Origin of the sequence: Lysinibacillus sp. NPDC056232 (assembly GCF_042267565.1) — a bacterium.
Classification (GTDB): Bacteria; Bacillota; Bacilli; order Bacillales_A; family Planococcaceae; genus Lysinibacillus.
Genome location: NZ_JBHJTF010000007.1, coordinates 57672 through 114569, shown reverse-complemented (window position 1 = coordinate 114569; position 56898 = coordinate 57672). Strand labels below are relative to the sequence as shown.

The window sequence follows — 56898 nt, the reverse complement described above, 5'->3', positions numbered from 1 at the left end:
AAATTTTGTTTTTATTACAAAATGCTTCTACATTATCAAGATAATTATTCATCAATGTTTTTGCAGACTCTTCATACGAATACACGAAAGCTTTTTGCACTTCATTCTTGGCAATATCATCATACTCTCTTCGAGCAACTGCAATATAGTTCATATATTTTTCTCGATCTTCCTGAGAAATTGAAGCATGCTGGTCAAGCCCATCCTTTAGTGCACGCAGAACATCTAACGCATTAATAGATGGTACCTCTTTTCGGATAATAGCAGAAGAAATACGATTAATAATATACCGTGGATCAATACCGTTCATGCCTTCATTAGGAAACTCTTTTTTCAGCTCCTCTAAGTCAACGGAATTAAATCCCTCCACATTTTCTCCGTCGTACAGTCGCATTTTTTTAATAAGATCCACACCTTGTTTTTTCGGTACTTCCAGTCTTGTTAGAACCGAAAAGATTGCTGCGGCCTTTAATGCATGTGGCGCAATATGAACATGTGACATATCGCTTTCTTTAATCATTTTTTCGTAAATCAATTCTTCCTGACTAACTCTTAAGTTATACGGAATCGGCATCACAATAATACGTGAATGTAATGCTTCATTCTTTTTATTTGAAATAAATGAGCGATACTCCGTTTCGTTTGTATGCGCAACAATTAACTCATCTGCACTAATTAATGCAAATCGACCTGCTTTAAAATTACCTTCCTGCGTTAAAGACAATAAATTCCACAAGAATTTTTCATCAAGCTTTAACATTTCCTGGAATTCCATCATACCTCTGTTTGCCTTATTTAGCTCACCGTCAAAACGATATGCACGAGGGTCAGATTCTGAACCAAATTCTCCAATTGTTGAAAAATCGATACTACCTGTTAAATCAGCAATATCTTGCGATTTTGGATCTGATGGCGTAAATGTACCTATGCCCACACGTTTGTCTTCAGAAAAAGTAATACGTTCAATCATCACATTTTCAATGCGTCCATCGTACTCTTTTTCAAGACGCATCGTATTTAAAGGCGATAAACTTCCTTCAATTCGTATACCATACTCCTCGTAAAATTCATTACGCAAATGATGTGGAATTAAATGTAGAGGATCTTCATGCATTGGACATCCTTTAATTGCGAAAACTGCGCCTTCATCTGTTCGCGAAAATTGCTCAAGTCCGCGCTTCAACAAGGTCACTATTGTTGATTTACCACCACTTACCGGTCCCATTAATAACAAAATACGTTTTCTAACATCCAATCTTCGTGCTGCTGGATGGAAATATTCCTCCACCAGTCTTTCAATTGCTGTTTCAAGCCCAAAAATTTCTTGCCCAAAAAATTCATACATTTTTTGCCCATCGCGTTCCTCTACACCAGCATTTTTTACCATATTGTAGACGCGTGAATGGGCTGTTTGAGCAACTTCAGGTCTTTCCTTGATGATGTTTAAGTAATCTGCAAATGTACCTTCCCACTTTAGCCGATTTTCTTCTTCGCGATAGCTTTTCACTTTATCTAAAATGTTGATAGCCTTCCCTCCATTCAGGGCTTGATTTATAACATAGTATGAAGGAAATGGCATTATGATACCCAATACTTTTTCTTTGTCGAAGTTTCTTCTTATTGACAATAATTTTCTTCCTACAGAATAAAGGAATTCAAAGTCAAACAAAAAGAATGTTTTAAACTTACTCGTTTCACCTGACATTTTATTGTTTCATCACTAAAGTTAGGATGACATTTGTTAAAAGATACTCCTTAAGAATAAGTTGATTGAAGTGGAGACTGGGCGACTCCTCGGGGATCAGCGATAGAGGAACGAAGGCTAAAAGCATCACATCCTGTGATAACGCCTTCGTGACCAACATCGGTGCTGCTGCCGCTTCGCTTTCGCGCAAAAAACATCTGTTGGCCCGAGACCCTGCAGCGAAGCGAAGCGGCTCATAGGACGCCCCCAGGAAGCTTTGCTCTGTGCGAAAGCGAAGCGACAGCAATTGTTTTATCTGTGCGAAAGCGTAGCGACAGCAACAACAAATGTTTTATCTGCGCGAAAGCGAAGCGTCAGCGACAAATGTTTTATCTGCGCGAAAGCGAAGCGTCAGCGACAAAGCGCCCAGTCGGAACGGAAATCCCCCTCATTTTGCCGGAGGGTCATCTGAATTGACACCTCTGACAGTATATTTTTATAGAAAAATTAAAAATACCCCATTAGAAAAGCGCGAGAAAATCAACTTTTCTAAAATTGATTTCTCGCGCTTTTTAAGACTTTGACAAGTTTTGTCCCAGCCTCTCTTTTTAGTTTATTTATCAAATTGTGCTTAGGCCTGCACGAGGGCCGACACGAGGTCGGTCATTTCGGTAATGCCACAGGACGTGGCGTTCTTACCGATGCAGGTCAGTTAGCCGTTATCGCATGGATGCGATGATTTTAGGCTAACATCCTCTGTGAACTCCTTTCCGATTCCGTGACATCCGCCGGGGGCTTTGGGCCAACGTGATGTTGGTCACTCAGTCGTTGTCACAGGACGTGGCGTTCTTAGACTGCGTTCCTCTATTTCATCGGATGTTTGGACACCCGATGAAAGAAGTTAAAAACCATACTTTTCTTTCAAAGCTTCTACAACACAAGCAGGAACAAGCTCGCTGACATCACTACCGTATTTCGCAACCTCTTTGACAATGCTTGAGCTTAAGAATGAATATTGATTTTTTGTCATGATGAAAAACGTTTCAATGTTTTTATCAAGAAAACGGTTCATTGAAGTAATTTGCATTTCGTATTCAAAATCCGAAACAGCTCGTAAACCACGGACAATCGCTTTTGCTTTTTTTTCCTTAGCATAGTCTATTAATAGCCCCGATGAACTTTCAATACGTACATTAGGCAATGTTTTAGTCACTTCAGCCATTAATGCCATACGCTCTTCTACTGAAAATAACGGCTGCTTGGATGAATTATTTAAAACAGCAACATAAACTGTGTCAAATACATCTGCCGCCCGTTTAATAATATCTAAGTGACCATATGTCACCGGATCAAAACTTCCAGGAACTACAGCAATTTTCTCTGACAACCTATTCTCCCTCTTTCTTTTGCATAACGATCCATTTCACCTTGGTAGCAAGATGTTGGCCACTCTGGCATTTTCACTGGTTGTGAAGTTCTTAGCCTGAGTTTCTCTATTCAGTGGGTATTGGGACACCCAAAGAATGAAGATAAACGGATATAATCGTTCCGCCATATGTTTCTTGTCTTTTTAATACAAAGTCCCCAAACCTCTGTGGTAATTCTACTTCTTTTGCATGCTCACATAAAATAGCACCATCATGTTGAATTTTATCATTGTCGACAAGAATCTGCACTAAGTCATAATATTCTTTGTGATGATACGGCGGGTCTAAAAATGCTAATTTAAACGTAATATCACGTTTTAATAGCGCTTTCACCGCACGCTTCGCATCTATACGAAATAGCTCAGAACAATCCTCGTAACGACATTTCTTTATGTTTTCCTGTAGTACTTGGAACGCCTTTGCATCCTTTTCAATAAAAACGGCGTGCTCAGCTCCTCTACTTAAAGATTCGATACCTAAGCCACCGCTCCCCGCAAATAAATCGAGCGCTATACCTCCATCAAAGAATGGACCAATAATATTAAATATGGATTCCTTAACTTTATCAGTTGTAGGTCTCGTCGTATTCCCCACAATCGCCTTCAGTGGCATCCCTTTACGTTCTCCTGCTACAACTCTCATAGGCAAATCACCGTACTTTCTTATTGCATATAACAATTTCGCCTTGGCGTAATTGTTATTGTTTATTGTTGTTGTTGTTGCTGTCGCTTCGCTTTCGCACAGATAAAACATTGTTGCTGTCGCTTCGCTTTCGCACAGATAAAACATTGTTGCTGTCGCTTCGCTTTCGCACAGATAAATTGCCACAGGACGTGGCGTTCTTAGACTGAGTTCCTTTATGTCAGCGGGTGTTTAGCACCCGCTGAAAGAAGTTAAAAGTATTTTTGCAGCGAAAGACGAACCTCCGCTGCAAAAAATTTATTCTTGTTCTTGTGTTAACATCTTGATATTGATACGACCATCACTTTTTTGTAATTCTACTAAAAATAATCGTTGTAGCCAAGCTTCTTCAACATAATAATGATTGGCAATTTTAATGATTGGTTCTGAAATAGTAGAATATCTACGTTGATTAAATACATAAAATCCAGGCTCTTTCGGGAATCGGAAGGTGCGATTATCATTATTGATATAATATCCATTTTTACCTTCGCCAACAGTATATCCTAGATATGGCAACAATGTATCAGCAGTATACAAAACTTGTCCTTCATTAAGAATCACTTGAACATCATCTCTCAAAGCGTCATTAACGTAAACATTTCGATCATCCTCAAATAAAAGTGGATATGTGCCATTTTCTTGGGCAGCATTCAACTTAAAATAAGACGTTTTTGCATCTAATACCTTTGATAAAAGATCGTCCATTGATGCAGGGGAAATCTGCTCTTCACCTAGCTTATCCAAAGCTTCCTGCCATGCCGACTCTTGATTTGCTGTCATATATTCTTTTAACGTCTTCACGATTTTCTTTGCTTTATCTGAACCAATCGTATCCTTCACTAAATAGGATGCCACAACTTCCGGCAACCATGTTGGTGAATCTTCAAACTTATATTGTGACTTTATTTGTGACATGATAACTTCCTGTTCAACTGCTTGTTCAGTTAGCTCAGGCAAAAATAAGAGTCGATCATCATGTTCTTTTACTGGATTCTTTTCTTGAATAATAGCAACGTGTTGATCATTCAAAAACTTGGCGTTTTCCAATGATTTCAAGAAATCCTTCGAAATAGCTCCCTGGGCATAAATAGATAACACAGGGGTTTGCTCTTGTACTTTTAAATTACCCTTTTGCCAATAAATATCACGAACTGTACCATATCCACTAAACATTGTATAGTTAACAAGTGATAATTTTTGCTGACCTACTAAAGGCAATCCCGTGATCCACTGACCAACAATTTTACTATCAGTTGAAATATGTACTACTGAATAAGATGCTTCACCATTCGTTAATGTAGCGAAAACATTTTGGATGAGCATTTTATCTTTTAAGCCACCCTCAATCGGAATTATGTATGAAACAGATTGTGATTTAGTCTCTCCTTTTTTAAAATAGGAGACTTCTTTTGATAAGCGCTCACAGCTTTTTTCGTTATCGATAAAGCAACTAGGATTTACTGCATCTTCCGGCCACTTTATTTTCACTTTTTGGTTGGGTAAATTTTTAAAATGTTGACGAATATCTAAGCTATTTTCTCGATAGACAATTTCTATCTCTTGTGAAAAAAGGAATTCGCCATTGCCTGTTTCTAAATCAGACGAATAAGCATGGTACTGAAAAAATAATGTTCCGGTAATGATTAGTGCTAAAATGGAAAAAAAACTCATTGCAAATTTCATGTGCTTGACCTCCCGCAGCATGATACTATGTGTATTGGAAAGGATGTGCAATTTTTATGCCACAACAATTTATAGAATTAGGTGAGGGCTATGGTGATGTTTATGAGCTACTTGAAATAGTGAGAACCAATCAAGATCGCTTCCACCAAGCCTTTATACTAACATCCACTAAAGAAGAAAAAAAGGTTGCCTCTTTAGCAGTCGCTTTAAAACCAGTCGGTGAAAGTAAATTCATGCCGATTTATATTTGTCGAGAAGGCATCCCTTATAATGAAGAGCAGCCTTCACAGCGACAAAAAATATTTGAAGAAAGTATTAAACGACTAGATAGAAAAGCGGTTGTTGTAGAAATAAAGCACTCTTCTATATTTTCGGAACCAAAACTATTTTATCAATACTTAATTGGAATAATGAGACTTCATCACTATATTCCAGCGTTGACATAATATTATAGACCTGCTTTATAGTCATATTCTTTCGCTTTATCTGGTTTTGCATTTTCAAACTCAGTTTTAACAAATGGACGATAAGACTTTACAACGTTTTTCACGAATGGAAGGCGTTGTAGTTTTGTTGTCAGTGATTCAATTTCTTCTCGCTCGCAATAAAGCACTACATATTTTTGCCTCCGAGAAATATAAAGAACATGACCATATTTTCGAAGAGACTTCGCATGTTTTAATTGATGGACGTATACGATTAGTCCTTGTCGTTCGTTCATAGTATTCCCCTCATTTCTTATATAAAAGAATACCATAGACCGGAAAATGATAGCAACAGAGTTTAGCTGACAGAACGCTCAATTTTCCGTTATAATGGAAAAGCATACAACGTTGACTAAGAGTTTTACCATTCACTTATGCAAGTTATTAGAATACTAATTTAAGTTAGAACTTCTCGCTCACTATTTATATTATTTTAATTGTTAAGGAGGACGAATATGGGTAAGAAAACAAAGATTGCGCTTGCAATCGCAGCGGCAAGTGCAGCTGCTTGGGCAGGTAGTAAAGCTATTTCAAAACCTCAACAACGAGAAGGTAAACAAGCATTACAATTTGATCACCCAATTATTCTCGCACATCGTGGCGGTGCTCATTTAGCACCTGAGCATACAATGCCTGCTTTTGAAAATGCCGTGCAGTTAGGTGTTAACGGCTTTGAAATAGATATTCGCTTAACCAAAGATGAGGAAATTATCGTTTTCCATGATGATACTGTTGATCGCACAACAGATGGCTATGGACTTGTTGCAGACATGACTTTAGCAGAAATAAATGCATTAAACCACGGTTATCAATTTGAAGATTTGGATGGGGAATTTCCTTATCGAGATGAAAAAATAGACGTTGTAACTTTACGTGAACTACTAGAATCTTATCCAAATATGTTAGTAAATATTGATATTAAAGATGCACCAGATACGTATGAAGGAAGTTTAATGCCTTCTAAACTATGGCGTTTAATTGAAGAGCTTGGTGCTGAGAATCGAGTAGTTGTCACAAGCTTTTACGGTGAACAGATCGATCGCTTTAATTTATATGCGCAAAATCAAGTAGCACTCGGTGCGGGTGAATCAGATGTTCGTAAAGCATTCGCTTCTTTCTCAAGTCAATTCGGACATTTATATCATCCAAAGGTAGATGTATTCCAAATACCACCTAAATCAGGAGTAATTACTCTAGATTCTCCGAAGTTTATCCAGTTTTTAAGCAATTTAAATATCCCTGTTCATTATTGGACTATCAATGACATAGCAACAATGAATAAATTAATTCACAACGGTGCAAAAGGTATTGTTACAGATCGACCTGATATTGCTGTAGAATTACTACAAAAATAAGAAAATGGAATGAAGCTTAACTTCCATTTTAAATTAGGTTAACACATTGATTGGTAAGGGCTACTTTCTAACAGCCCTTACCTTTTGTTTTTATATTTTATTAAATTTTCTACCTATAAAATTAGCAGGTACTGGGGATAAATTTAATTCTCTCGCCCACACAGAAAGCTGCCCAATATGATGAATTTCATGTGCAATAATATGGTGTAAAATTTCGTTTTTTGTATAAGTATTTGTATCCCAAGAAACCTTTACAATCTCACCGCTAACATTCGCATTATGCTTCAAAAATTCAATAATTTCCTCACGTAATTCAATTGAGAGATTTTTTATCTTTTCAAGCTTTTCACATTCACGAAAATCAAATATTCTGTCTCTTTCACCTTTTATGCCACGAATCCAGCTATATTCAACATCAATAATATGAAACAGAGTATACAGAATACTACCTACTCCACCACTTCGCTTCTGCAACAATTCCTCTATACTTAGCTGATTACACCACTCAAACCATTCGTCTCTTACTTGCCAGTTATACTCAAAGAATTTGATCATTTAGCCCTTCACCCCTCAGATTTTTTCAGCGAATTTCATCCCGCATTAACGCCCAGCGAAAACTAATAAACAGCAGGGCTAAGAAAACCCCCACTGTTTAAAATTCCACTTTATTGTAAATGATGCAATACCGCATCCGTTACATCACGTAATGTCGCTGTTCCTCCCAAATCACCTGTTTTAATACCTTGTGCCAATGTTGCTTCCATTGCATTCAGCACTTTTGTACCAAGCTCATGATAGCCTAAAAAATCAAGCATCATTTTACCTGTCCAAATTTGTCCAAGCGGATTTGCTATCCCTTGTCCTGCAATGTCAGGAGCAGAGCCATGGACTGGTTCAAACATAGATGGATATTGTCGCTCTATATTTAAATTTGCAGCTGGAGCAATTCCGATACTTCCCATAATTGCACCACCTAAGTCAGTTAAAATATCCCCAAATAAATTTGATGCAACAATTACATCAAAGTTTTCTGGCTTCATCACTAAAAAGGCAGCTAAAGCATCAATATGATTAGATACTTGTCCTATGTCCTCATAATCTTTACCTACTTGCGCAAATACTTCATCCCAAAAAGGCATACTGTATGTAATTCCATTAGATTTTGTGGCACTTGTAACATGCTGGTGTCGAGTTTTCGCCATTTCAAATGCATATCGCATTGCACGCTCTGTTCCCTTCCTCGTAAAAATAGCATTTTGGATAGCAACTTCATCCTGTCCACTATGTATTCTGCCACCACTCTCAGCATACTCTCCTTCTGAGTTTTCACGTACAACTACAAAATCAAAGCCATTTGGGTTACGTAAAGGTGAAGGCAAACCTTGAAGTAGCTTTGCCGGACGCACATTAATAGATTGCTTCATCTCGCGGCGGATTTTAATAAGTAGCCCCCATAATGAAATGTGATCTGGTACTAAATCAGGCATGCCTACAGCGCCTAAAAAGATTTGATCATAACCTTTTAAAATTTCAATACCATTATCAGGCATCATTTTACCTGTCTCTAAATAATAATCACAGCCCCATGGGAATGTTGTCCATTCAAATTGAAAGCTGCCATCTAATTGGGCGGCTTTATTCAGCACTTCTATCGCCGCTGGTACAACCTCTTTACCAATCCCATCTCCTGGTACAACGGCAATTCGATAAGTCTTCATCTGTTAATCCTCCTATAATTTCTATATTGCCTATTCAATTACTATACAATTTTTCTGCCATGATTACATCCTGATGTTTTATGGCTGTCACTACAGTAGCATAGTAACCAATTATGCCTCGGCATAATTGCGTCCGGAGGCTTTGTGCCAACGTGATGTTGGTCACTCAGTCGTGTGTTGTTGTTGTTGCTGTCGCTTCGCTTTCGCACAGATAAAACCATGTTGCTGTCGCTTCGCTTTCGCACAGTTAAAACCGTGTTGCTGTCGCTTCGCTTTCGCACAGATAAATTGCCACAGGACGTGGCGTTCTTAGACTGAGTTTCTATAATTCAGCGGATGATGTTTGGACACCCGCTTAAAAGTGGCTTAAAACCGCATTCAGGTGGGAGACTTCTGTAGCTGACGCTTTGCTTTCGCTACTAAAATAATTGCTGAAAGAAATTAAAAAAGACTATATACAAACTCACTCGAGTTTTGTATACAGTCTAAGAAAAAGTATTACCTTGTTTATGCAGAGCAAGAGCAAGAACCGCCTGAGCCACATCCTCCACCACATGAAGAACCTGAGGAAAAGAACGGATTACTTACAGGAACTTTTACCGCTTCAGAAACAGTTTTTCCTATAAGTAAGCTTATTTGGTCAAGCAAATCTTGAAAATCGTTCTCGGCAATTTTTAAAGCCGAAACCTTTTCATTTAAATCGAGTGCGCGCTTTTGCTGACGAATCGATTTCATAATTGTATGATAGTCCGGATGGTATTTTCCGAAACGTTGTACATCTTCGTACTGCTCTTTCATGCGATTAAATGCGTAAATATCTTCCACCAATTGGACGTCACTATACACATCATCATACGCTTGTTGCAGCGCTTTCGCAGGCTCAGAGGAAAGAATCATCTCGCAAAGCGCATCGGCCTCATCCAAAATGATTGCCCAGTCAGAGGTTATCATCATTTTTAATTCCCCCAATCTCTTTCCCATCATAACAGATTTTATGGTAATTTTACATTAATGATATTTTTAAATGAAGGAGTTTTTAAATTGGTACCATCATCTAAAGAACAAATAGAACAATTACTTGCAGAGATTTTACAACATAATACAGCTGAAGATGAGGAAGTATTACTACATTTATTGTCTGGACTTCGCGATAAACAACAAGGTATTCACCGACGTTATATTAATGCTGCCTTACATATGGTTGGCAAATTTGAACCCGAAGTTAGTGAAGTTCGTATTCCCATTACACCCGTTATCCATAATACCATTAAGGTACCACACGGTGGGATTATTGCAACCATTGCAGATGCCGCAATGGGCGGACTTGCTTCGCGTTCGGTGCCAGAAGGCTTTAATGTTGTCACAACAAATATGAATATCTCTTATATTGCTACAACAACCAACAAGGAACTAATCGCTCGTGGACGTTTCGTACATAAAGGGCGCCAGACACTTGTGATGGAATGTGATATCGAGGATGAGACTGGACGAAGACTTGCTATTGCGACTGGTTCTTTCTTTGTTATTCAACGCCGTCCTTAGACATAAGATTTAAAAAGTAATCTCGAATACATTGTTGATCGGAAAAAGGGAATTTTTGATTTTTTATTTGTTGGGTCTGTTCATGCCCTTTTCCGGCAACAAGTACAATATCGCCTTTTTCTGCCTTTGTTAGTGCTTGATGAATAGCAACTTTTCGGTCTAGATAGATTTCATAATATTGCTGCTCAGTAAATCCAGCAATAATACTTTCATTAATTAAAATAGGGTCTTCATCACGTGGATTATCAGTTGTTAAAAAAATGACATCCGCATACTTACTAGCTACTGCTCCCATCGCAAAACGTTTCGCTTTATCTCGATTTCCCCCACAGCTAAATACAAGGTAAAGGGTTTTGGATCGATCCAAAGTTTGCAAAACAGCCTGTAATGCCTCTGCAGTATGTGCGTAATCTACGTACACCTCAACCCCAAATGGATTGTCTATTTTCTCAAGCCTTCCTTCAGGTAGCCTTAGCAACCACATATGCTCCGCTAAATCTTCAATTGAAAAACCTAGGCGCCATAAAGTCATTAACGCAGCTACAGCATTTTGCACATGATATTTACCGATAAAAGGGATTTCCACAATATGCTCGCTCGATGACGTTTGTAAACAAAGTACCGTTTTTCCAATTGATTCACTGACAATTTGGATATGTAAATCATTATGATTATCAAAACCGAATGAGCAGGATTTTTTCTTATCATAAATACCGACGGAACGGCAAAAATTATCATCCCCATTTAGCACTAGCTTTTTCGACAAATCTGCCAACCTTTTTTTCGCACGCTTATATGCCTCAAGTCCTCCGTGATCTTCTAAATGGTCCTCTGTTAAATTTAAAAAAACACCACAATCGATATCACAATGATCAAGTCTATGTTGCTGTAAGCCCATTGACGAAGCTTCTAAAACAACATGTGTAACACCATTTCGTACACATTGCTTTAAAATTGGATGTAACTCTTTTGCCTGTAATGTCGTTAATTGCTCATGCACTGATTGTTGTTTCTGTTCATTGATGAAAAATCCTACAGTTCCAATAACTGCAACGTTTTTATGTAGGGCTCTTAGCAATTGGCTCACAAAATGACTTACTGTTGTTTTACCATTTGTACCTGTAATCGCAATGACGGTTAATGCTTCCGCCGGAAACGCTGAAAGCTTTGCACTCGCATACGATAAAAATAGGGATGTATTTGGAACCCAAACAAAAGGAATATTTTGATCAGTAATAGGTAGTGAAATACTTTCCTCTGATACTATAGCGGCTGCACCCCGAGCTAATGCTTCTTTTACAAAACGACTTCCCGATGTTTTCTTACCCTTACGTACAATGAAAATATCCCCGGGTTTTACTGCCTGAGCATAATCCTCAACACCTGTAATATTTGTGCGAATAGATCCTCCAGTTACACTACACGGCCAGTCTTTTAATAGCTCAGCTAATTGCAAGCTTCATTCCCCCTTTCGGTTCTCTATCATATGATGGCGTATATAACGGTGTGACGAAAATTGTAGGTGGTCATTGTGCTTTTCTTTTTCGCATCAAATAAAAAGACTGAAGATAAACTTGATTTTGCCAAGTTTATCTTCAGTCTTTGATTTCTATATTTTCCCGCATTTATCGTGATGATTCATCAATATTTTCTACTTGTTCCTCAGAGTCTTTATTCTCACTATCCAGCTCCTGAGAAGAAGATTCTAACAATATTTGCGTATAATAGTTTAAAAATACGCCAGATCCCACTGTAGTATATAGATCATTTAAAATGACTTTTCGATGCTCAGATGAATTAAGCCAGCCATGCATTGCTTCGATCGCATCAAAATAATCAGTCGCAAGATTTTCATTCGCCTCACTATATTCGATTCCCTGTGTTTCTAATCTCTTTTTTAAATCTCCATTTGTTGGTGATTCATGACCAAGGAAATTTTGAACCTTCATATCTTCACTATGCACTTTTGCAACTTCTTCTATTGATTCATCAATAGTTAATGGATATAAATCATGTTGAACTCTTGTTACATTTATTAAATCGTCAAGCTGTGCAGCACTTGCTTCATTAATTTCCTTCTGTAAAAAAGAAGAAGGTGGTGTTGGTATAACTAGCTCGCCTTGATAAGTCATTTCATAAGGTTGATGAAGAACAAGTGTTTTACTATTAGTAAAGCGTACTCCTTGTAGCTCACCCGTTTCTCTATCGAGATAGAGTTGTGCAAAAAGCCCATCGAATTTCACAAGTAATCGTGTCTGCATATCTTCTTCACTCATCGAGAAAACGAAAATATTTTTATCAACATTCGCCGTGACTTCATAATCAATGATAGTCATTCGGTATATATCATCGCGCTTCTGACCAACCTTAAAAGGAGAAGCATCTAAATCTTCACCAGCTATATAAACTTGTGTAACAATATTATTTTCAACGCCTACCATAAAAAATTTGGAAGCATTTGCATTATAGATCCACCAATCATACCCAAAGGATGATGGTTCCTTTCGAACTGGTTCACCATATTTATCCGAAACTTCCTTTATTCCTTTACCGATTAATGTCGACATCCCACTTTTCGGACGTGGCATTGCCCCCATTTCAGGTTGCTTTAACTCGGTTTTGGGAATGATATTTGAATTGGCATTCGGACCTTTTAGTGGCTCGTTTTCACGTGGTGTATTAAAAAACATAAAGCCAATCAACGCAATTGCAGCACATGCCATAAAAATGCGAAATAAAGCTTTCATACATGACTCCTTCTTATCACGATTATTCTAAAATTATTATATCAATTGTAGTTGGGTTGACACAATGTTGTCATTGCAACAATGTCGAATATGCTCTATTATAAAAATGAGCGTATACTTTGTACGAGAACCTAAAGGAGGATTAGAGATGTATTTTGAAAATACTAACCTTGAAAATTTAACAGCTGATCAAGAACTTATTGTAAGCGTCATGAAAAAAAATGGTTTAGAATGTGATGGCGGCTGGGACTACGAACGTATGACATTTGATAAGCGTTTCGATACTCGTGAGGGACGTTATTACCTACGTGTATTCTCATATGCTAAATCAGGTGATGTTGGTGCACACGATGCAATCCTAACATTAATGAAACCAGCACTTGGTAAGTACTACTATCCACACGGCGTTGAGTATGGTGATGATGAAGTTTATCCAGCTCATCTTGTAAAAAAATGTGAAGAAATCTTAAAAAAAGTTAAATTAGACTTACAAGCTTTTGAAATTCATGCATAATTTTAGATAGTTATTTCACGGTGCATACATGTCGGTTAAACATCGAAATCATTTTATTATTTTATCAGGTAACAGTAACGGCAATAGCATGCAGTGCAATAGCTAAACTAAAAAGACTGGTGGTCCAGTCTTTTTTATTTTGAGTAAAAATTTTATTTCTTCTCATACTAACTATATCTTTTACATGATGTAGGTGAGATAAATGTTACAATTTTTCAAACACCCCTTTTTTCGCCATCCGATAATCGTTATTGCGATCGGAGTTGCAATTCTCTGGTTTATATCCCTGTCATTCCCCATACTGCTTGCCTACGTAACTGCATTATTATTGGAACCTGTCATCATACGAATTAGTAAACGGTTCCGAAAAAAACGTAAAATAGTCGCATCCATTTTTTTTATGTTCTTTTCAAGTGTGACATTATTATTATGTATTCTCATCATATTTATAAGCTGGAAACAATTTTCAATATTTATCATTGATATTCCAGAGTATCTCAATCAGCTATCAGCACTATGGATTCAAATACAATCCAAGCTTTCCAACTATACCTATCATTTACCCTTAGATCTTGTTATACAAATTCAACTTATGATAGCACGGGCTCTATCTTCAATCGAGAAATATGCTCTTTCTTTAACAAATGTGAATGTTTGGTCATCTTTACTTACGTATATGTCCTCACGTTTGTTTGATATTTTTGTTTATTGGATTGTGTTATATATGTTTCTTTTAGAATTACCGAATATTAACCGTAAAATATTAGCACCTATTCCGTTCCACTACCACCAAAAAATACTATTTATTGGACAGCGTGTGAAACTTGCTTTATTTGGTTTTGTGAAAGCACAATTTTTAGTTGGTGTTTGTATTTTCGCTATAGCTTTTGGAACCTTTTATTTTCTTAAAACACCATTCCCACTTATTTTATCACTCTTACTAGTCATTTTAGATTTCATTCCCTTTTTAGACTCATTTATTTTGCTTCTTCCTTGGGCAATATACAAAGCCTTTACAGGTGAATATATCTATGCTGTTATGTTAGTCGTACTAACGATCGTACAATTTTTAGTTCGACGTATGATTGAGCCTAGAGTTATTGGAAATAAGGTTGGGCTCTCCTCACTAACAACTTTTATTGCAATGTTTATCGGTTTTGAAATATTTGGATTTTCCGGCATTTTAATTGGTCCTTTACTCGTTGTTGTTGTTCTTTCCCTATTTAATCAAACATCTATAAAAAATCTCCCTCCTTCTCAAAAATAAGGAGGGAGATTTTATATTCTATTATGCCTTGGCATAATTGCGTCAGCGAATGTTTGGACACCCACTGAAAGAAGTTAAAAGCCTAAAATAGCTTTAATGACAGATGTTGTTTCACCTGGTTCAAACATTACATATAGTAACATGTATACTAAAACTCCGGTAATAGCTACGAAAAACCAAATAATACTTGTGATCGGTCCAATACGACGGTGAAGCTTAAGATTAGTCTTCAAACCAGAGATGATACTAACAATACCAAATACTGCTCCAGTTGTCGCAAGCGTAATATGGAAAATTAAGAAAAATGTATAATATGGCTTTAAATCTTCTCCTCCACCAAACGCCGTGTTACCAATAAAGACTGTACGTGAAGCGTAAATAATAAAGAAGATAAGTGCTGCAACTCCTGCTGCAAGCATTACTTTTTTATGAGCTTCTACTTTCTTTTTTATAATTAAGCCCCAACCAATAGCTACAAGTACAGCACTAATAACGATGAATGTTGTACTTATAGTAGGCAAAATTTGCAATTCCATTGACAAAACCCCTTATACAAATTAAAGTTTCTTTTTATAACTGATGTTGATGTTGGCTTTCCCATTTCTTTTGATGTTCTTTTAACGCATCAGCAGTAATTTTATCAGGATCCTTTTGTTCTGAACGATACCATTTAATAAAGATTGCTCCTAGTAATACACCAAAAATAAGCTCTTGTAAAATCTTCATTAATACACCGCCTAGTTGCTGATCGGCAACAGCTGACATATTTGTAAAGAGCTCTGGTCCGGAAAGAGATAAACTAGATAATGTGGAAACTGGTACACAAAGTTCCATTGCCTTTAGCCATGCATCACCATTTGTATATGTTTCATACATAGCGTTTGGTGCAAAAATTATTAACGCACACGCAGGTGTAATTAATACCGCATTAGCAATGATATAGCCTAATTTATACAAAGGTTTCATTTGCGGACGATTAGGCATCTTTTGAATCAAAGGCCAGTACATTAAAACTGCAGAAACAAATAATACAAACGTATATGTACCATGTAAAGTTTCGTTTAATTTAATGTAGTCTAATACTGCAGGTAAGTGGTAAAAAGAAAATAAACCAATAAACACAAATACCGCAACGACAGGGATTGTAAATGTTTTAAATAATGATCTAACTACCGGTGCTTCAATCGCAACTTTCCATACCCACCAAGGAATCCCCTTAATTAAGAAAATCGGTACAAGTAACAATAAAATAGCCATTTGCACCATATGCATCGTAAACATAATGTGCGCCATTAAATCTATTGGAGATCCTTTAATAATATAAATCGTTACCATTGCCAGTACAAAATAAATAGCCTCTTCCTTTTTCAAAGGCTCACTTACTTTAAAATCCTTGCGCCACTTTGTTGTGACTAGAAAATAGATGAGTGTTATAAAAACAAGAACCCCTATTAAGTATGGGCTCCATAAAGCTTGGAAACCAAATATACTAAGTGGCATACAGAACGCACTCCTTTAACTTCAGTACTCCTATTATAGAACGCTTACACTTATTCTGCAATGAACGAAAGGTGAACAAATTACTATCTATCGTTTACCTTTCTTACAGGATTATTGTATCTATAGAAAAAATATTCAAAGTATAAAAACCCAACATGAATTATATTACTTTTTTCTAGCTCATCATCATAACGTGGGGTTGATTTCCGTTCCGACTGGGCGCTTTGCCGCTGACGCTTCGCTTTCGCGCAGAGCAGAGCTTCCTGGGGGCGTCCGATGAGCTGCTTCACTGCGCTCCAGGGTCTCGGGCCAACAGGATGTTGGTCACGAAGGCGTTATCACAGGATGTGATGGTTTTAGCCTTCGTTCCTCTAACGCTGATCCCCGAGGAGTCGCCCAGTCTCCACTCCAATCAACTGATTCACACAGCACGTATTCTCTTAATTTAAATGAAAACGTATCTTTAGCAAAAGGGTTTGTCTGTGTAAAACCAACAGCAATGTACAATTACGTCACTGTTACAAGTCTATTCTGTTCATTATGGTGTGTTATCCATAGCGTCCACTATTGAAATGAATAAAATTTATAAAAATTCTATGCTATCGCTGATTGGAGTGGAAGGCTACTCGACTCCCGTGGGAAAGCGAGACAGGCGAGACCCTGCACGGAGCGGATGTTTTCTGTGCGAAAGCGTAGTGCTAACGTAGCGGCAGCAAATGTTTTATCTGTGCGAAAGCGTAGCGACAGCAACAACAACAGCGAAAGAAGCGGCTCGACGCTCGCCCACAGGAACGCGAGTAGCCTGGAACGGAAATCATTCTCACATGAATTATATTAATTCTTACCGGCTCATTCACTTAAACGAGAATAGAACCCAAAAAGAAAAGCACGTTCCTACTGAAAGTAGAGAACGTGCTTTTTTGGTGATTACCACCAAATAATTGTTAAAAATGCTAAGAAGAATGTAAATGCGATTAAAATACCCATCCACATGAAGAAGCCAATTACACCACCGAAGTGTGTTTTTTTGTCTTCTAAGTGCATGAAAGCGTAAAGTTGAAGAACAACTTGAACACCAGCAAGCAATAAAATAAGCGGTAATATTAAGTATTTAGAAAAATCAGCTGCAACTACTGCGAATGCGATAAACGTAAAGAAAATCATAATCGCAAAGTTGATAACTTGTTTACGCATATGAACGGCATTATGATGACGATCATACTCGTATTGTGCCTGAGACTTAGCAACTATAGGTGTATCGTGTGAAGACATATTATCCGATCACTCCCATCAAGTATACTACCGTAAAGATGAATACCCAAACTACGTCGATAAAGTGCCAGTATAAAGCAGCCACGAAGAATTTAGGTGCATTGTATAAGTTAAGACCACGCTTAGCATTACGAAGCATTAACGTAGCAAACCACACAAGACCTAATGTTACGTGGAAACCATGTGTACCAACTAATGAATAAAACGCAGTTGAGAATGCAGATTGGTCAAATGTAAAACCAAGACCTACATAATGATTGAATTCATAGATTTCAAGACCTAAGAATCCAAGACCTAAAAGTAATGTTATACCAAACCAAGTTTGCATAGCTTTAAAGTTAAAGTTACGCATATGGTAAATGGCATAAACAGATGTTAGTGAAGATGTTAATAATAACATCGTCATAGCGAAAGCTAAAGGTAATTCAAATAAATCTTGTGTTGTGAACTCCATGCCAGCAGGCCCTTTGTTCTTAAGTGCTAGGTAAGTAGCGAATAAACTTGCGAAAAGTACAACTTCACAGGCAAGGAAAATCCAGAAACCAACAACTTTATTTTTCCCTTCCATCGTCGCTTGTTCAGGATGATCTGGCCAAGTATGAGGAGTAAATTTTGTATTGAAATCCATTATTTATTTCCTCCTTTGCCGTAAAGTTGTTCTTCAATTTCAAGAATTTCTTCTTTGTGTAAGTGGAAACCGTGATCGTCCTTAACAGAACGGAAAATCATAGCACCAAATGTAATTGCAAGACCACCAATTAAAATATAAATTGACCATGGTTTATCTGCATCTTGATTATAAAGAGCACCGAATGCTGCGATAAACAAGCCCATAGAAATAACAAATGGGATAGCTGAGTTGTTTGGCATATGAATATCACCGATTGGCTCAGCAAATGTAACTTCTTTATTACCTTCTTGCTTTTCGATCCACCATGGATCTAAACCACGAACAAGTGGTGTTTGACGGAAGTTATAGAATGGGATTGGTTGTGGAATTGACCATTCTAATGTACGTCCATCGCCCCATGGATCGCGACCTGCTGGTTTGCCTTTGATAGACATTAAGCAGTTGATTACCATTAAGATAACCCCTACACCCATCATTAATGCACCGATTGTAGAGATATAGTTGAACTGATCCCAACCTTGACCTTCCATGTAAGTGAATACGCGACGTGGCATACCCATTAAACCTAAGAAGTGTTGAACGAAGAACGTTAAATGGAATCCAATAAAGAATACCCAGAAAGTAATTTTACCAAGCGTTTCGTTTAACATACGGTTGAAGAAAATTGGCCAGTAGAAGTGCGCTGAACCAAATAATGCTGTTACGATACCACCAACGATTACGTAGTGGAAGTGAGCAACGATAAAGTAAGAATCGTGTAATTGGTAGTCAAGAGGCGCAGATGCTTGCATTACCCCTGTAACACCACCCGCAACGAATGACGGGATGAAACCAAGTGCATAAAGCATTGGTGTTGTAACTTTAATAGATCCGCCCCAAATAGTTAAGATCCAGTTGAATACTTTCATACCTGTTGGAACGGCAATTGCCATTGTTGCAACAGCAAAGATTGCGTTTGCTGTTGGCCCAAGACCAACTGTAAACATGTGGTGAGCCCAAACCATGAACCCTAAGAAACCGATTAAAATTGTTGCGAATACCATTGAAGAGTATCCGAATAAACGTTTACGAGAGAACGCTGGAATAATCTCAGAGAATAAACCGAACGCCGGTAATACTAAGATATAAACCTCTGGATGTCCGAAGATCCAGAATAAGTGTTCCCAAATAATTGTATTACCACCCATTAAATGGTCAAAGAAGTTACCACCGAACATACGGTCAAATAACATCATTAATAAACCAATTGTTAGTGGAGGGAATGCGAATAGGATTAATGCACTTGATACAAGCGCAGTCCAAGTGAATAATGGCATACGCATGAATGTCATACCTGGAGCACGCATAGTAATAATCGTAACGATAAAGTTAAGACCTGAAATTAACGTACCTGCCCCTGATATTTGTAAACCGAGAACATAGAAGTCAATACCATGTCCAGGAGAATATAAAGATAATGATGCATAAGAAGTCCAGCCCGCATCAGGAGCGCCACCCATAAAGAATGACAGGTGAAGGAATACTGCACCTAGGAAGAATAACCAGAACCCTAAAGAGTTAAGGAACGGGAATGCTACGTCACGCGCACCAATTTGTAATGGTACAAGCATGTTCATAAATGCGAATAGTAATGGAGTCGCAGCTAAGAATAACATTGTTGTTCCGTGCATTGTTAATAGTTGATTGAAAAAACCAGCTGAGACGAAATCGTTATTTGGTTTCATTAATTGAATACGCATTAATACCGCTTCAAAACCAGCGATAGCGAAGAACAATGTACCGGCTAATAAATACAATATTGCTAACTTTTTATGGTCAACAGTTGTAATGTATTCCCAGACAGTTGCTCCTAAGCCCTTTTTCTGTGTGTATGAGCTCACAACTTTTACCTCCCTCAAAGTTTGTTACATAAAACTTAAAATTATTTCTCAACAGATAAGCCCATGATATACGTTGCAAGAGCTTGAATTTCTTCGTCAGTTAAGTCGCCATAAATTGGCGCAGTACCCTCTGCATTCATCATTAAGTTACCTGGTTTAAATTTGCCAGGATCCTGAATCCAAGCTTTTAAGTTTTCTTCATTATGTTCTAAGAAACCAGCAACACGGTTACGGTCACCAAAAGCAGTTAAGTTAGGACCTGGTGTACCTGCACCACTTGTACCAGATACAGCATGACAACCCATACAGCTTTGAGCAAATGTTGCTTCCCCAAGATCTGTTGAAGCTTTGTCAGCTTTTTTCCCATCTGTTGCTTTCATTGAAGCTACCCATGTATCGAATGCATCTGGGCTTAATGCTTTAACTTTGAAGTCCATTAATGCATGTGAAGGACCACATAACTCAGCACATTTACCATAGAATACGCCATCTTTAAGGTCTTTTGATTCTTTATCGAATTCTAGATAGAACTTGTTTAAGTTATCTACGTTCGTATCCATTTTACCGCCTATAGCAGGAATCCAGAATGAGTGCTTAACATCGGCAGCTTTTAAGTTAAAGTAAACTTTTTGACCTGTTGGTACAACTAATTCTTGTGCAGTTACAATACCTTGGTTAGGGTATTCAAACTCCCACCAGTATAATTTCGCAGTTACATTTACTGTAAGTGCTGTTTTGTCACCGTTTTCATCTACTTCGTCCATCGCAGCAACATCTGCAAATTTGTAAGTAGCCGTAACAACTGGTACAGCTAAGATTAATAATAAAATAATTGGGATAACTGTCCAAATTATTTCAAGAGTGTGACTTCCTTCTACTTGCTTAGGAATAACGTTTTCGCCAACTTTTGAACGGCGGAATTTTAAGAATGCAAGTAAATAGACAACGGATACTACTACTACAACCAACGTCATAATTCCAGTAGCTAACATTAATAGGTTGAATTGTTCTTTACCTACTTGACCAGATGGTTTCAGTGCAGAAATATAATCTTCACCACAACCAGAAAGGAAAACCATCATCACTGCTAGTAGTGAAAAAAGACGCCACTTTTTAAGCCCTTTCATCATAGCTTAATTAAACCCCTCTTTCTTTGTTGTATTTTCATGTGTACCTAGGACATTAGTTCTGTCTATATGAATTCTTTAAGAAAAGAAAGAATTCCTAAATTTAGCTAAACAACGCAAAAATTATGATGGATACAAATAGTATGGTCATATGATTCAAAGAATAGATAAACATTTTATTCGCCCATTTCATATCATCTTTTGTAGTAAAGCCTTTAAAAGCTAGAATCAACCAGCCCAAGTTCAATGCAGTCGCAAGAATTAAGAAGCCAATCCCAAGCTCTGGTAAAAGGAAAGGTAACGGTAATAATAAAAGAATCCAGAATATCATCGAGTACTTCGTTCGTTTAAACCCTTTTACTACAGGTAGCATTGGTATATTAGCTGCACGATATTCCTCAGTACGTTTCATAGCAAGCGCATAAAAATGCGGTGGTTGCCATGCAAACATGATTAGAAATAAGGCAAGTGCTCCAGGACCTAATGCAGGTTCAACAGCTGCAAACCCAATAACTGGTGGGATCGCCCCTGAAATACTTCCTACAACCGTGTTACTAACATGCTTCCTCTTTGACCACATTGAGTACAGAACAACATAAGCAAATATTCCTACAAGTCCCCACATGCCGGCCGCAAACGATGCCGCAAATAACAAAATTTCACCTACAATTAAAAATGAGAGGGCAATGGTCAATACAAAATTCGGCTTAAATCTACCCGTTACTGTCGGTCTTGCCTTCGTTCTTTTCATGATTGGGTCAATATCCTGATCAATAAAGTTATTCATTGCGCCTGAGCCACCTATAATCAATGCTGCACCCAGCATGGTGAACAATATGACATCAAGCTCTTGCAAGAAGTGTCTATTAGTAAATTGAAATGCCAGCCACATCCCTGTAAACGTTGTGACAAGATTCGAGTTTACGATGCCAATTTTTATTAGTGCTAAGAAATCTTTTACAACAGATGTTGATTCTGGTCCACCATTTCTAGTAGCCGTCAGTGCACGACCGTTTGACATGATACCTCTCCTTTCATTTTTGTAAGCATATTCCGCTACCAATTACTATAGCGAAATTTGCGATTGATTTCTAGACATTAAGTGAAATTTAGATGAAGTTGTAAAAATTAGCTTTGTCTAGAAAAATAATTAAAAACAACATATCTATAGTAAAACATTTTCTAAAATGAATTGTGAAGGTTAGAGTACGAAATTATGAACAATTTGTGAAATGGAATCGACATCTAATACTCCCTACTCTTTACAAGTTGTTTTTTACCTGTATTTTCGATATCATCTAGTAGCAGAAACATTACTTTCATGTAATGTTCATAGACAAAGTAGGTGACTCATTTTATGCAACACAACAGGTATATGAAATGGTTTGCTGTTGCCGCTACAGTTGGAATGCTCCTTATTTTACTAGGTGGAGCACTTGTTACCAAAACAGATAGTGGCTTAGGCTGTGGTCGAAACTGGCCTGATTGCAATGGTTCTCTTATTCCAAAAGAAATTACACCAGCAGTCTTAATTGAATTTTCACATCGTCTTGTAACTGGGGTCGTATCTCTTTCAATTCTTGCGTTAACAGTTTGGACATGGCGTAAACTCGGTCATATTCGTGAAGTAAAATTATTAGGTTTCTTAGCGATGTTTTTCTTAATCGCACAAGCTCTTATTGGAGCAGCTCAAGTGTTGTGGGGACAAGGTGATTTCATACTAGCACTCCACTTTGGGATATCTCTTATTTCCTTTGCTGCTGTTCTCCTTCTTTCTATGATTGTATTTGAAGTCGATCGGAAATTTGATGCTGATAACGTTTTTATTGGAAAAAAATTACGTTGGCATACGATTGCTGTCACAATTTATTCTTATTTAGTCGTTTATACAGGGGCGCTTGTTCGCCATACAGACTCTAGCTTAATATGTCCTGACTGGCCATTTTGCTATAACGATACACCATTCGCAGCTTTTAATAATATGTATGAATGGGTGCAAATGGGACATCGCCTAGCTGTTCTTATCTTTTTCATTTGGATTGCATACATAACTTGGCACGCTGTAAAAGAATATAAACATCAACGTGTTATTTACTATGGCTGGATTATTGCCTTTACTATAGTAATTTTACAAGTGATTGCTGGTATGCTAGTAGTCCTAACTAAATTGAATTTAACAGTCGCATTACTTCATTCATTATTTATTTCAATTCTATTTGGTCTACTTTGCTATATGGTAATGCTAGTTGCACGTAGCAATTATAATGAAAAAAACAAATAATAGTAGAAAAAGATTCGCTACATTTTTCAATGGCGAATCTTTTTTATTTTGTCAAACGTTTCTACCATTTATGTGTAAAAAAATCAACAAGTTTATTATTACAATATAGCAAATTTTGGCGCATTGTCACTACAGAAAACATCTGTAGCTGACGCTTCGCTTTCGCTACAGAAAATATTTGCTGAATGAAGATAAAAAAGGTTATTAGTATGCTTTCAAAGCATCTAATAACCTTCTTTATTATCAATTATTCAATTTCAATTAACAAATCACCTGTTGAAATAGCATCGCCCGCATTAGCGTATACTTCTTTCACGATACCGTCTTTCGGTGCTTGGACGGTTGTTTCCATTTTCATCGCTTCGGTAATTAATAAGTGATCCCCACGTTTTACATGACTTCCTTTTGATATGACTACCTTTAAGACCGTACCTGGCATCGTTGCGCCAATTTGATTTGGATTGCTTGGATCTGCTTTTAATGCCAGACTGCCATCTACTTCGACAGTCATATCTTGAATCACTAGTTCACGAGATTGACCGTTTAGCTCAAAGTAAATAACTCGTGTACCATCATGCTGTGGTTCGCCAATGGAAACAAGTTTAATGATTAGTGTTTTACCTTTTTCGATCTCGACTTCGATTTCTTCGCCTAGTTTTAACCCGTAAAGGAATGTTGGCGTATCTAATACCGAAATATTGCCGAAGGAGTTCACTGTTTTTGCATACTCTTCAAACACTTTCGGATACAAAGCAAACGCTAACACATCCTGCTTTGTCACGGGACGATTTAATTTTCCCTCTAGTATCGCCTCTAGTTGCTCAAAATTCACAGGCTCTAGTAGCTCGCCAGGACGTACCGTAATTGCTTCACGATCCTTTAACACAACCTTTTGAAGTGTTTCTGGGAAGCCCCCATGCGGTTGTCCTAAATAACCTTGGAAGAATTCAATCACAGAATCTGGGAAGTCGATTGTTCGCCCTCTTGTCAGTACAGAGTTTTCATCTAAATCATTTTGCACCATAAATAACGCCATATCACCGACTACTTTCGAAGATGGGGTTACTTTGACAATATCGCCAAATAGAAGGTTTACACGGGAATACATATGCTTCACTTCTTCCCATCTGTCCCCAAGGCCCACTGCTTTGGCTTGCTGTTGCAAGTTACTGTACTGACCACCCGGCATTTCGTGGACATAAATTTCAGAATGCGGGCTAATCATGCCGCTTTCAAAATCCTTATAATATTTACGAACATCTTCCCAGTAGTACGATAACTTTTCAAGCGCATCGATATCGGCACGAACCTCACGCTTACTGCCCTTCATTGCATAAGACAAGGAATTTGCACTTGGCTGTGATGTTAAACCTGCCATTGAACCGAGCGCCGTATCAATGATATCCACCCCTGCCTCGATCGCCTTGGCATATAAATAAATACCATTGCCACTTGTATCATGCGTATGCAGATGGATTGGCAGACTTGTCGTTTCTTTTAACTCTGAAATTAAACGGTAGGCTGCTTCTGGCTTCAATAATCCAGCCATATCTTTTATCGCTAAAATATGGGCACCTGCTGCCTCTAGCTCTTTTGCCATTTCCTTGTAGTATTGAACTGAATATTTCGCCCTTGATTCATCAAAAATATCTCCTGTATAACAAATCGCAGCTTCAGCAATTTTACCTGATTGACGTGTTGCATCAATGGCTACTTCCATTCCTTTAATCCAGTTCAAGCTATCGAAAATACGGAATACGTCAATGCCTGATGCCGCTGATTCAGCGATAAACTCACGAATTAAATTGTCTGGGTAATTTGTGTAGCCAACTGCATTCGCACCGCGTAATAACATTTGGAATAGCACATTCGGTACTTGTTCACGTAACTTGGCAAGGCGCTCCCATGGGTCTTCTTTTAAGAAACGATACGCCACATCAAACGTCGCGCCTCCCCACATTTCGAGTGAGAAGAAATCATGCATCATGCGCGCAGTGGCATCTGCAATTTCGAACATATCCTGTGAACGTACACGTGTCGCAAGAAGTGATTGGTGTGCATCTCGGAAAGTTGTATCCGTTAATAGCACATCCTCTTGCTCCAGAATCCATTTCACAAGCCCGTCTGCTCCTTGGGCATCTAAAATTTGCTTTGTACCTGCCGGAGGAACGATTAATTTATCGACTTTTGGAATGCTTGGCTGTACAAAAATTGGTTTCGACTTCTTCTCTACACCAGGGAAGCCATTTAGCGTCACATTGCCAATATAGCTTAAGAGCTTTGTCCCACGGTCCTTGCGTTCAGGGAAATTAAATAGTTCAGGTGTTGTATCGATAAAGCTTGTATCAAATGCACCTGTTAAAAATTTCTCGTGCGTTACGACATTATTTAAGAATGGAATATTCGTTTTCACCCCACGAATACGGAACTCTTTTAAATTTCGATCCATTTTTGCTGCTGCTTCTTTAAACGTCATCCCTGTCGTTGAAATTTTAACCAGAAGCGAATCATAGAACGGTGTTACCACTGCTCCTTGGAAGCCATTTCCGGCATCTAATCGAACGCCAAAACCACCGCTTGAACGGTACACCATGAGTTTCCCTGTATCTGGCATAAAATCATTAGCAGGGTCTTCCGTTGTGACACGCGCTTGAATCGCATAGCCAATCATTGGAATATCCGCTTGTAGTGGAATATGGATTTCCTCACTATGCAGACCATAGCCTGCAGCTACTTTAATTTGGGCGTGCACAATATCAACACCCGTAATCATTTCAGTAATCGTATGTTCTACTTGAATACGAGGGTTGACCTCGATGAAATAAAAATCCTCACCTGCAACTAAAAATTCTACTGTCCCTGCATTTATGTATGAGACATTTTTCATTAATTGAACTGCAGCATCGCAAATTCGGTTTCTTAAATCATCCGAAATTGAATTAGATGGTGCGATTTCAACAACCTTTTGATGACGACGTTGAATTGAGCAATCACGTTCATATAAATGAATAATATTACCCTCTTGATCGCCAATAATTTGAACTTCAATATGCTTTGGCTTAATAATAGCCTTTTCTACATACACCTCATCAGAACCAAACGCTGCCTTCGCCTCTGATTTTGCACGTTCATAGGAGGAAGCTAGTTCCTCTTCTGTATGAACAAGACGCATTCCACGACCACCGCCGCCTAGTGCTGCCTTAATCATAATTGGATAGTCATATACGCTAGCAAAAGCCTCTACCTCTGCTAAATTAGCTACTGGACCATCTGTACCAGGAATAACAGGAATACCTGCAGCAATCGCTTGTGCTCGTGCCTTCACCTTATCTCCAAACATATCTAAGTGCTTAGAAGTTGGCCCAATGAAGACAATCCCCTCTTCTTCACATCGACGTGCAAATTCTACGTTTTCTGATAAAAAGCCATAACCTGGATGAATTGCATCAACATTAGCATCTTTGGCAATCGATATAATGCCCTCAATATCTAAATAAGCATCAATTGGTTTCTTGCCTGCTCCCACTAAATAGGCCTCATCTGCTTTAAAGCGATGGAACGCCCCACTGTCCTCCCGTGAATAAATGGCAACAGTTTGGATATTCAACTCCGTACATGCACGGAAAATACGAATTGCAATTTCTCCTCGATTGGCTACGAGAATTTTGTTGATTGATTCCATTGATATCCCCCTTTATGATTGTGTCTTTCTCCTTTCTATCTTTTCAAACATAGAAACATTGATCAATATTCCCATCGCTAAAGATAGAATAATTATAGATGTACCGCCATAGCTAATAAAAGGTAGCGTTACACCGGTTAACGGGATTAACCCAGTTAGACCCCCAAGATTGATGAACGTTTGCCAGCCAATCCAGCTCGCAATACCAGCCGCAATCATACGTGCTAGTGGATCTTTCGTGCGCAACGCAATCGAAAATCCTTTATATACAATAAATCCTAAACCACCTAAAACGATAAGAACTCCCCAAACTCCTAGTTCCTCCATAATAATCGCCATAATAAAATCGGTTTGTGGTTCAGGCAAATACCCCAATTTTTGAATCGACTGACCGAGACCTCTTCCTTCTAAACCGCCTCCGCCAATAGCATAATAACTATTAACAACTTGGTGGCCACTACCATTCTCATACTCAAACGGGTTTATGAATGATTGAAGACGTCCCATACGGTTTGGCGTTAACATATTTCCTTTAAACAGCATTAGTATACCAAAGATGGCTCCTCCAAACGCACCCAATACCCCAAAAAACTTCCAAAATGTTTTAAATGGAATGCCACTCGCTGCTACAACACAAACAGCAATTCCACATAAAATAATACTTGCTCCCAAATCGGTTTCAAATGCTACACCAGCAACAACTAGAATCCAGAGGAATATAGGATAAAATATTTCTGTTGGTTGTAGCTTTTCAAGCGTATATTTTTGTCCTTTCCGATAAAAAGCTGCAGCAAAATATAAAATTATAAATAGCTTCGCATATTCAGAAGGCTGAAAGTTCCCAAAACCAGGGACGGAAATCCAACTTTTAGACCCTATTCCTGCTTCATCACCATTACCTGCAACTTTTACCCAAGTAAATAGTACAACTAGCACAGCCGTAAGTAACAACATAACTTTTTTATTCGCATAATGCTTGTACGGGAAAAATGCCGCTACTAAAAATCCAAGAAAAGCTACAATTAAATTAATTACTTGCTTGTGGTAATAATAATCTGGCGCCCTCCCTTGTTGTGCAATAGCCACCATCATACTTGAGCTATAAATCATTACTAATCCAAATAAGCTTAATAAAAGGACCGTAAAAAATAATGGGTAATCAAAATTTTTGGCATAACGTTTTAAGTATTGTTTCATCGGAAAACCTCATTCTAGAAAAAAAACTCAAATCGCAAATTGCGTTTGAGTTTTTTCTTTTTATTTGTCTGTATACGCGTCATGTAGTACAGAAAGTTCTTTCTCGAGTGAATCGAGAATTTCTTTGCCTTTTTCGCGATCAATGAGCCCAAGCTTCACAGCAAAGTCAATTTCACGTGAAAGGCCGAACATTTGTGTATCTAATACTTCTTCATATAGAGGGCATTGTGGCATTGTTAAATGATCCATTTGTACTCGAATGAGGCGAGCAATTTTATCTGCATCAGCAACTAAAAGCTCCAAAGCCTTCTCTTGAAAAGAAGTTTGTGATTTAGTATCCATGAGGACGCCCCCATTATCTGATATTTCTTCGATTCTATCTTAATAAAGTTTATCTTTTAGTCGTTAAAAATGCAAGTGTCTACATTGGAAAATAGAGAAATCGAATTATATTTCTTTATTATCTCTAGTCATTAGCGTTATACTATTTCATGGATATACAAGATTTGAGGAGGATTTCTATTATGGAAACAATAATTCCTATCAAGGGCGCAGTTACATTCCAACTAACATTAGATCCCACTGTTTGGATTTTCGATGATCGTAAATTAGATTTAAAAACGTACTTCGATGCAAAAGAAGTCGAGGAAGATTCGGATATTAAATATATGCGTGAGGTAGGTGCTCACTGGTCACGTGAGATTATGGAAGGGGCTACTTTCCCACCAACATTGAAATCAGAACGAAAATTTGACCGCAAAGGGATGGAAACAGGTACTTTCGGGATCGAATTAAGTCCCTTCTTGAAAAATGCTGAAATTAAACCTGAAGCAACAACAATCGTCATTGAATGTGAAGATGGCAAAGAATATCCATTTACAATCGAAGAAGCTCATACATTCATTTTAAAATATAGCCAAGATGGCAAGCCATTACTTGAAGATGGTCCTATTCATGTGCTATTTAGAGACGGTTCAAATGTAGACAACCCGATCAAAAATGTATTTGCTATTCGTGCTGAGTAGGAGGGATTGCAATGCGCGTAAAATGCGTTATTTGCGATACAATTAACAATTTAGATGATAATTTACCGTTAGCAAAAAAATTACGCAATCGACCAATTAATACGTATATGTGTGGTACATGCCATGATCGTATTGAAGAAAATACCGTTGCACGCATTGAAACAGGAAATTTCCGTTTTTATCGTACATCACCACAGATGGATAAAGAATTTTAACAGCAACTAAAAGAGGTGACTCATTATTTGAGTCACCTCTTTTATCGCTCAGACTACTCACCAAGATTTATCGGAACAAAATCTCATTTTATCGGAACAATTTTAGCTTTTATCGGAATAATATCAACATGAAGGAGACGACTCATTATTTGAGACACCTCCTTTATAGTGTTTAAAAACAAAAATGTTCAAAGAAATTTCCGTGAATGTTGTGGTACTTTAGATAAATCGAATGAAAAGACTTATTACAGTGAGACGATTGTAAATCTGTTGTTGCTACCGCTACGTTAACACTTCGCTTTCGCACAGAAATCATTTGTTGCTGAAGTTTTGTTTTATCACTATAAATTAGAGTACCATCCCAGAAGATACGCGCTATGTGAAGTGGTTGATTGGAGTGTAGGCTGGGTGACTCCTTGGGGATTAGCGATAGGAGAACGAAGGCTAAAACCATCACGTCCTGTGATAACGCCTTCGTGACCAACATCGTGCTGTTGCTGTCGCTTCGTTGCACTACGCTTTCGCGCAAAAAACATCTGTTGGCCCGAGACCCTGCAGCGAAGCGAAGCGGCTCATTGGGCGCCCCTAGGAAAGCGCCCAGCCGGAACGGAAATCAATCACTCGTTTTGCCGAAGAGCCCATTTATTTAATGAGACACTATAATTTCATTGACATAATAGTTTTTCTACAACATGAAGGAGGTGACTCATTATTTGAGTAACCTCCTTTAACCGTCTAACCATTATTTTTTATAATCACCTTCTCAATCAACTCGACAACCTGATACATAATCGTTGCAAAAAAGGCGATGATGAGAAGTGACATAAGCACAAGATTAAAATTAAACACCTGGAAGCCATAAATAATTAAATAACCAAGCCCTTTTGAGGCAACTAAAAATTCACCAACTATGACACCTACCCAAGATAGTCCTACATTTACTTTCAAAGTAGAAATAATCGTTGGGAAGGAAGCAGGTAAAATAACTTCTTTAAATATTTGCCATCTGGTTGCCCCAAAAGTTTGTAATACTTTGCTATAGTTTGGATCAACCCCTTTAAAAGCCGTATAAACCACTATGGTTGTAATAATGATCGAAATCAACGCACCCATCGCTATAATAGAAAAATAACCAGGACCAAGGGCGACTATTAAAATGGGGCCTAAAGCAACTTTCGGCATAGCATTTAAAATAACCAAATATGGATCAAGTACCTTTGATAGCATTGATGACCACCACAATACGATTGCTATTAATGTACCCAGTAGTGTTCCGGCAATAAAGCCAATAATCGTTTCCATTAAAGTAACGCCAACATGAAGTGTTAACGTACCATCGCTCACTTTTTCTACCAATGTGTGCCATACATGCGTTGGAGAACTAAAAATTAAACGGTCAATCCACCCAAATCTTGATAGAAGCTCCCACCCACCGAAAAATACGAGTAAGATGATCAGCTGATATAATCGAACATAGCGCTTTTCTTTTTTTAGCATTTGCTGATACTGTTTAAACATTGTATTATCCAAGACTCTCCAGCTCCTTCCAAATAATTTGGAATATGTCTGAATACGCTGGATGCTGTCGAACATCAAAAGGTGAAAGCTCTTGTAACTCTGAAGGTATTTCAAATACTTTATGCAATGTACCTGGATTGGCGGAAAATAGAAATACCCGTTCACTCATCGCAATCGCTTCACCAATATCATGTGTCACAAGAATTGCAGTTTTTTGATAGGCCTTTAACGTTTCAACAACCAAATCCTCCAGTTTTAATTTAGACTGATAATCAAGTGCTGAAAACGGTTCATCTAGCAATAAAATTTTAGGATCCACCGCTAAAGTTCTTGCAAGTGCTACTCGTTGACGCATGCCACCCGATAACTCTCTCGGATAATTGTTCCCTACATGCGGTAAACCAATTTCTTGCAAAAGTGCATTTGCAGTTACTTTATGAGTTTTATTGCTTCGTTCCATGATTTTCAAACCAATAGTGACATTTTCTTCGATGGTTTTCCAAGGAAATAAATAATCTTGTTGAAGCATGTAACCAATGAGAGACTGATTGTGTATTGAAATTTCCTCACCGTCAATGTATACCTTGCCTTCTGTAGACGAAAATAAGCCAGCAATAATTGATAATAACGTTGTTTTCCCACATCCGCTCGGTCCTATAAAAGAAACAAACTCACCTTCACGAATATCTAAATTGATATCACGTAAAACTTCCTTTGCCTGCGTTTTCGAAAAATAGCTATGGTGAATATTTTTTACTTTTAAAAATTCCATATTACTCAGCTGCCTTTTTAGCAAAGGTTGTATTTACAAGCTTTTCATAATCCACCCGTTGAGGAAGTTCACCCGCTTCCCCCATGATCGTTTGCAAGTTATCCCATTCCCCCTTATCCAAAATAGGATCTGTAGCATAGGAACCCTGTGATTTATAACGCTCTACCACTGTTTCAATTAATCCAACATCTACATTCTCAAAGTATGGCTGAATAATTTTCGCAATCTCTGCCGGACTCGCTTTTTGTACAAAATCCTGTGCTCGTTTTAATGCATTTGTAAAGCCTTGAACTGCCTTCGCTTTGTCCTTTAAATAGCTGCTTTTTGCCATAAACGATGTATAAGGTAATTGCCCAGATTCAGTACCAAATGAAGCGACAATATAGCCCTTACCTTCTTTCTCAAACATACTTGCTGTTGGTTCAAATAGTTGTACATAGTCCCCCGTTCCAGAAGCGAATGCTGTAGCAACATTGGCAAAATCAATGTTTTGAATGAGGTTTAAATCATTGGCAGGGTTAATGCCATGCTTTTTCAGTACGAACTCACCCGCCATTTGTGGCATTCCACCTTTACGTTGCCCCAAAAATGTAGAGCCTTTCAATTGATCCCATGAAAAGTTATCCATCTTGTTGCGTGCAACTAAAAATGTGCCATCTGTTTGTGTTAACTGCGCAAAATTTTGAATCGGGTCATTGGCGCCTTGGAGCGTTACATATATAGAAGTTTCCGATCCAACTAAGGCGATATCAATTCCATCAGATAGTAACGCCGTCATTGTCTTATCGCCACCCGCAATTGTTTGTAGCTCAACGGAAAGCCCTTCATCCTTGAAGTACCCTTTTTCAAGTGCTACATACTGCGGCGCATAGAAAATTGAGCGCGTCACTTCTCCAACTTTAACTTTTTCAAGCTCCGTTTTATTACACGCTGTCAAAGAAAGGAGTAATAAAGCAATAACACTAACTAATAAACTTTTTTTAAGCCAACGCATTCCATTTCCTCCTTGATTGATGAAATAAGCCTATCGACATTAACTTATTCACACTAGAAGATTTCGGTGCCAATCAATTTAGGTTTGAGAGACACAATCGATTGAAAATGGGTTCCGTAGCCAATCGTTTATATGTAGATGGCTTAAAACGATAAAATTTTTTACTATACCAAATAAAACAGCCTTAGCAAATTAATGCTAAGGCTGTTTTATTACTTAAAAACTCAATACAAGTTTCACGGTATAGGAGCCAAGCTACTCTCATTGATTTGCAGCTTGTTGCTCTTCTCTTTTTTCACGCCACATACGTGTTTTATATACAATCAAAATTAACGCCGCTACGATGAGACCCTCAATCATAGGTAGGAATAACGCGAAAAATGTCAACATAATACATCCCAGGAACAGGAATACATAAATGGCAATATTTTGAGATAGCTTTAACTTCTTTGCAAAGCCTAATTTATAGACAATTGCAGAAAGTACAAATACAAGAAGAAATACAACGAAGCCTGCAATGTCATAGCTCGGTAAATTTTCATATAAAAATCTTGTTATACCAGCCATTCTCTCATAAACCTTTGTTGTTTCCTCTGCATTTGTTGATGCAGCAACTTGAATAACATTTAGTTCACCCAATAAAGCGGACTTTATATCCAAGACTCCTCTTCCTTTCATGTCAGCGGAAAATTATTGTTCTGCGTTACGTAATTTTTTCGCTGCTTTCTCACGTTCGTTTTTATCTAGAATTTGTTTACGAAGGCGAATAGATTCTGGTGTGATTTCTAAGTACTCGTCATCACCTAAGTATTCAAGCGCTTCTTCTAGTGATAGAATACGTGGCTTTTTAATAACATTCGTTTGGTCTTTGTTTGCTGAACGGATGTTTGTTTTTTGTTTCATTTTTGTGATGTTTACAGTGATATCAGCGTCACGAGTATTTTCTCCAACGATCATACCTTCGTAAATATCTGTACCTGGCTCCAAGAACAGTGTACCACGGTCTTCAATTTGCATCATACCATAAGTTGTTGATTTACCAGTTTCCATTGAAACTAGTACACCTTGGTGACGGCCACCAAGTCTTCCTGGTAATAATGGTTGATAGCAATCGAACGTATGGTTGATAATACCGAAACCTTTTGTCATCGACATGAATTCAGTTGTATAACCGATTAATCCACGAGCTGGTACTAAGAACGTTAAACGAACTTGACCACTGCCGTTGTTCACCATATCAAGCATTTCACCTTTACGTGTACCAATTGATTCAATAATTGAACCAACATTTTCTTCAGGCACATCGATTTGAACGCGTTCGAAAGGTTCACATTTCACGCCGTCGATTTCACGCACGATTACTTGTGGTTTTGACACTTGTAATTCGAAGCCTTCACGACGCATGTTTTCGATAAGGATAGATAAGTGAAGCTCTCCACGACCTGAAACTGTCCAAGCATCTGGAGAATCAGTATCTTCAACACGTAAAGATACGTCTGTTTGTAATTGAGCACGTAAACGCTCTTCTACTTTACGAGAAGTAACCCATTTCCCTTCACGACCTGCGAATGGAGAATTGTTTACTAAGAAAGTCATTTGTAAAGTTGGCTCATCAATACGTAATGGCGTTAGCGCTTCTGGGTGCTCAACAGGGCAAACTGTTTCACCAACGTTGATGTCTTCCATACCTGAAACGGCGATTAAGTCACCAGCTTTTGCTGTCTCAATTTCTTCACGTTTTAAGCCGAAGAAACCAAAGATTTTCGTTACACGGAAGTTTTTCACTGTTCCGTCTAACTTCATAAGAGATACTTGTTGACCTACAGAAATTGTTCCGCGGAATACGCGACCAATACCGATACGTCCAACGAAGTCATTATAGTCAAGTAAAGCTACTTGGAATTGTAATGGCTCTTCTGAGTTATCAATTGGTGCTGGAATAGCTTCGATAATTTTCTTAAATAGACATTTCATATCCGCTTCTTGCTTAGATGGATCAGCGTCTAAAGAAGCTGTACCATTTACACCTGAAGCATAGACAACAGGGAAGTCTAATTGATCTTCATCTGCACCTAGTTCAATGAATAATTCAAGTACTTCATCTACTACTTCTAGTGGACGAGCTGAATCTTTGTCTACTTTATTAACAACAACGATTGGTGTTAAACGTTGTTCTAATGCTTTTTTCAACACAAAACGTGTTTGTGGCATACAACCCTCATACGCATCGACAACTAGTACAACACCATCTACCATTTTTAAAATACGTTCTACCTCACCACCGAAGTCAGCGTGTCCAGGCGTATCAAGGATGTTGATACGAGTTCCTTCATAGTTTACTGCTGTATTTTTAGCTAAAATCGTAATACCGCGTTCGCGTTCAATATCGTTAGAGTCCATTGCACGTTCTTCAACACGTTCGTTTGAACGGAATGTACCTGATTGTTTTAGTAATTGGTCGACTAAAGTAGTTTTACCATGGTCAACGTGGGCGATTATTGCGATATTGCGAAGATCTTGACGTAAGTTTGTCATTATTCCACTCCATATTCTTTTTTCGAATGTTTAACTGTGATATTATAGCACAAGAAGGATAGAAATGTCCTTATTAGAATTTTCCTCATTCTAAAAAATATATTTGATTTACAAATTTTTAATATAGGAGGCTCGGCTATGAATCGTGCAAAATTCGTAATGGCCATTTACGCATTAGCAGCTGTTTTAGCAATGTGTTCTATCGGATATTCAGTGGCAATTGACAGTGTATTAGGTATAATAGCAGGCATTGTTGCTACTTGTGTCATTTTCATGACAGCCTTTAAAATGAAACGTAAACTACGTGAGCAAGGTTTACTTTAATAAGAGTTGATTGCTAATGTAAGAAGGAGCCTGTCTAAAAAATAGACAGCTCCTTTTTTATTCATAAGGCACAATATAATTTTCTAATAACTCTTTGTGTATAGAAGGGTTGGCAATGATAAACGTATCCTGATGCAAGAAATCAAAGCCCTCTCCATGTAAATTAGTGGTGATGGCACCCACTTCCTTAGCGATAATAGTACCTCCAGCAATATCCCATGGCGATAGTCGCATCGATACATAAGCATCTAGTTTACCACTGACAACAAACGCTATCTCCATTGCGGCTGAACCATATGACCGCGTACCACGTACTTTTCGAACCATTTCAATGATTTTTTCGTGGTGAATATGTCGATTGGGTGCTACCCAATGAGCGTTTATACCAATGACCGCTTCCTCCATTTTGACTGGCTGCAATTTACGTAATGGAGAGTCATTGTACCATGCCCCTCCTCCTGCAATAGCATAAAATAAATCTTCACGCATGACATCAAATATGTAACCTAGCTTGCCTACCCCATTAACAAAAATACCGATAGAAATCATAAAATGACGATGTTGTTTCACAAAATTCATCGTGCCATCGATCGGATCAATTATCCATACAACACCTTCTAACGACTCTACTTTCTCTCCCATTCCCTCTTCCCCTAAAATTTTGTGGGTTGGATCGAAACTTCGTATTTTTTCGATAAAAAATAATTCTGTCTCACGGTCAATATTTGTAACAAGATCATTGGCACTTGATTTTGTCTCGATAACTAGATTGTACGAAAAGGCCTCCCGAATACGGCTCCCAGCTTCAAATATAATACTTTTCGCAAATTGATCAATTTGTTGTAAATCCATAAAAACCCACCCTTCGATTATAAGAAAAGGCCTTATACATTTAGCAATGCTTTTCAACTTTCTCACTACTTAAGGCTTGATTTCTCATGACATTTTGTTAATTCGTAGCATCTAATACTTCCTTGGAAATAGTACTTCCCATTATGATATACTATCCATTTTACCCTTTATAGCAATAAAAATCACCTGCTGTCGGAATATTCAGCAAGTGATTTTTCAAATCGGTATAAAATTTTGACTACGCATAGGCGTGCAAGCTATCAAGTTCAAGCTGAATTTCAGCCAGACGTTTTTTACTTTTTTCAATTTCAAACTCATTTTTTTCATTCATTGCCGAAAAGAGCGAGGCTAATTCATAATCTAATTCTAATTGTAAAATGTGTTCATATTGCTTTTCAATGTCGACTTTACGTATAATTTTTACGATTGGTTTCATAAAAATCACTTCCTTTTATTATTTTTTCACAGTGACTTATCAGCTTCGATAAAGTTCTTGTTATAAGATTTTTTCCCATTTTCGTTATAAAATAAACCTTATAAATCGAAAGGAGTTAATAAAAAATGCCGAAAATTAAATGGACAAATAAAGACTTCAATGTTTTTCAAATAGACGGATTAGAACAGAGAATGGATGCCTTAAATGAATGTGTACGACCGAAATTCCAAATTCTAGGGGAGGATTTTTCTTCCTTCTTTTCGAGTCATCTTGGAGAAGAATTTTTTCCACATGTTGCAAAGCATGCACGTAGAACAGTAAATCCCCCGAATGACAGCTGGGTTGCCTTCGCTCCCTACAAAAGAGGTTATAAATCATTACCTCACTTTCAGATTGGTCTTTGGAGCACACATTTATTCATCGTCTTAGCTATTATTTATGAAGCTCCTCATAAAAGTGAAATAGCAGAACGTTTAATTGCCAACAGAGCAATGCTACAGCAACTTCCTGATGATTTCATTATCTCTGGGGATCATATGTCTCCAGTAGCAATCTCCATGCAAGATGCTAAAGAAGACAAGCTAGATGAATTACTTCTTCGTTTACGTGATGTTAAAAAAGGTGAGTTTTTAGTAGGGCGACATATTCCAAAAGATCAAGCCGTCAAGCTGTCAGCTAGTCAACTTCAGCAATTAACTGAAGACACTTTTAGCCGTTTACTCCCTATTTACAACATCATTGTTGGAAAATAAAGTTTGATGGATTGTACTTCAAGCTTTGTGGCATAATAACTAAAATAATAATTTTCCAACGACAAACCCCCGGTTTTATATATTGTGGAAAATTTACGTTATTATCCCTAGCAAATGAAAATTTGTATGAAGAATATTTTTTTGGATGAGAGTTTGAGGAAATTATTATTTTTTCTCTGCTTTTCAAAATGTTTTATATTGGTATATGTAGTATATGAAAAATGCTTATTTTTAACACAGAGATAGTGTAAAGCTATCAGATAAAAACAAGAACTGAAATAGTTCCGATAAAACGGGATTTTGTTCCGATAAAAGCTAAAATTGTTCCGATAAATTATGATGAGTAGCCTGAAACGGAAATCACCCTCTTTTAAAAGCAAATTTTAAAAATTCCACATTAGAAAAGCGCAAGAAATCAACGTTGCTAAAATTGATTTCTCGCGCTTTTTAAGGTTTTGACCAGTTTTGTCCCAGTCAATTTTTATCGACGTTGCTTCGGGGCAACTTTAATAATTGTGTCATCAGTTGCATCTTTTGTTTGTTTCACAACAGGATAACTGACATAGCCACTTGCTTCTTCAAATTCACGGAAAATTGTTTTTTCCTCGGCCTGTGAAGGAACAATTTCTTTAAAACGACGATATTTCGCCATCATCACTTCACGCTTAATGCCTTTTTCATAAGCTTGTTCAATTCCTTCAAAAAATTGGACAATATCAACAATTTCCTCAGTTGACCAATCCGTCGAAAACGGATAAGAGTATTCCATGGACATAACCACCTCTTTATATTACTCAGCCCATTTTACCCGAATACTTTCTGCTTCTGCAACCATTCGAGTAATAAGCTCCTCGACTGTTGGAATATCATGAATCATTCCTGTAACTTGTCCAGCCCAGCCAATTCCTTCATCTTTCTCGCCATCATAAATAAAACGTTTATTCGCTTTCCCACTAATATAATCTTTTAATGCTTCATACGTAGGTGTAGTGCGCTCAATTTCTAAAATCTTTTCCGTAAATTCACTGCGCAGCGCTCGTGCAGGTGCACCTATTGAGCGTTTTATAACAGTCGTATCTGCCTCGGTGCTTGCGATTAATGCTTCTTTATAAGCCTCAGAGGCATCAACACATTCCTTTGTCGCTATAAAACGGGTACCCATTTCAATTCCCTCTGCTCCCAGTGCATGAGCTGCCATCCAGCCACGGCCATTACCAATACCACCAGAAGCAATAACAGGTATTTTCACACTATCTACAACCTGTGGCACGAGCACCATCGTCCCTATATCATCGCGTCCAAGATGACCTCCGCCCTCTTGCCCAACAACCATAACAGCATCTGCGCCTAGTTCTTCCGCCTTTTGAGCTTGTCTACGTGCAGCAACAAGAACTAATTTTTTAATATCCGTTCCTTCCAAAATATCAAAAATAGGTGCAGGATTCCCGCCAGTCATTGTAACCACTGGTACCTTTTCTTCCACCGCAACGCGCACCATATCCTCATAACCAGTGCCATACATACCAATTGCAAAATTTACGCCAAACGGTTTATCCGTTAATGTTCGTACTTTATGAATCTCTGCGCGCAATAAGTCAGGATTCCGTAAACTCATTGCTGTTATTTGCCCTAGCCCCCCAGCATTCGACACCGCTGCTGCTAAATCAGCATAGGCTAAATAGGCCAATCCCCCTTGAATAATTGGGTATTTAATATTTAAAAGCTCCGTCACACGTGAATTCCAATTCATAATACCTCCCCTTTCCTAGAATACTAATTTCTCGAAATTATCAAAAAATCCTTTTATTTTTATTTTTTTCTGTAAAGTCTATTTTTTCTTGCAATTAGGTGCTATAATTCATTTGTTTTCTTACATATTAAAAAGTGAGGTGGTACCTGCGTTGTCACAACTAGAGACTCCATTGTTCGACGTATTACTAAAACATCGGAACAGACATCCAATTCAGTTCCATATTCCAGGCCATAAGAAAGGGCAAGGTATGGACCCTGCGTTCCGAGAATTCGTCGGCGACAACGTTTTATCAATTGATTTAATTAATATTGCTCCACTAGACGATTTACATTCACCGAAGGGCGCCATTAAAGAAGCGCAAGCACTTGCTGCCAAAGCCTTTGGTGCTGATCATACATTCTTTTCCGTTCAAGGTACTAGTGGCGCCATCATGGCGATGATTCTGACCGTCGTCGGTCCAGGTGATAAGATTCTAGTACCACGGAATGTTCATAAATCCATTATGTCGGCGATTGTTTTCGCTGGAGCAATCCCGATTTTTATTCATCCCGAAGTAGACAGTGAATACGGTATTTCTCATGGAATATCGCCTGAAGCTGTTGAAAAAGCTTTAAATGCCTATCCAGATACAAAGGCAGTTCTTGTTATTAATCCAACGTACTTCGGCTTCTCAGCAGACTTAAAGCGTATTGTCGAAATCGTCCATAGCCGCAATATTCCGGTAGTTGTTGATGAAGCACATGGTGTACACATTAAATTTCATGATGATCTTCCATACTCCGCAATGGAAGCTGGTGCTGATATGGCTGCAACAAGTGTACATAAGCTTGGTGGCTCTATGACTCAAACGTCTATTTTAAATGTTCGTGAAGGACTTGTTTCTGCAAAACGTGTACAAGCTATCCTGTCGATGCTAACAACGACATCGACATCTTATCCATTACTTGCTTCTCTTGACACAGCACGACGTCAGCTAGCAATCCATGGTTATGATTTAATTGGTGATGCACTTCGCTTGGCAAAAGATGCACGTAAACGCATTAACCAAATTCCACATATAAAATGTGCTGGTAAAGAAAAATTAAATTCATCAGCAACTTATGATATGGACCCTTTAAAGCTACTAATAAGTATTAAAGATTTAGGCATCTCTGGTCATCAAGCTGAAGAATGGCTTCGTCACAATGCAAATATTGAAGTAGAATTATCGGACCTATACAATATTTTATGTTTAGTGACATTAGGTGATACAAAAAAGGAAATTAATCTCCTTATCAATGCCCTTAGTCGTATGTCAAAAGCATTCGATTCAGAAGCTGCTATTACTGAAACAATGGTCAATGTTCCAGAAATCCCTGCACTTGCTATGTCACCACGTGATGCGTTTTATGCAGATACTGAAGTTGTCCCTCTTGCAGAAGCGGATAATTGTATTTGTGCAGAATTCGTTATGGTATATCCCCCAGGTATTCCGATTTTTATTCCCGGGGAAATAATTACTCAAGAAAATATTCGTTATATTCAAATGAATATTGAAGCTGGTTTACCAGTACAAGGACCTGAAGATACAACATTAAAAACAATTCGCGTTATAAAAGAACGTAAACCTATTATTTAATGGCAAAGCTACCTCAGAAAGAGGTAGCTTTTGTTCTTAGACTGAGTTCCTCTATTTCAGCGAGTGTTTGGACACCCGCTGAAATAAATTAATAATGATAATAGAACCAAGAAGAGAACATACCAAATATAGGAAAAACAAGCCACCAATACCTCCACAAAAAATCACCAACAGTTTTATGATCCGATTTATTTGAATCAGAGGCAACTGGTGTATGATATTTTTCTTCCCCAGTAATAAGCTGATCTAAAGAAATTTTATATAAATCACTTAACCTTCTTAAATTATCAATATCAGGATAGCCCTTTCCTAACTCCCATTTTGAAACTGATTGTCTTGAAATATTTAAAAAGCCTGCGACATCATCCTGTGTATAATTATGTTGTTCTCTTAATTCCTTTAAACGGTTTTCTAAATTCATTGAATTTCACCTCCAACTTATCGTATTTTGATCAAATAATAATGGATTACTACACTTTATTCTAGAAGTTGCTATTTGCTAATTCGCAACGCATAGTTGCTTTCATGAACTAAGCAAAAAATTCGATTCTAACGCTTACATCACTTACAATATTTAGTAAGGAGTGATGAGAATGAACACGTGGGATCAACGATTCAACACAATCGAATATGTTTATGGTGAGAAACCAAATGCATTTATAGAAGACTATGTACACTATTTGAAAGATTATCCAAATGTGGCTGCATACGCAGAAGGTGAAGGTCGAAATGCAGTATTTTTAGCTTTACAGGGCCATACAGTAACTGCCTTTGACTATGCTGAAAGCGGTCTTGGAAAAACAAATCAGCTCGCAGAAAAACATAATGTTACAGTTCATACAAAGCTTACTGACCTACTTCAAGATGAACTTCCAGTAGAAACGTTTGATGCTGCTATTATGGTGTTTGGACATTTTCCTATTGAGCAGCAACAAGGGGTGTTTAAGCGGATTGTCGATTCTGTAAAACCTGGCGGTCGTATTATGATGGAACTTTATTCAATTTATCAACTACCATACGACTCAGGTGGCCCAAGACAGCTTGATTTTTTATATGATCCATTGGATGTTCTAAAATGGTGCCAACCTTATAAAATCATCCATTTTTTAACAGGAGAACAAGTGCGAAATGAAGGTAAACTCCACACAGGCCTCGCTCATACCATTCAGATTATTATCGAAAAAAGTTAAAAAAGAGGCGGGGACATAACTAAATAGCTCTTTGCGAAAGCCGAATTACTTTCAAATAAATTAAGCATTATATTTAGAAAACCCGAACAATGGCAAAACACCGTATGAGTGCCTTGCAAATTTGTTCGGGTTTTACTTTAGCTAAAATACTTTTGTCCCAGCCTCTTTTTCACAAAAATAAATAAACAAATAGTGGACATAGAAATGCGCCAATAATGGCAGTTAAGGCCATAGATAACGAGCCTACTGATAATTCTTGTTCTCCGTATTCTCTTAATTTAACAAGTCCAACACCGTGTGAAGCGCTACCTACCGCAACACCTCTACTAACGGCGGAGTCAATTTTTCCATATTTAATGACTAACGGTCCTATAATAGCGCCTACAAACCCCGCGAGCATTACAAGTACAGCTGTTAATGGTGGTATGCCGCCAATTGTCTCACTCACTTGCATACCTACAGGTGTTGTTAACGATTTAGGCAAGGCCGTCAGCAACCAGCTTTTATTGACACCAATCCATTTCAACATAACAAATATTGTCACTAAGCCCGTAATCATGGCGATAAAAATGCCTGATAAAATAGCATATTTATATTTCATAATAATCTCACGCTGATTATATAGAGGATAAGCAAGTGCTACAACCGCTGGACCTAGCATTTTTTGAAGCCATTTCCCTCCCTCCATATAAGTAGAATATGGAATATTACAGACTAATAATAGAACTGCACTGACGATAGTTGTCGTCACTAACGGAATCATTAAAGGATGAGGGAAACGTTGATAAAGTTTTGTAAATAATACGAATAACACAACGGTGCCAACGACAACAATAATTTCAGTCAACCGTTAATTCCCCCTCTCCTTCTTCTACAATGGCTTCTGTTTCTTTTTTAGTCAGCTCTTTTTTCTCAACAATTTGACTAAGTAATCCCGTAACATAAATAGAGATTAGCGTGCTGACTATAACGGCTAGCATAATCAATAGACCAGTTGTTGAAATAAGTTCAGGGTAGTCAATCACTCCTACGGTTGCAGGAATGAAAAATAAGGTTAATACGCCAATTAAAAAGCCTGCTCCATCTTGAATGTATTCTACTTTAATTATTTTAAAATGGAGTGAAAGTGCTAATAATAGTAATCCAATTACACTTCCCGGAAGAGGTACATGTAGTAAAGCAACAATACCGACACCCATGTAATAAAAAATATTGAGTATCCCAATCTGAACAATAATACGAACAACTTTCTTTAACATCGCAGCATAATTCTCGTTCAACATTTCGCCACATTTCACCCCCCATTACGTTTATTCTACAACTGCAGGAATTTTCTGTCTATTGTAATTTTAGAAAAACAATAGAAAAAAGGATAACTTCAAAATACTTTGAGCCATCCTTTTTCTATATATAAGATAAAGAGGTTGTCTAAAACTGTTATACATTCATTCGTTAGACATCAGAAAATTTAGGTCATCACCATAACGTGTGGTTGATTTCCGCTCCGGCTGGGCGCTTTGTTGCTGCCGCTTCGCTTTCGCACAGATAAAACATTTGTTGCTGCCGCTTCGCTTTCGCACAGAGCAAAGCTTCCTGGGGGCGTCCGATGAGCCGCTTGGGCCAACATGATGTTTTTTGCGCGAAAGCGTAGTGCTAACGTAGCGGCAGCAAAAGGGTTTCATTCTGTGCGAAAGCGTAGTGCAACGAAGCGACAGCATGATGTTGGTCACGAAGGCGTTATCACAGGATGTGATGGTTTTAGCCTTCGTTCCTCCATTGCTAATCCCCAAGGAGTCGCCCAGCCTCCACTCCAATCAACTTATTTACAAAGTAAGCGTTTTAACAAATGTCATCCACAACTTTTGGTGATGGGCCTTAAATATTCCTTTTCTCAAAAAATATTGCTAGTTTAGGCTTTTCTATAATGCATGCCCGGAACCGCCATCAATGTTTACAGAAGTCCCTGTTACATAACTAGCAGCATCTGATACTAAAAAAATAATGACATTTGCCGCTTCTTGAGTATCCCCTACGCGACCAAGTGGAATTGCTTGACCTACCTTGCGAGAATACTGGTCCCACGACAGCTCTGGTTCTGCCTCTTTCCAATTCTTCTCTATTTGATCACTACGAATAAGCCCAATACAAACAGAGTTCACACGAATATTATCTTTACCTAAGTCTTTGCTCATAGCTTTCGTTAATGCCAGACCTGCCGCACGACTTACAGTAGTAGGGAGTGAGCTTGCTGGTGGTGTTTTGGCCATTACCGCGGTCACATTAACTATTGCACCGCCACCAACCTTACGCAAATGAGGTACAGCATATTTTGAACAATTGACAGCCCCAAACACTTTTAAATCTAAATCAGCCTGCCATAGCTCACTACTAACCGATTCAAACGGATTTGCTGAAGCTGTGCCAGCATTATTAATAAGAATATCAAGGCGACCAAAGCGCTCTACCGCTCGTTCAATTAAGTACTTACAGTCCTTTTCCTTTGTAATATCAGTCGGTACAATTAAAACATCCTCGCCTGTTTCGTTTTTAATACAGCCAGCGGCCACTTGAAGCTGTTTTTCACCACGAGCACAAAGTACAACCTTCGCCCCCTCTTTCACAAGCTGCATCGCTGTATAATAACCAATCCCCTTACTTGAACCTGTAATAACTGCTACTTTCCCCTTTAAGCCTAGTTCCATTTTTATCACCCCAGTTTTTTGTTCAACTTCCCTTGTTTCATCAACATCATTATCATTTTCAGACATCTAGTACTCAATTTCAGAGATCTATTGGGCATTTAATAGATTCCCCACCGAACTATATTTTTCGAATATTCATTCGATATAATTACTTTATCAAAATTACAAGTAATATACAAAAAAACGGCTACAAAGCAAATGCTTTATAGTGTTGAAAAACAAAATTGCCAAGGAAATTACAGTGAATGTTGTGGCTCTTTAAAGGAGGGGGATTTCCGTTCCATTCTACAACCTTTCTTTTCTGCGGGCGAGCGTCGAATCGTTATTGCTGTCGCTCTGCTTTCGCACAGAAAACATTTGTTTCTGTGCAGGGTCTCGCCTGTCTTTAAAGTTGCGTTCTATCACTAAAATTAAAGCGACATGTCAGAGAATGCTATGTGATTTAGTTGATTTACGTTCCGACTGGGCGACATAATAAAGTAAAAGGTTTCGCACACAGTTTTGTGTATGAATCCTTTTTTGTTCTTTGGACGGTGGATGTCGATAAAATTCAGAAGTTGGGTGATAAAACGTGAAAGTTAGTCGATAAAATTTAAAAGTTGGGCGATAAAACGTGAAAGTTAGTCGATAAAACTAAAAAGTTGGTATGTCATGTGGATACGTTGATTGGAGTGGAGGCTGGGCGACTCCTTGGGGATTAGCGGTAGAGGAACGAAGGCTAAAAGCATCACGTCCTGTGATAACGCCTTCGTGACCAACATCGGTGCTGTTGCTGTCGCTTCGCTTTCGCGCAAAAAACCTTTTCCCCAAGAACATCAATTGGTTCATGGATAGGCTCTTTAGATTGATTCAAATGCTCTACATACGAACGAATACCACCTTCATAATGATACGTAGTAGAACGTTCTTCACCTTCGCGTTCATCAGCAATTGTAATCTTGATACCACGATTCAAATAAGCTAATTCACGAATACGATGTGCTAAAATGTCATATTCATAAACAGTCGTTTCTTTAAATATTTCAGGGGCTGCTTTAAAACGTGTAGTTGTTCCGTTACGATCTGAATCACCGATAACCATTAACTCTTGAACAGTTCTTCCACGTTCAAATTTAATTTCAAGTTGATGTGGCGGAATATTTGTCGCCATACCAACCGCAATTCCTGCCGCACCATTTACTAATAAGTTTGGATAACGACTAGGAAGGACAATAGGTTCCTTTTCTGAACCATCAAACAATAATTATTCAATACAAAAAACGGCTACAAAGCAAATGCTTTATAGCCGTTTTCATGAAACTATTATTTTTTAGCTACAATATGGATTGGGTTGCCAAGTAATACTTCAGCAGCTTCCATTGTAATTTCACCTAATGTTGGGTGAGCATGGATTGTTAACGCGATATCTTCAGCAGTCATGCCGCCTTCAATTGCTAAGCCCATTTCAGCGATCATATCTGATGCACCAGCACCTACGATTTGAGCACCGATTAATAAGCCATCTTCTTTACGAGCAACAAGCTTCACGAAACCTTCTGTTTGGTTTAATGCAAGTGCACGACCATTTGCTGCGAATGGGAATTTCGCTGCAGTGTATTCAATGCCTTCAGCTTTCGCTTCATCTTCGTTATAACCAACTGTTGCCATTTCTGGATCTGTGAAGCATACAGCAGGAATAGCTAAATAATCAACGATTGATTTTTCACCAGCGATTGCTTCAGCAGCAACTTTACCTTCGTAAGATGCTTTATGAGCAAGCTGAGGACCTGCTACAATATCACCAATTGCATAGATGTTTGGAATATTTGTACGACATTGTTTGTCAACATTGATAAGACCACGTTCACCGAATTCAATACCGATTTCAGCAAGGCCCATTTCATCTGTATTTGGACGACGACCTACAGTTACTAATACATAGTCAGCTTCAACTTTTTTCTCTTCTCCGCCAACTTCATATGTTACTACTACGCCGTTTTCTGTTTCTTCAACGCCTTTTGCAGATGCGTTTACTTCCATTTCAACGCCTTTCTTTTTAAGGCCTTTTTTCACGATTTGTGTCATTTGTTTTTCGAAACCAGCTAAGATATCTTTTCCGCCTTCGATAATTGTTACTTGTGAGCCAAGATTAGCATAAGCTGAGCCTAACTCTGTACCAATATAGCCTCCACCGATAACGACTAATTTACCTGGTACTTCTTGTAAAGAAAGTGCGCCAGTAGAATTTAGTACGCGATCAGAGAATTTGAATGTTGGAATTTCAACTGGGCGAGAACCCGTTGCGATAATTACATTGTTAAATGTGTAAGTTTGAGCAGATTCACCATTGATGATACGCACTGAATTAGCGTCAACGAAATAAGCTTCACCTTGTACAATTTCAACTTTATTACCTTTAAGTAAGCCTTCAACACCGCCAGTTAATTTTTTAACAACGCTGTCTTTAAATGCTTGTGCTTTTGAGAAGTCTAATTTCACATCAGAAGCGATGATACCCATGTCATCTGAATGTTTAGCATGCTCAAAACGGTGACCTACTGAAATTAATGCTTTTGATGGGATACAACCTACGTTTAAGCACACACCACCAAGTACATTTTTTTCAACGATTGTTACTTTTTGGCCAGTTTGAGCTGCACGAATTGCTGCTACATATCCTCCAGGACCTGAACCAATGACAAGAGTATCTGTTTCGATTGGAAAATCTCCTACTACCATTTTTGTTACGCCTCCATTAATAATAATTCTGGTTCACTTAACAAACGCTTTAAGTGATTTAAAGCATTTTGCGCAGTGGCTCCATCAATCATACGATGATCAAAGCTCAATGATAATGCTAACACAGGTGCGGCTACAATTTCACCATTTTTTATTACAGGTTTTTCTGCAATTCGACCGATACCTAAAATCGCTACTTCAGGATGATTAATTACCGGAGTAAACCATTGTCCTCCTGCAGAGCCGATATTCGTAATCGACATCGAAGCGCCCTTCATTTCATGTGGTGCAAGCTTGCCTTCACGTGCTTTAGTCGCTAATTCATTAATTTCATTTGATACTGCAAAAACAGATTTACGATCCGCGTGCTTAATAACTGGTACTAGTAAGCCTTTTTCTGTATCTGCTGCAATACCAATATTATAATAATGCTTCTGAATAATCTCTTGTGTTGCATCATCTAATGAGCGGTTAAATTCCGGGAATTCGCGTAAAGTTGAAACAAGCGCTTTAACTACGTATGGTAAGTACGTTAATTTAACACCTTTTTCAGCAGCGATATCTTTGAATTTTTTGCGATGTGCTACTAGAGCTGTTACATCGACTTCATCCATTAGTGTAACATGTGGAGCGGTTTGTTTCGAGTGAACCATCGCTTTTGCAATTGCTTTTCGAATGCCCGACATTTTCTCACGTGTTTCTGGGAATTCACCTTCAAGGACTACTGGTGCTGCTTGTGTAGTTGTTTCTTGCTGAATAGCTTCTTCATTAGCCACTGGTGCTACTTCAGCTTCCACAGCGCCTCCACCTTTTAGGAAATTCTCAATATCTTGTTTTAAAATACGACCATTTTTGCCTGTACCTTTAACTTCACGAATATTCACATCATTGTCTCGCGCAAATTTACGTACGGAAGGCATTGCAATGATACGCTTATTATCTTCTGCTACTACAACAGCTTCAGTCTTTTCAGGAGTTTTCTCTGGAGCCTGCTCAGCTTCAACGGGTGCCTTTACTACTTCCTTACCGTACTCAGCTGTCGCTTGAACTTGAGCCTCTGTCTTCGCTTCAGCATGGTCATCACCTTTTAGCTTTAAATCTTCATAGCCAGGTGCATCAAAGCGGATTAAGACATCACCAACAACAGCTACTGTGCCTTCTCCTACTAAAACTTCTTCTACTTTCCCTTCAACCGGAGAAGGGATTTCTACTACTGCTTTGTCATTTTGTACTTCACAAAGAATATCATCTTCTTTTACTGTATCTCCAGCTTTAACGAACCATTTCACGATTTCGCCTTCGTGAATACCCTCGCCTATATCTGGTAATCTAAATTCAAATGCCATGTGTACCCATCCTTTCTATTTACAGTTCCTTCAAGTTTAGAAGCTACATTAGAATGTTAAAACTTTTTTCGCTGTTTCCATTACATCTTTATAGTTTGGTAACCAAACACCTTCAGCTTGTGGGAATGGGTACACAGTATCTGGTGCAGCCACACGAAGTACAGGTGCTTCTAAGCTTAAAATCGCGCGTTCTGTAATTTCAGCCACAACATTTGCAGCGATACCTGCTTGTTTTTGAGCCTCTTGTACAACGATTGCACGACCTGTTTTTTCAACTGACGTAATAATTGTTTCAATATCAATTGGTTGGATTGTACGTAAATCAATAACTTCTACAGAGTGACCTTCTTTTTCAAGCTCCTCTGCAGCCTTTAAGCTTTCGTGAACCATTAAACCATAGGCAATGATTGTTAGATCCTTACCTTCACGTTTTACATCCGCTTTACCTAGTGGAATTTCGTATGCTTCCTCAGGTACCTCTTCACGGAATGAACGATATAATTTTAAATGCTCTAAGAAAATGACTGGGTTATCATTTCGAATCGATGAAATAAGTAAACCTTTAGCATCGTATGGTGTAGATGGTACAACAACCGTTAACCCTGGCTGCGCAGTCATTAAGCTTTCTAAGCTATCAGAGTGCATTTCAGGTGTATGCACGCCCCCACCAAACGGAGAACGTATTGTTACTGGTGCATTATAGACACCACCGCTACGATAGCTCATACGTGCTAATTGACCACTGATTGAGTCCATCACTTCATAAACGAAGCCGAAGAACTGGATTTCAGGAACCGGACGGAAACCTTGTAGAGAAAGACCGACCGCTAAGCCACCAATACCTGATTCTGCTAACGGTGTATCAAATACACGGTCAACACCAAATTCTTTTTGTAGGCCTTCAGTTGCGCGGAATACCCCACCGTTGACACCTACATCTTCCCCGAATACAAGAACGTTTTCATCGTTCTTTAATTCTGTGCGAAGTGCATCTGTAATTGCTTGAATCATTGTCATTTGTGCCATAGGTTATTTCGACTCCTTCTCTTTGTAGATTTCATACTGTTCTTTTAAATTAGATGGCATTTCGCCTTTATACATGTTTTCCATTAACTGTGTTACTTTTTGTTTTGGAGCAGCATCGGCTTTTTTGATCGCTTCTTTAATTTCTTCTTTTGTACGTTCAATAACAGCCTCTTCTTTTTGCTCATCCCACAGACCTTTCGCCTCTAGGTATTTACGGAAGCGTACAAGAGGGTCTTTTTGTGCCCATTCATTATCTGTATCCGATGTACGGTAACGCGTTGGGTCATCCCCTGCCATTGTGTGAGGACCATAGCGATAGCACATTGTTTCAATTAAAGTTGGACCTTCGCCATTAACTGCGCGCTCACGTGCATCACGTGTTGCTACGTAAACTGCTAGCGCATCCATTCCATCTACTAAAATACTTGGTAAGCCTGCTGCTACACCTTTTTGAGCAATTGTTTTTGCAGCTGTTTGTAATTCACGAGGTGTTGAAATGGCAAATTGGTTATTTTGTACAATGAAGATTGCTGGTGATTTAAATGCACCTGCAAAGTTAATGCCTTCATAGAAATCCCCTTGTGATGAACCACCATCACCTGTATAAGTTACAGCTACAGCTTTTTTACCGCGTTTTTGAATACCAAGCGCTACACCCGCCGCTTGAATATATTGTGCACCGATAATGATTTGAGGTGCTAATACGTTTACGCCCTCAGGAACTTGATTCCCCATAAAATGACCACGTGAGAATAAAAACGCTTTATCTAAAGGTAAACCATGCCATACGATTTGTGGTACATCACGATAACCTGGTAAAATCCAATCTTCTTTTTCTAAAGCAAAGTGTGACGCAAGTTGTGAAGCTTCTTGCCCAGCCGTTGGTGCATAGAATCCTAAGCGCCCTTGACGGTTAAGAGAGATAGAACGTTGGTCTAAAATACGTGTATAAACCATACGCGTCATTAACTCAACTAGTTCCTCATTAGATAGTTTCGGGTCTGCCTCTTCATTTATAATTTCGCCTTCTTCATTCAAAATTTGAAACATTTCAAACTTATCTTCGATTTCAGTTAGCGTTTGTTTAGGATCAAAAATATTATTGTTTTTCTTGCTCATTTGTCACATCTCCCTTTCAGCTGTATTAAAATAAATCACCGTTTCAACTAGTACAACTTATTCTTTGCACTCAGTATACTGAATAAAATACTGTCGGTCAATCATATATTACGCGTACAAACAAAGATTTTTTCTAAAATAACGATTAAACGACTCTGTTCCATACTGTACCATTAATTAATAATAACTGTATTATAACAATACATTAAAGGTACTCAATTATTAAGTTTTCTTACATGATTACCAATAGTAGAATGCCCAGTTTCAGACAATCTAATAGCTATTGAAAAATTTTTTAAGTATATTCAAATAAGTTCTTTTTTCATGTGATTGTTTTAATACGTGATGTATACTTATAAGTAAGGCACTACAAAGTTGAAAGGAAGATTCATATATGATTTTAATGGATGATATTATTCGCGAAGGTCATCCGACTTTACGCACAAAAGCTGAGGAGGTAAAATTCCCTTTAACTGATGAAGTAAGACAACTTGCAGAAGACATGCTTCAATATATAATAAACAGCCAAGATCCTGAAATTGCAGATAAATATAATTTACGCAGCGGCATTGGATTAGCTGCCAATCAAGTAAATAGCCTCCATCGAATGTTTGCCCTTCATTTAATTGATGACAATGGCGAACAATTAAGTTTTGTAGCTATCAACCCAAAAATCGTTAGCCACTCTGTAGAAAACACATACCTTGCAGCGGGCGAGGGCTGCCTTTCTGTAGACCGCAATGTTCCAGGCTATGTACCACGTCATGCTCGTGTTACAGTTAAATTTAAAACTGTTGACGGTGAAGAGAAAAAAATTCGACTTAAAGGCATGCCTGCCATAGCCTTCCAACACGAATTAGACCATCTTAACGGCATTATGTTTTACGATCGCATCAATGAACAAAATCCATTTGCCGAAATTCCAGATTCTACACCATACGAGCGCGATTAGGAGCACAGAAAGCAAACCCCTGCAGTTATTTAAACTGCGGGGGTTACTTTTTTCGACCACGTTATGAAATGCATCTGACACTTTAACTTTGGGATCAGTGTAAAAATCATTTCACGGATACGGGTGTACAACTAAAAATAGTAAAAACAAACAAAGAAATTGAATAAAATTTACTAAATAGAAAAGCAACTAGCTGTATTCCTCCAACTAGTCGCTTCTCTTTCATTTCTTATATGATATTTAATTGCCGCATGATTTTCGCAAGACCATCCTCATCTACATGCTCTGCAATATGGGTAGCAACTGCCTTTACGCTCTCATGTCCATTCCCCATCGCCACGCCTGTCCCAACAGCCTGCAACATTTCAATATCGTTGAGTCCATCCCCAAAAGCAACAGCATCATTTAATGTCAGCCCTATCTTATCAAGGATCTTTTCAATACCAAGAGCCTTCGAGCCTCCCTTTGGTAAAATATCACAAGAATAGCGATGCCAACGTACAAACTCCACGTTTGGAAAAGCTTCACGATATAAATGTTCATCTTTTTCTTCCATGAATATAAGTGTTTGATAGACACTGTTCTGCATATAATAAGTTGAGTCTATCTCAGGATACGGGTAATTTAATGTATTTAAACTTTCTGCCACCCAAGCATTGTTTTCACCTGATGCAATCATTCGCTTGTCGTCTAAAAATACTAACAGTTCTTTTCTAGCTTCAGCAAAGGCAATAATCTTAGCTAGATCGTCTTTTTCAATACCATTTGTATAGACAACCTCACCTTTATAAACGACATATTGTCCATTAAAGGTTATATACGTATCAATTTCTAGCTCTTCTAGTAAGGATTGAATCATGAAAGGTCCACGTCCAGTTGCAATCGCTAGCTCATATCCATTACGACGAGCTTCAAAAAGTGCTTCTTTCGCAGAAGCAGGTAATGTTTTCTCACTATTATAAAGTGTACCATCTACATCAAAAAATAATATTTTCTTCATCTTATAGTCCCCTTCATTATGTATTATTCTCCAAGGTTAATGACTTTACAGTGGCAATATTTTTCATTATAATGATCCTAAGGAGTGATGTGCCATGCTGAAGAAACTCAAACGTAAATTGTTGAAACAACTTCGCGGCATACTCGGAAAAAAATCAATTGCCTAACATTTGCCCTTCATTATTTGAAGGGCTTTTCTTTATTTTAGAGTAACTGCATGATAATATAAAGGAAATGCATTTATTTGGCTATGTGCAACCACTGTCTCATCGCTTTATTCAATTGCACCTTGTTGTAATTACGTCTGGATTGAAACACTGAGATACAAGAACTTCAAACGCCTAATTTCGCCCTTAGTATACTAGAAATTTGCTGTTTTTTCTTGTAGTACGTGCGTGGTATTAGTCAAAGGTGCAATAAAATTGTACGCAATAAAAGGAGAGCAAACTATGATTTACAAAGTTTATTATCAAGAAAGTGCAAATGAAATTCCAGTTCGCGAAAACACTAAAAGTCTATACCTTGAAGCTGCTTCAGAACGCGAAGTACGTGAAAAGCTAAAAGACCGAAACTACAACATCGAGTTCGTTCAACTGCTTGAAGGTAACTATTTAGTCTACGAACAAGCAAGTCCGAACTTCGTCTTGGAGGAAATTTAACAAGCATGAAGTTTGTTAAAAATGACCAAGCAGCTGTTTTCGCGCTCGGCGGACTGGGCGAAATCGGCAAAAACACTTACGGCGTTCAATTTCAAGATGAAATCATTTTAATTGATGCCGGCATTAAATTCCCAGAAGACGACTTACTCGGTATTGACTATGTTATTCCGGATTATACGTATTTAGTACGCAACGTCGACAAGATTAAAGGATTATTCATTACACATGGACACGAAGACCATATTGGTGGTATTCCCTACTTATTACGTCAAGTAAATGTCCCTGTCTACGGTGGTAAACTTGCACTTGGCTTATTACGTAATAAGTTAGACGAGCATGGCTTGCTACGTACAACAAAGCTTATCGAAATTAAAGAAGAAGATGTTATTAAGTTCAGAAAAACATCTGTTAGCTTCTTTAGAACAACACATAGTATTCCAGATGCTTACGGGATTGTTGTAAAAACACCACCTGGTAACATCGTGCATACAGGTGACTTTAAATTTGACTTTACACCTGTAGGCGAGCCAGCCAACTTAACAAAAATGGCTGAAATCGGACGTGACGGCGTACTATGCTTACTTTCAGATAGTACAAATGCTGAAAAGCCGAACTTCACTATGTCCGAGCGTACGGTTGGGAAAAGTATCGACGAAATTTTCCGTAAGGTTGATAGTCGTATCATTTTTGCAACTTTTGCATCCAACATCCACCGTTTACAACAAGCAACAGACGCTGCTATAAAATACGGAAGAAAAATCGCTGTCTTCGGACGTTCAATGGACAATGCCATTACAATTGGTCGTGAACTAGGCTATATTAATGCACCAAAGGATACATTTATTGATGCCCAAAGCATTAATCGTCTTCCTGCCAATGAAGTTATGATATTATGTACAGGATCTCAAGGTGAACCGATGGCTGCCCTTTCTCGTATTGCAAATGGCACACATCGTCAAATCCAAATCCAGCCTGGTGACACAGTTATCTTCTCTTCTTCACCAGTACCAGGAAATACAGTAAGTGTAAACAAGATTATCAACTTACTTTTCCGTGCAGGTGCAGAAGTTATTCATGGTGCACTCAATAATATCCATACTTCTGGTCACGGTTCTCAAGAAGAACAAAAACTAATGCTGCGCTTAATGAAGCCTAAATTCTTTATGCCCATTCACGGTGAATTCCGTATGTTGAAAATGCATACGCATCTAGCAGAAGATTGTGATGTTCCACTTGAAAATACATTCGTTATGGAGAATGGTGACGTACTAGCATTAAGTGCCAACGAAGCACATGTAGCAGGTCGTATTCCTTCAGGAGACGTTTATATTGATGGTAATGGTATTGGAGATATCGGCAATATCGTCTTACGTGATCGACGCATTCTTTCTGAAGAAGGTTTAGTGATTGTTGTTGTAAGTGTAGATATGGAAAACCAAAAAATGGTTTCCGGTCCAGACATTATTTCACGAGGCTTTGTTTACATGCGTGAGTCAGGTACGATGATTAATGAAGCACAAAAAATGCTAAATCGTCACCTGAACGAGTCAATTCAAAGCAAAACTCCTCAATGGACTGAGCTAAAAAATGAGATTACTGACGTATTAGGACCATATTTATTTGAAAAAACAAAACGTCGACCTATGATTTTACCGATTATTATGGAGGTTTAACCTCATTACAAAAAACTGCGCAAAATTGCGTAGTTTTTTTATTTTTCCGAAACCTCTTTGCTCATTTATTCGTATATAGTATAACGACTCTAAAATCCTTTCAACGACAATAGGATTCAAATTGAATTAGAATACTACATTCAGTAAATACCGTTTTTGAAGTAGAGCTTCTTGAATGTAACCATGTAGTGCTATTAGTAGCACCGCAAGCAATTCTACTCCCTAGACTTTTACATAATTTCCACTATCACTTCAATTTTTCGTACGACCATTCTTTAATTTCAATAAAATAGGATCGCTCACCCGTTAGAGTGAGCAATCCTATCCTTATGTCTACAAATTAAAGTATTTAGCTATTACATAAGCAACCCATCTATAATCTGGCTGTAATCGTATGTTTTCGATTAAACCTTTTAAAATTGGTTTACTATAGGTTAGATTTTCAACTTGAAATTTTAATAATTCAAGAGACTCGCGTTCTATAGACTCTTCAAAGCCATCTAGATGTTGTTCGATTAATTCTAGCAAAGATTCCTGTGAAACTTCTTCATCGAAAGGTTTTGCTGTTAATTGAACGAGCTCTTCGGTTATAAATGGAATCGTCGTATACCTTGCAATAATTTCTGTCTTTTCAGCTAGAGATTTAGCCAATTGATCTAAATCGAGTGGTATATCCGAAAAAATAAAAAGTTCTGAATAACTTTTCATAAATCCTTTAATACAATACATGACATCATATTTTGTCTCGTGAAGTTCATCCTGATATAGCTGCTCAAGCATATAGATGATCGACTTAGACATATCGGCATCATAGGCAATTACTTTTTGAAACAACTCTTTTTTTGTAAGAAGTACTTTCTCATTAAAAAACACACGGGCAGATGCAGCATGTTTTTTAAATGCTTGAAAAATACTTTTGTAAAATTCAACCCAAATGATATCTTTACTAAACGAACTTCTGACTACTTGGTCAACATCAGTGACAAATTGTTGTAGGTAGTGCTCTACCATGGAAATTATAAGCTCGTCTTTTGTTTTGAAAGA

62 protein-coding genes and 1 pseudogene (2 of these 63 running past the window's edge) are annotated in these 56898 nt (G+C 38.0%); 18 read left to right on the top strand and 45 right to left on the bottom strand.

Features of this window, described 5'->3' with window-relative positions:
- A protein-coding gene (locus ACFCYJ_RS07915) for a PrkA family serine protein kinase (RefSeq protein WP_376073201.1) crosses the window boundary here: on the bottom strand, positions 1-1525 show its 5' portion. The gene continues 371 nt to the left of window position 1, outside the view; 1525 of the gene's 1896 nt are visible here — the first part of the coding sequence; the start codon lies at positions 1523-1525; its stop codon lies off the left edge, out of view.
- 181 nt (positions 1526-1706) lie between these two features.
- Entirely contained in the window at positions 1707-1895 is a 189-nt protein-coding gene (locus ACFCYJ_RS07910; RefSeq protein ID WP_376073009.1) for a hypothetical protein, read from the bottom strand.
- A gap of 107 nt (positions 1896-2002) precedes the next feature.
- Here ACFCYJ_RS07910 and ACFCYJ_RS07905 point away from each other — a divergent pair, with 107 nt between their 5' ends.
- Positions 2003-2161 carry a hypothetical protein gene (locus ACFCYJ_RS07905; RefSeq protein ID WP_376073006.1) on the top strand — a complete coding sequence of 53 codons (159 nt, stop codon included), beginning with the start codon at positions 2003-2005 and terminating at the stop codon, positions 2159-2161.
- A 424-nt stretch (positions 2162-2585) separates the two neighbouring features.
- On the opposite strand, the gene coaD is transcribed toward ACFCYJ_RS07905, so the two are convergent.
- The 3 genes from coaD to ACFCYJ_RS07890 form a co-directional block, all read right to left on the bottom strand.
- On the bottom strand, positions 2586-3071 hold the full coding sequence (gene coaD / locus ACFCYJ_RS07900; protein WP_376073003.1) for a pantetheine-phosphate adenylyltransferase: 486 nt from the start codon (positions 3069-3071) through the stop codon (positions 2586-2588).
- 106 nt (positions 3072-3177) lie between these two features.
- Positions 3178-3753, bottom strand: coding sequence for a 16S rRNA (guanine(966)-N(2))-methyltransferase RsmD (gene rsmD, locus ACFCYJ_RS07895; protein ID WP_376073198.1), 576 nt, complete (start codon positions 3751-3753; stop codon positions 3178-3180).
- A 297-nt stretch (positions 3754-4050) separates the two neighbouring features.
- The gene (locus tag ACFCYJ_RS07890) at positions 4051-5478 is read right to left on the bottom strand and encodes an RNA polymerase II (RefSeq protein ID WP_376073000.1); all 1428 of its coding nucleotides are present in this window, start codon (positions 5476-5478) and stop codon (positions 4051-4053) included.
- A 56-nt stretch (positions 5479-5534) separates the two neighbouring features.
- Between ACFCYJ_RS07890 and ACFCYJ_RS07885 the strand changes: the two genes are divergently transcribed.
- On the top strand, positions 5535-5924 hold the full coding sequence (locus ACFCYJ_RS07885; protein WP_376072997.1) for a DUF7147 family protein: 390 nt from the start codon (positions 5535-5537) through the stop codon (positions 5922-5924).
- Between the two features lie 2 nt (positions 5925-5926).
- Here the strand turns inward: ACFCYJ_RS07885 and ACFCYJ_RS07880 are convergent, their stop codons facing one another.
- On the bottom strand, positions 5927-6199 hold the full coding sequence (locus ACFCYJ_RS07880) for a YlbG family protein (RefSeq protein WP_376072994.1): 273 nt from the start codon (positions 6197-6199) through the stop codon (positions 5927-5929).
- A 219-nt stretch (positions 6200-6418) separates the two neighbouring features.
- On the opposite strand from ACFCYJ_RS07880, the gene ACFCYJ_RS07875 reads away from it, so the two are divergent.
- Entirely contained in the window at positions 6419-7318 is a 900-nt protein-coding gene (locus tag ACFCYJ_RS07875) for a glycerophosphodiester phosphodiesterase family protein (protein WP_376072991.1), read from the top strand.
- A 90-nt stretch (positions 7319-7408) separates the two neighbouring features.
- Here the strand turns inward: ACFCYJ_RS07875 and ACFCYJ_RS07870 are convergent, their stop codons facing one another.
- The 4 genes from ACFCYJ_RS07870 to ACFCYJ_RS07855 form a co-directional block, all read right to left on the bottom strand.
- Entirely contained in the window at positions 7409-7873 is a 465-nt protein-coding gene (locus ACFCYJ_RS07870; RefSeq protein WP_376072988.1) for a DinB family protein, read from the bottom strand.
- Positions 7874-7983: 110 nt separating this feature from the next.
- A complete protein-coding gene (locus tag ACFCYJ_RS07865) occupies positions 7984-9036 on the bottom strand; it encodes a tartrate dehydrogenase (protein ID WP_376072985.1) in 1053 nt (350 codons plus the stop codon).
- Positions 9037-9077: 41 nt separating this feature from the next.
- On the bottom strand, positions 9078-9317 hold the full coding sequence (locus ACFCYJ_RS07860) for a hypothetical protein (RefSeq protein ID WP_376072982.1): 240 nt from the start codon (positions 9315-9317) through the stop codon (positions 9078-9080).
- 226 nt (positions 9318-9543) lie between these two features.
- A complete protein-coding gene (locus tag ACFCYJ_RS07855) occupies positions 9544-9990 on the bottom strand; it encodes a YlbF/YmcA family competence regulator (RefSeq protein WP_376072979.1) in 447 nt (148 codons plus the stop codon).
- 87 nt (positions 9991-10077) lie between these two features.
- On the opposite strand from ACFCYJ_RS07855, the gene ACFCYJ_RS07850 reads away from it, so the two are divergent.
- Positions 10078-10578 (top strand): PaaI family thioesterase, encoded by a 501-nt coding sequence (locus ACFCYJ_RS07850; RefSeq protein WP_376072976.1) that lies wholly within the window; start codon positions 10078-10080, stop codon positions 10576-10578.
- On the opposite strand, the gene ACFCYJ_RS07845 is transcribed toward ACFCYJ_RS07850, so the two are convergent.
- Positions 10559-12034 carry a UDP-N-acetylmuramoyl-L-alanyl-D-glutamate--2,6-diaminopimelate ligase gene (locus ACFCYJ_RS07845; protein WP_376072973.1) on the bottom strand — a complete coding sequence of 492 codons (1476 nt, stop codon included), beginning with the start codon at positions 12032-12034 and terminating at the stop codon, positions 10559-10561. The two genes, ACFCYJ_RS07850 and ACFCYJ_RS07845, sit on opposite strands and share 20 nt — an antisense overlap.
- A gap of 169 nt (positions 12035-12203) precedes the next feature.
- Positions 12204-13325 carry a CAP domain-containing protein gene (locus ACFCYJ_RS07840; protein WP_376072970.1) on the bottom strand — a complete coding sequence of 374 codons (1122 nt, stop codon included), beginning with the start codon at positions 13323-13325 and terminating at the stop codon, positions 12204-12206.
- 148 nt (positions 13326-13473) lie between these two features.
- On the opposite strand from ACFCYJ_RS07840, the gene ACFCYJ_RS07835 reads away from it, so the two are divergent.
- Positions 13474-13839 carry a YugN family protein gene (locus ACFCYJ_RS07835; protein ID WP_376072967.1) on the top strand — a complete coding sequence of 122 codons (366 nt, stop codon included), beginning with the start codon at positions 13474-13476 and terminating at the stop codon, positions 13837-13839.
- A gap of 202 nt (positions 13840-14041) precedes the next feature.
- Positions 14042-15106: a sporulation integral membrane protein YtvI gene (gene ytvI, locus ACFCYJ_RS07830; protein WP_376072964.1), complete on the top strand. Its 1065-nt coding sequence runs from the start codon at positions 14042-14044 to the stop codon at positions 15104-15106.
- A gap of 74 nt (positions 15107-15180) precedes the next feature.
- Here ytvI and ACFCYJ_RS07825 read toward each other — a convergent pair whose 3' ends face one another.
- The 3 genes from ACFCYJ_RS07825 to ACFCYJ_RS07815 form a co-directional block, all read right to left on the bottom strand.
- Positions 15181-15642: a DUF420 domain-containing protein gene (locus ACFCYJ_RS07825; RefSeq protein WP_376072961.1), complete on the bottom strand. Its 462-nt coding sequence runs from the start codon at positions 15640-15642 to the stop codon at positions 15181-15183.
- Positions 15643-15676: 34 nt separating this feature from the next.
- Positions 15677-16606 carry a cytochrome c oxidase assembly factor CtaG gene (gene ctaG, locus ACFCYJ_RS07820; RefSeq protein WP_376072958.1) on the bottom strand — a complete coding sequence of 310 codons (930 nt, stop codon included), beginning with the start codon at positions 16604-16606 and terminating at the stop codon, positions 15677-15679.
- 83 nt (positions 16607-16689) lie between these two features.
- Positions 16690-16896, bottom strand: a complete 207-nt coding sequence (locus ACFCYJ_RS07815; protein WP_376072955.1) for a hypothetical protein — start codon at positions 16894-16896, stop codon at positions 16690-16692.
- A 392-nt stretch (positions 16897-17288) separates the two neighbouring features.
- On the opposite strand from ACFCYJ_RS07815, the gene ACFCYJ_RS07810 reads away from it, so the two are divergent.
- Positions 17289-17444, top strand: a complete 156-nt coding sequence (locus ACFCYJ_RS07810; protein WP_376072952.1) for a hypothetical protein — start codon at positions 17289-17291, stop codon at positions 17442-17444.
- 89 nt (positions 17445-17533) lie between these two features.
- On the opposite strand, the gene ACFCYJ_RS07805 is transcribed toward ACFCYJ_RS07810, so the two are convergent.
- The 5 genes from ACFCYJ_RS07805 to cyoE form a co-directional block, all read right to left on the bottom strand.
- Positions 17534-17878: a cytochrome C oxidase subunit IV family protein gene (locus ACFCYJ_RS07805; protein ID WP_053594672.1), complete on the bottom strand. Its 345-nt coding sequence runs from the start codon at positions 17876-17878 to the stop codon at positions 17534-17536.
- A gap of 1 nt (position 17879) precedes the next feature.
- Positions 17880-18506 (bottom strand): cytochrome c oxidase subunit 3, encoded by a 627-nt coding sequence (locus ACFCYJ_RS07800; RefSeq protein ID WP_132357625.1) that lies wholly within the window; start codon positions 18504-18506, stop codon positions 17880-17882.
- Positions 18506-20389, bottom strand: coding sequence for a cytochrome c oxidase subunit I (ctaD, locus tag ACFCYJ_RS07795; RefSeq protein WP_376072947.1), 1884 nt, complete (start codon positions 20387-20389; stop codon positions 18506-18508). The genes ACFCYJ_RS07800 and ctaD overlap by 1 nt, the downstream gene beginning before the upstream one ends.
- A gap of 41 nt (positions 20390-20430) precedes the next feature.
- Positions 20431-21519: a cytochrome c oxidase subunit II gene (gene coxB, locus ACFCYJ_RS07790; protein WP_376072944.1), complete on the bottom strand. Its 1089-nt coding sequence runs from the start codon at positions 21517-21519 to the stop codon at positions 20431-20433.
- Positions 21520-21619: 100 nt separating this feature from the next.
- Complete coding sequence (cyoE, locus tag ACFCYJ_RS07785; RefSeq protein WP_376072941.1) at positions 21620-22537, bottom strand: heme o synthase; 918 nt, start codon at positions 22535-22537, stop codon at positions 21620-21622.
- Positions 22538-22873: 336 nt separating this feature from the next.
- Here cyoE and ACFCYJ_RS07780 point away from each other — a divergent pair, with 336 nt between their 5' ends.
- On the top strand, positions 22874-23797 hold the full coding sequence (locus ACFCYJ_RS07780) for a COX15/CtaA family protein (protein ID WP_376072938.1): 924 nt from the start codon (positions 22874-22876) through the stop codon (positions 23795-23797).
- A gap of 247 nt (positions 23798-24044) precedes the next feature.
- Here ACFCYJ_RS07780 and pyc read toward each other — a convergent pair whose 3' ends face one another.
- The 3 genes from pyc to ACFCYJ_RS07765 are packed head-to-tail and all read right to left on the bottom strand — an operon-like array spanning position 24045 to position 29018.
- Positions 24045-27479 (bottom strand): pyruvate carboxylase, encoded by a 3435-nt coding sequence (pyc, locus tag ACFCYJ_RS07775; protein WP_376072935.1) that lies wholly within the window; start codon positions 27477-27479, stop codon positions 24045-24047.
- 12 nt (positions 27480-27491) lie between these two features.
- Positions 27492-28676: an FtsW/RodA/SpoVE family cell cycle protein gene (locus ACFCYJ_RS07770; RefSeq protein ID WP_376072932.1), complete on the bottom strand. Its 1185-nt coding sequence runs from the start codon at positions 28674-28676 to the stop codon at positions 27492-27494.
- 60 nt (positions 28677-28736) lie between these two features.
- Positions 28737-29018, bottom strand: a complete 282-nt coding sequence (locus ACFCYJ_RS07765; protein WP_053483432.1) for an Fpa/YlaN family protein — start codon at positions 29016-29018, stop codon at positions 28737-28739.
- A gap of 182 nt (positions 29019-29200) precedes the next feature.
- Here ACFCYJ_RS07765 and ACFCYJ_RS07760 point away from each other — a divergent pair, with 182 nt between their 5' ends.
- Both ACFCYJ_RS07760 and ACFCYJ_RS07755 read left to right on the top strand, forming a co-directional pair.
- Positions 29201-29701, top strand: a complete 501-nt coding sequence (locus tag ACFCYJ_RS07760) for a peptidyl-prolyl cis-trans isomerase (RefSeq protein ID WP_376072929.1) — start codon at positions 29201-29203, stop codon at positions 29699-29701.
- Between the two features lie 11 nt (positions 29702-29712).
- Entirely contained in the window at positions 29713-29916 is a 204-nt protein-coding gene (locus ACFCYJ_RS07755) for a YlaI family protein (RefSeq protein WP_376072926.1), read from the top strand.
- A gap of 172 nt (positions 29917-30088) precedes the next feature.
- Here the strand turns inward: ACFCYJ_RS07755 and ACFCYJ_RS07750 are convergent, their stop codons facing one another.
- The 6 genes from ACFCYJ_RS07750 to typA form a co-directional block, all read right to left on the bottom strand.
- Positions 30089-30445, bottom strand: coding sequence for a hypothetical protein (locus ACFCYJ_RS07750; RefSeq protein ID WP_376072923.1), 357 nt, complete (start codon positions 30443-30445; stop codon positions 30089-30091).
- Between the two features lie 206 nt (positions 30446-30651).
- Positions 30652-31446, bottom strand: a complete 795-nt coding sequence (locus ACFCYJ_RS07745; protein ID WP_376072920.1) for an ABC transporter permease — start codon at positions 31444-31446, stop codon at positions 30652-30654.
- Positions 31439-32206: an ABC transporter ATP-binding protein gene (locus tag ACFCYJ_RS07740; RefSeq protein WP_376072916.1), complete on the bottom strand. Its 768-nt coding sequence runs from the start codon at positions 32204-32206 to the stop codon at positions 31439-31441. The genes ACFCYJ_RS07745 and ACFCYJ_RS07740 overlap by 8 nt, the downstream gene beginning before the upstream one ends.
- Before the next feature lies 1 nt (position 32207).
- Positions 32208-33200 carry an ABC transporter substrate-binding protein gene (locus tag ACFCYJ_RS07735; RefSeq protein WP_376072913.1) on the bottom strand — a complete coding sequence of 331 codons (993 nt, stop codon included), beginning with the start codon at positions 33198-33200 and terminating at the stop codon, positions 32208-32210.
- A 261-nt stretch (positions 33201-33461) separates the two neighbouring features.
- Positions 33462-33860 (bottom strand): YlaH-like family protein, encoded by a 399-nt coding sequence (locus tag ACFCYJ_RS07730; protein WP_268638022.1) that lies wholly within the window; start codon positions 33858-33860, stop codon positions 33462-33464.
- A gap of 30 nt (positions 33861-33890) precedes the next feature.
- Positions 33891-35735 (bottom strand): translational GTPase TypA, encoded by a 1845-nt coding sequence (gene typA / locus ACFCYJ_RS07725; RefSeq protein ID WP_376072910.1) that lies wholly within the window; start codon positions 35733-35735, stop codon positions 33891-33893.
- Positions 35736-35873: 138 nt separating this feature from the next.
- On the opposite strand from typA, the gene ACFCYJ_RS07720 reads away from it, so the two are divergent.
- A complete protein-coding gene (locus tag ACFCYJ_RS07720; protein ID WP_370083130.1) occupies positions 35874-36059 on the top strand; it encodes a DUF5325 family protein in 186 nt (61 codons plus the stop codon).
- A gap of 57 nt (positions 36060-36116) precedes the next feature.
- On the opposite strand, the gene ACFCYJ_RS07715 is transcribed toward ACFCYJ_RS07720, so the two are convergent.
- Together ACFCYJ_RS07715 and ACFCYJ_RS07710 are read right to left on the bottom strand one after the other, a co-directional pair.
- Complete coding sequence (locus ACFCYJ_RS07715) at positions 36117-36911, bottom strand: inositol monophosphatase family protein (protein WP_376072905.1); 795 nt, start codon at positions 36909-36911, stop codon at positions 36117-36119.
- A 238-nt stretch (positions 36912-37149) separates the two neighbouring features.
- Positions 37150-37347, bottom strand: coding sequence for a hypothetical protein (locus tag ACFCYJ_RS07710; protein ID WP_370045985.1), 198 nt, complete (start codon positions 37345-37347; stop codon positions 37150-37152).
- 125 nt (positions 37348-37472) lie between these two features.
- On the opposite strand from ACFCYJ_RS07710, the gene ACFCYJ_RS07705 reads away from it, so the two are divergent.
- Positions 37473-38099 carry a YktB family protein gene (locus tag ACFCYJ_RS07705; protein WP_376072902.1) on the top strand — a complete coding sequence of 209 codons (627 nt, stop codon included), beginning with the start codon at positions 37473-37475 and terminating at the stop codon, positions 38097-38099.
- Positions 38100-38580: 481 nt separating this feature from the next.
- Here ACFCYJ_RS07705 and ACFCYJ_RS07700 read toward each other — a convergent pair whose 3' ends face one another.
- Together ACFCYJ_RS07700 and ACFCYJ_RS07695 are read right to left on the bottom strand one after the other, a co-directional pair.
- Complete coding sequence (locus ACFCYJ_RS07700) at positions 38581-38868, bottom strand: UPF0223 family protein (protein WP_376072899.1); 288 nt, start codon at positions 38866-38868, stop codon at positions 38581-38583.
- A gap of 21 nt (positions 38869-38889) precedes the next feature.
- Positions 38890-39849: an NAD(P)H-dependent flavin oxidoreductase gene (locus ACFCYJ_RS07695; RefSeq protein ID WP_376072896.1), complete on the bottom strand. Its 960-nt coding sequence runs from the start codon at positions 39847-39849 to the stop codon at positions 38890-38892.
- A gap of 151 nt (positions 39850-40000) precedes the next feature.
- Between ACFCYJ_RS07695 and ACFCYJ_RS07690 the strand changes: the two genes are divergently transcribed.
- Complete coding sequence (locus ACFCYJ_RS07690) at positions 40001-41470, top strand: aminotransferase class I/II-fold pyridoxal phosphate-dependent enzyme (protein ID WP_376072893.1); 1470 nt, start codon at positions 40001-40003, stop codon at positions 41468-41470.
- 88 nt (positions 41471-41558) lie between these two features.
- On the opposite strand, the gene ACFCYJ_RS07685 is transcribed toward ACFCYJ_RS07690, so the two are convergent.
- On the bottom strand, positions 41559-41891 hold the full coding sequence (locus ACFCYJ_RS07685; protein WP_376072890.1) for a helix-turn-helix transcriptional regulator: 333 nt from the start codon (positions 41889-41891) through the stop codon (positions 41559-41561).
- A gap of 166 nt (positions 41892-42057) precedes the next feature.
- Between ACFCYJ_RS07685 and ACFCYJ_RS07680 the strand changes: the two genes are divergently transcribed.
- Positions 42058-42660, top strand: a complete 603-nt coding sequence (locus ACFCYJ_RS07680) for a class I SAM-dependent methyltransferase (RefSeq protein WP_376072887.1) — start codon at positions 42058-42060, stop codon at positions 42658-42660.
- Between the two features lie 169 nt (positions 42661-42829).
- On the opposite strand, the gene ACFCYJ_RS07675 is transcribed toward ACFCYJ_RS07680, so the two are convergent.
- The 3 genes from ACFCYJ_RS07675 to ACFCYJ_RS07665 form a co-directional block, all read right to left on the bottom strand.
- Positions 42830-43507 (bottom strand): LrgB family protein, encoded by a 678-nt coding sequence (locus ACFCYJ_RS07675; RefSeq protein ID WP_376072884.1) that lies wholly within the window; start codon positions 43505-43507, stop codon positions 42830-42832.
- A complete protein-coding gene (locus tag ACFCYJ_RS07670; RefSeq protein ID WP_376072881.1) occupies positions 43500-43943 on the bottom strand; it encodes a CidA/LrgA family protein in 444 nt (147 codons plus the stop codon). The genes ACFCYJ_RS07675 and ACFCYJ_RS07670 overlap by 8 nt, the downstream gene beginning before the upstream one ends.
- 185 nt (positions 43944-44128) lie before the next feature.
- A complete protein-coding gene (locus ACFCYJ_RS07665) occupies positions 44129-44287 on the bottom strand; it encodes a hypothetical protein (protein WP_376072878.1) in 159 nt (52 codons plus the stop codon).
- On the opposite strand from ACFCYJ_RS07665, the gene ACFCYJ_RS07660 reads away from it, so the two are divergent.
- Positions 44286-44573: a hypothetical protein gene (locus ACFCYJ_RS07660; RefSeq protein ID WP_376072875.1), complete on the top strand. Its 288-nt coding sequence runs from the start codon at positions 44286-44288 to the stop codon at positions 44571-44573. The genes ACFCYJ_RS07665 and ACFCYJ_RS07660 overlap by 2 nt on opposite strands.
- 6 nt (positions 44574-44579) lie before the next feature.
- Here the strand turns inward: ACFCYJ_RS07660 and ACFCYJ_RS07655 are convergent, their stop codons facing one another.
- The 6 genes and pseudogenes from ACFCYJ_RS07655 to pdhA all read right to left on the bottom strand — a co-directional run bounded on the left by ACFCYJ_RS07655 (position 44580) and on the right by pdhA (position 51571).
- Positions 44580-45362, bottom strand: a complete 783-nt coding sequence (locus ACFCYJ_RS07655; protein ID WP_376073196.1) for an SDR family NAD(P)-dependent oxidoreductase — start codon at positions 45360-45362, stop codon at positions 44580-44582.
- 823 nt (positions 45363-46185) lie between these two features.
- Positions 46186-46599: pseudogene (locus tag ACFCYJ_RS07650) on the bottom strand (DNA gyrase subunit A); the annotation flags it as partial.
- 65 nt (positions 46600-46664) lie between these two features.
- Entirely contained in the window at positions 46665-48080 is a 1416-nt protein-coding gene (gene lpdA / locus ACFCYJ_RS07645; protein ID WP_370045968.1) for a dihydrolipoyl dehydrogenase, read from the bottom strand.
- A 5-nt stretch (positions 48081-48085) separates the two neighbouring features.
- On the bottom strand, positions 48086-49426 hold the full coding sequence (locus ACFCYJ_RS07640; RefSeq protein WP_376072872.1) for a dihydrolipoamide acetyltransferase family protein: 1341 nt from the start codon (positions 49424-49426) through the stop codon (positions 48086-48088).
- Between the two features lie 48 nt (positions 49427-49474).
- On the bottom strand, positions 49475-50452 hold the full coding sequence (locus ACFCYJ_RS07635; protein ID WP_376072869.1) for an alpha-ketoacid dehydrogenase subunit beta: 978 nt from the start codon (positions 50450-50452) through the stop codon (positions 49475-49477).
- Positions 50453-50455: 3 nt separating this feature from the next.
- Positions 50456-51571 (bottom strand): pyruvate dehydrogenase (acetyl-transferring) E1 component subunit alpha, encoded by a 1116-nt coding sequence (gene pdhA, locus ACFCYJ_RS07630; protein ID WP_376072866.1) that lies wholly within the window; start codon positions 51569-51571, stop codon positions 50456-50458.
- Between the two features lie 394 nt (positions 51572-51965).
- On the opposite strand from pdhA, the gene def reads away from it, so the two are divergent.
- Positions 51966-52523 carry a peptide deformylase gene (def, locus tag ACFCYJ_RS07625; RefSeq protein ID WP_376072863.1) on the top strand — a complete coding sequence of 186 codons (558 nt, stop codon included), beginning with the start codon at positions 51966-51968 and terminating at the stop codon, positions 52521-52523.
- A 229-nt stretch (positions 52524-52752) separates the two neighbouring features.
- On the opposite strand, the gene ACFCYJ_RS07620 is transcribed toward def, so the two are convergent.
- Positions 52753-53523: a Cof-type HAD-IIB family hydrolase gene (locus ACFCYJ_RS07620; protein ID WP_376072860.1), complete on the bottom strand. Its 771-nt coding sequence runs from the start codon at positions 53521-53523 to the stop codon at positions 52753-52755.
- Positions 53524-53971: 448 nt separating this feature from the next.
- Between ACFCYJ_RS07620 and ACFCYJ_RS07615 the strand changes: the two genes are divergently transcribed.
- Together ACFCYJ_RS07615 and rnjA are read left to right on the top strand one after the other, a co-directional pair.
- Complete coding sequence (locus ACFCYJ_RS07615; RefSeq protein WP_376072857.1) at positions 53972-54181, top strand: DNA-dependent RNA polymerase subunit epsilon; 210 nt, start codon at positions 53972-53974, stop codon at positions 54179-54181.
- Positions 54182-54186: 5 nt separating this feature from the next.
- Complete coding sequence (rnjA, locus tag ACFCYJ_RS07610) at positions 54187-55854, top strand: ribonuclease J1 (RefSeq protein ID WP_376072854.1); 1668 nt, start codon at positions 54187-54189, stop codon at positions 55852-55854.
- 333 nt (positions 55855-56187) lie between these two features.
- Here rnjA and ACFCYJ_RS07605 read toward each other — a convergent pair whose 3' ends face one another.
- Positions 56188-56898, bottom strand: the 3' portion of a protein-coding gene (locus ACFCYJ_RS07605) for a TetR/AcrR family transcriptional regulator (RefSeq protein ID WP_376072851.1). The gene runs 123 nt beyond the window's last position; only the last 711 of its 834 coding nucleotides appear in the window; its start codon lies off the right edge, out of view; its stop codon occupies positions 56188-56190.

Excerpts from the sequence above, each read along its gene's own strand:
- ACFCYJ_RS07655 (WP_376073196.1), bottom strand. The coding sequence starts at position 45,362 with ATGGAACTAGGCTTAAAGGGGAAAGTAGCAGTTATTACAGGTTCAAGT.
- ACFCYJ_RS07665 (WP_376072878.1), bottom strand. The coding sequence starts at position 44,287 with ATGTTGGCCCAAGCGGCTCATCGGACGCCCCCAGGAAGCTTTGCTCTG.
- ACFCYJ_RS07855 (WP_376072979.1), bottom strand. The coding sequence starts at position 9,990 with ATGATGATAACCTCTGACTGGGCAATCATTTTGGATGAGGCCGATGCG.
- ACFCYJ_RS07740 (WP_376072916.1), bottom strand. The coding sequence starts at position 32,206 with ATGGAATTTTTAAAAGTAAAAAATATTCACCATAGCTATTTTTCGAAA.
- ACFCYJ_RS07870 (WP_376072988.1), bottom strand. The coding sequence starts at position 7,873 with ATGATCAAATTCTTTGAGTATAACTGGCAAGTAAGAGACGAATGGTTT.
- ACFCYJ_RS07865 (WP_376072985.1), bottom strand. The coding sequence starts at position 9,036 with ATGAAGACTTATCGAATTGCCGTTGTACCAGGAGATGGGATTGGTAAA.
- ACFCYJ_RS07680 (WP_376072887.1), top strand. The coding sequence starts at position 42,058 with ATGAGAATGAACACGTGGGATCAACGATTCAACACAATCGAATATGTT.
- ACFCYJ_RS07635 (WP_376072869.1), bottom strand. The coding sequence starts at position 50,452 with ATGGCACAAATGACAATGATTCAAGCAATTACAGATGCACTTCGCACA.
- rnjA (WP_376072854.1), top strand. The coding sequence starts at position 54,187 with ATGAAGTTTGTTAAAAATGACCAAGCAGCTGTTTTCGCGCTCGGCGGA.
- ACFCYJ_RS07735 (WP_376072913.1), bottom strand. The coding sequence starts at position 33,200 with ATGCGTTGGCTTAAAAAAAGTTTATTAGTTAGTGTTATTGCTTTATTA.
- ACFCYJ_RS07770 (WP_376072932.1), bottom strand. The coding sequence starts at position 28,676 with ATGAAACAATACTTAAAACGTTATGCCAAAAATTTTGATTACCCATTA.
- ACFCYJ_RS07760 (WP_376072929.1), top strand. The coding sequence starts at position 29,201 with ATGGAAACAATAATTCCTATCAAGGGCGCAGTTACATTCCAACTAACA.
- typA (WP_376072910.1), bottom strand. The coding sequence starts at position 35,735 with ATGACAAACTTACGTCAAGATCTTCGCAATATCGCAATAATCGCCCAC.
- ACFCYJ_RS07780 (WP_376072938.1), top strand. The coding sequence starts at position 22,874 with ATGCAACACAACAGGTATATGAAATGGTTTGCTGTTGCCGCTACAGTT.
- ACFCYJ_RS07720 (WP_370083130.1), top strand. The coding sequence starts at position 35,874 with ATGAATCGTGCAAAATTCGTAATGGCCATTTACGCATTAGCAGCTGTT.
- ACFCYJ_RS07670 (WP_376072881.1), bottom strand. The coding sequence starts at position 43,943 with ATGTTGAACGAGAATTATGCTGCGATGTTAAAGAAAGTTGTTCGTATT.
- ACFCYJ_RS07880 (WP_376072994.1), bottom strand. The coding sequence starts at position 6,199 with ATGAACGAACGACAAGGACTAATCGTATACGTCCATCAATTAAAACAT.
- pdhA (WP_376072866.1), bottom strand. The coding sequence starts at position 51,571 with ATGAGCAAGAAAAACAATAATATTTTTGATCCTAAACAAACGCTAACT.
- ACFCYJ_RS07805 (WP_053594672.1), bottom strand. The coding sequence starts at position 17,878 with ATGTCTTCACACGATACACCTATAGTTGCTAAGTCTCAGGCACAATAC.
- ACFCYJ_RS07765 (WP_053483432.1), bottom strand. The coding sequence starts at position 29,018 with ATGGATACTAAATCACAAACTTCTTTTCAAGAGAAGGCTTTGGAGCTT.
- ACFCYJ_RS07700 (WP_376072899.1), bottom strand. The coding sequence starts at position 38,868 with ATGGAATACTCTTATCCGTTTTCGACGGATTGGTCAACTGAGGAAATT.
- ACFCYJ_RS07835 (WP_376072967.1), top strand. The coding sequence starts at position 13,474 with ATGTATTTTGAAAATACTAACCTTGAAAATTTAACAGCTGATCAAGAA.
- def (WP_376072863.1), top strand. The coding sequence starts at position 51,966 with ATGATTTTAATGGATGATATTATTCGCGAAGGTCATCCGACTTTACGC.
- ACFCYJ_RS07615 (WP_376072857.1), top strand. The coding sequence starts at position 53,972 with ATGATTTACAAAGTTTATTATCAAGAAAGTGCAAATGAAATTCCAGTT.
- ACFCYJ_RS07875 (WP_376072991.1), top strand. The coding sequence starts at position 6,419 with ATGGGTAAGAAAACAAAGATTGCGCTTGCAATCGCAGCGGCAAGTGCA.
- ACFCYJ_RS07685 (WP_376072890.1), bottom strand. The coding sequence starts at position 41,891 with ATGAATTTAGAAAACCGTTTAAAGGAATTAAGAGAACAACATAATTAT.
- ACFCYJ_RS07825 (WP_376072961.1), bottom strand. The coding sequence starts at position 15,642 with ATGGAATTGCAAATTTTGCCTACTATAAGTACAACATTCATCGTTATT.
- ACFCYJ_RS07755 (WP_376072926.1), top strand. The coding sequence starts at position 29,713 with ATGCGCGTAAAATGCGTTATTTGCGATACAATTAACAATTTAGATGAT.
- coxB (WP_376072944.1), bottom strand. The coding sequence starts at position 21,519 with ATGATGAAAGGGCTTAAAAAGTGGCGTCTTTTTTCACTACTAGCAGTG.
- ACFCYJ_RS07695 (WP_376072896.1), bottom strand. The coding sequence starts at position 39,849 with ATGAATTGGAATTCACGTGTGACGGAGCTTTTAAATATTAAATACCCA.
- pyc (WP_376072935.1), bottom strand. The coding sequence starts at position 27,479 with ATGGAATCAATCAACAAAATTCTCGTAGCCAATCGAGGAGAAATTGCA.
- ACFCYJ_RS07840 (WP_376072970.1), bottom strand. The coding sequence starts at position 13,325 with ATGAAAGCTTTATTTCGCATTTTTATGGCATGTGCTGCAATTGCGTTG.
- ACFCYJ_RS07660 (WP_376072875.1), top strand. The coding sequence starts at position 44,286 with ATGATGTTTTTTGCGCGAAAGCGTAGTGCTAACGTAGCGGCAGCAAAA.
- ACFCYJ_RS07640 (WP_376072872.1), bottom strand. The coding sequence starts at position 49,426 with ATGGCATTTGAATTTAGATTACCAGATATAGGCGAGGGTATTCACGAA.
- lpdA (WP_370045968.1), bottom strand. The coding sequence starts at position 48,080 with ATGGTAGTAGGAGATTTTCCAATCGAAACAGATACTCTTGTCATTGGT.
- ACFCYJ_RS07890 (WP_376073000.1), bottom strand. The coding sequence starts at position 5,478 with ATGAAATTTGCAATGAGTTTTTTTTCCATTTTAGCACTAATCATTACC.
- ytvI (WP_376072964.1), top strand. The coding sequence starts at position 14,042 with ATGTTACAATTTTTCAAACACCCCTTTTTTCGCCATCCGATAATCGTT.
- ACFCYJ_RS07705 (WP_376072902.1), top strand. The coding sequence starts at position 37,473 with ATGCCGAAAATTAAATGGACAAATAAAGACTTCAATGTTTTTCAAATA.
- ACFCYJ_RS07710 (WP_370045985.1), bottom strand. The coding sequence starts at position 37,347 with ATGAAACCAATCGTAAAAATTATACGTAAAGTCGACATTGAAAAGCAA.
- cyoE (WP_376072941.1), bottom strand. The coding sequence starts at position 22,537 with ATGTCAAACGGTCGTGCACTGACGGCTACTAGAAATGGTGGACCAGAA.
- ACFCYJ_RS07885 (WP_376072997.1), top strand. The coding sequence starts at position 5,535 with ATGCCACAACAATTTATAGAATTAGGTGAGGGCTATGGTGATGTTTAT.
- rsmD (WP_376073198.1), bottom strand. The coding sequence starts at position 3,753 with ATGAGAGTTGTAGCAGGAGAACGTAAAGGGATGCCACTGAAGGCGATT.
- ctaG (WP_376072958.1), bottom strand. The coding sequence starts at position 16,606 with ATGCCACTTAGTATATTTGGTTTCCAAGCTTTATGGAGCCCATACTTA.
- ACFCYJ_RS07620 (WP_376072860.1), bottom strand. The coding sequence starts at position 53,523 with ATGAAGAAAATATTATTTTTTGATGTAGATGGTACACTTTATAATAGT.
- ACFCYJ_RS07715 (WP_376072905.1), bottom strand. The coding sequence starts at position 36,911 with ATGGATTTACAACAAATTGATCAATTTGCGAAAAGTATTATATTTGAA.
- ACFCYJ_RS07800 (WP_132357625.1), bottom strand. The coding sequence starts at position 18,506 with ATGGATTTCAATACAAAATTTACTCCTCATACTTGGCCAGATCATCCT.